The 57671-nt window shown below is 52.8% G+C and carries 55 protein-coding genes and 1 pseudogene (2 of these 56 cut by a window edge); 4 read left to right on the forward strand and 52 right to left on the reverse strand.

Features of this window, described 5'->3' with window-relative positions; all coding sequences use genetic code 11:
• From ACO0LM_RS08095 to surE, 19 genes are all read right to left on the reverse strand, one after another.
• Positions 1-156, reverse strand: partial view of an ATP phosphoribosyltransferase regulatory subunit gene (locus ACO0LM_RS08095; RefSeq protein ID WP_422981113.1) — the 5' portion only. It extends 996 nt beyond the left edge of the window; the window shows 156 of its 1152 coding nt (coding positions 1-156); its start codon is at positions 154-156; its stop codon lies off the left edge, out of view.
• A gap of 100 nt (positions 157-256) precedes the next feature.
• Positions 257-1159 carry a protease modulator HflC gene (gene hflC / locus ACO0LM_RS08100; RefSeq protein ID WP_423035953.1) on the reverse strand — a complete coding sequence of 301 codons (903 nt, stop codon included), beginning with the start codon at positions 1157-1159 and terminating at the stop codon, positions 257-259.
• Positions 1160-2440 (reverse strand): FtsH protease activity modulator HflK, encoded by a 1281-nt coding sequence (gene hflK, locus ACO0LM_RS08105; protein WP_423035955.1) that lies wholly within the window; start codon positions 2438-2440, stop codon positions 1160-1162.
• A 31-nt stretch (positions 2441-2471) separates the two neighbouring features.
• Positions 2472-3599: a GTPase HflX gene (gene hflX / locus ACO0LM_RS08110; RefSeq protein WP_422981107.1), complete on the reverse strand. Its 1128-nt coding sequence runs from the start codon at positions 3597-3599 to the stop codon at positions 2472-2474.
• Positions 3600-3634: 35 nt separating this feature from the next.
• Entirely contained in the window at positions 3635-3871 is a 237-nt protein-coding gene (gene hfq / locus ACO0LM_RS08115) for an RNA chaperone Hfq (protein WP_186946602.1), read from the reverse strand.
• A gap of 151 nt (positions 3872-4022) precedes the next feature.
• Entirely contained in the window at positions 4023-5363 is a 1341-nt protein-coding gene (der, locus tag ACO0LM_RS08120) for a ribosome biogenesis GTPase Der (RefSeq protein WP_423035957.1), read from the reverse strand.
• A gap of 6 nt (positions 5364-5369) precedes the next feature.
• Positions 5370-6527 carry an outer membrane protein assembly factor BamB gene (gene bamB, locus ACO0LM_RS08125; protein ID WP_423035959.1) on the reverse strand — a complete coding sequence of 386 codons (1158 nt, stop codon included), beginning with the start codon at positions 6525-6527 and terminating at the stop codon, positions 5370-5372.
• 12 nt (positions 6528-6539) lie between these two features.
• The gene (locus ACO0LM_RS08130) at positions 6540-7196 is read right to left on the reverse strand and encodes a YfgM family protein (RefSeq protein ID WP_423035963.1); all 657 of its coding nucleotides are present in this window, start codon (positions 7194-7196) and stop codon (positions 6540-6542) included.
• A 61-nt stretch (positions 7197-7257) separates the two neighbouring features.
• Positions 7258-8619, reverse strand: coding sequence for a histidine--tRNA ligase (gene hisS, locus ACO0LM_RS08135; protein WP_423035965.1), 1362 nt, complete (start codon positions 8617-8619; stop codon positions 7258-7260).
• Positions 8620-8633: 14 nt separating this feature from the next.
• Entirely contained in the window at positions 8634-9911 is a 1278-nt protein-coding gene (ispG, locus tag ACO0LM_RS08140) for a flavodoxin-dependent (E)-4-hydroxy-3-methylbut-2-enyl-diphosphate synthase (RefSeq protein ID WP_423035967.1), read from the reverse strand.
• Between the two features lie 2 nt (positions 9912-9913).
• Positions 9914-10981 (reverse strand): helix-turn-helix domain-containing protein, encoded by a 1068-nt coding sequence (locus tag ACO0LM_RS08145; RefSeq protein ID WP_423035969.1) that lies wholly within the window; start codon positions 10979-10981, stop codon positions 9914-9916.
• A gap of 7 nt (positions 10982-10988) precedes the next feature.
• On the reverse strand, positions 10989-11798 hold the full coding sequence (gene pilW, locus ACO0LM_RS08150) for a type IV pilus biogenesis/stability protein PilW (protein ID WP_423035971.1): 810 nt from the start codon (positions 11796-11798) through the stop codon (positions 10989-10991).
• Complete coding sequence (gene rlmN, locus ACO0LM_RS08155) at positions 11795-12955, reverse strand: 23S rRNA (adenine(2503)-C(2))-methyltransferase RlmN (protein WP_422982488.1); 1161 nt, start codon at positions 12953-12955, stop codon at positions 11795-11797. Before rlmN ends, pilW begins: the two co-directional genes overlap by 4 nt.
• Positions 12956-13031: 76 nt before the next feature.
• On the reverse strand, positions 13032-13457 hold the full coding sequence (ndk, locus tag ACO0LM_RS08160) for a nucleoside-diphosphate kinase (protein ID WP_090444571.1): 426 nt from the start codon (positions 13455-13457) through the stop codon (positions 13032-13034).
• A 228-nt stretch (positions 13458-13685) separates the two neighbouring features.
• The gene (rlmD, locus tag ACO0LM_RS08165) at positions 13686-15020 is read right to left on the reverse strand and encodes a 23S rRNA (uracil(1939)-C(5))-methyltransferase RlmD (protein WP_423035973.1); all 1335 of its coding nucleotides are present in this window, start codon (positions 15018-15020) and stop codon (positions 13686-13688) included.
• 117 nt (positions 15021-15137) lie between these two features.
• Entirely contained in the window at positions 15138-16211 is a 1074-nt protein-coding gene (gene rpoS, locus ACO0LM_RS08170) for an RNA polymerase sigma factor RpoS (protein ID WP_423035975.1), read from the reverse strand.
• A gap of 138 nt (positions 16212-16349) precedes the next feature.
• A complete protein-coding gene (locus ACO0LM_RS08175; protein WP_423035977.1) occupies positions 16350-17297 on the reverse strand; it encodes a peptidoglycan DD-metalloendopeptidase family protein in 948 nt (315 codons plus the stop codon).
• Positions 17298-17342: 45 nt separating this feature from the next.
• A complete protein-coding gene (locus ACO0LM_RS08180) occupies positions 17343-18212 on the reverse strand; it encodes a protein-L-isoaspartate(D-aspartate) O-methyltransferase (protein WP_423035979.1) in 870 nt (289 codons plus the stop codon).
• Entirely contained in the window at positions 18209-18946 is a 738-nt protein-coding gene (gene surE, locus ACO0LM_RS08185) for a 5'/3'-nucleotidase SurE (protein WP_423035981.1), read from the reverse strand. Before surE ends, ACO0LM_RS08180 begins: the two co-directional genes overlap by 4 nt.
• A 105-nt stretch (positions 18947-19051) precedes the next feature.
• Between surE and ACO0LM_RS08190 the strand changes: the two genes are divergently transcribed.
• Complete coding sequence (locus tag ACO0LM_RS08190; protein ID WP_423035983.1) at positions 19052-20032, forward strand: NADPH:quinone oxidoreductase family protein; 981 nt, start codon at positions 19052-19054, stop codon at positions 20030-20032.
• Positions 20033-20127: 95 nt separating this feature from the next.
• Here the strand turns inward: ACO0LM_RS08190 and ACO0LM_RS08195 are convergent, their stop codons facing one another.
• The 16 genes from ACO0LM_RS08195 to ACO0LM_RS08270 all read right to left on the reverse strand — a co-directional run bounded on the left by ACO0LM_RS08195 (position 20128) and on the right by ACO0LM_RS08270 (position 36120).
• On the reverse strand, positions 20128-21387 hold the full coding sequence (locus ACO0LM_RS08195) for an HD-GYP domain-containing protein (RefSeq protein ID WP_423036360.1): 1260 nt from the start codon (positions 21385-21387) through the stop codon (positions 20128-20130).
• Between the two features lie 150 nt (positions 21388-21537).
• Complete coding sequence (locus tag ACO0LM_RS08200) at positions 21538-22341, reverse strand: uracil-DNA glycosylase (protein WP_423035985.1); 804 nt, start codon at positions 22339-22341, stop codon at positions 21538-21540.
• The gene (locus tag ACO0LM_RS08205; protein WP_423035987.1) at positions 22338-22979 is read right to left on the reverse strand and encodes a type II secretion system protein N; all 642 of its coding nucleotides are present in this window, start codon (positions 22977-22979) and stop codon (positions 22338-22340) included. The genes ACO0LM_RS08200 and ACO0LM_RS08205 overlap by 4 nt, the downstream gene beginning before the upstream one ends.
• An 11-nt stretch (positions 22980-22990) precedes the next feature.
• Positions 22991-24211, reverse strand: a complete 1221-nt coding sequence (gene gspF, locus ACO0LM_RS08210; RefSeq protein ID WP_423035989.1) for a type II secretion system inner membrane protein GspF — start codon at positions 24209-24211, stop codon at positions 22991-22993.
• Positions 24212-24223: 12 nt separating this feature from the next.
• Positions 24224-25654 (reverse strand): type II secretion system ATPase GspE, encoded by a 1431-nt coding sequence (gspE, locus tag ACO0LM_RS08215; RefSeq protein ID WP_423035991.1) that lies wholly within the window; start codon positions 25652-25654, stop codon positions 24224-24226.
• A 7-nt stretch (positions 25655-25661) separates the two neighbouring features.
• Entirely contained in the window at positions 25662-27824 is a 2163-nt protein-coding gene (gspD, locus tag ACO0LM_RS08220; protein WP_423035993.1) for a type II secretion system secretin GspD, read from the reverse strand.
• Complete coding sequence (gene gspN, locus ACO0LM_RS08225; protein ID WP_423035995.1) at positions 27821-28606, reverse strand: type II secretion system protein N; 786 nt, start codon at positions 28604-28606, stop codon at positions 27821-27823. The genes gspD and gspN overlap by 4 nt, the downstream gene beginning before the upstream one ends.
• 15 nt (positions 28607-28621) lie before the next feature.
• Entirely contained in the window at positions 28622-29122 is a 501-nt protein-coding gene (gene gspM, locus ACO0LM_RS08230; RefSeq protein ID WP_423035997.1) for a type II secretion system protein GspM, read from the reverse strand.
• Entirely contained in the window at positions 29122-30381 is a 1260-nt protein-coding gene (gene gspL, locus ACO0LM_RS08235; RefSeq protein ID WP_423035999.1) for a type II secretion system protein GspL, read from the reverse strand. Before gspL ends, gspM begins: the two co-directional genes overlap by 1 nt.
• 8 nt (positions 30382-30389) lie before the next feature.
• The gene (gspK, locus tag ACO0LM_RS08240; protein WP_423036001.1) at positions 30390-31403 is read right to left on the reverse strand and encodes a type II secretion system minor pseudopilin GspK; all 1014 of its coding nucleotides are present in this window, start codon (positions 31401-31403) and stop codon (positions 30390-30392) included.
• A complete protein-coding gene (locus ACO0LM_RS08245; protein ID WP_423036003.1) occupies positions 31400-32071 on the reverse strand; it encodes a PulJ/GspJ family protein in 672 nt (223 codons plus the stop codon). Before ACO0LM_RS08245 ends, gspK begins: the two co-directional genes overlap by 4 nt.
• Complete coding sequence (gene gspI / locus ACO0LM_RS08250) at positions 32061-32438, reverse strand: type II secretion system minor pseudopilin GspI (protein ID WP_186946624.1); 378 nt, start codon at positions 32436-32438, stop codon at positions 32061-32063. Before gspI ends, ACO0LM_RS08245 begins: the two co-directional genes overlap by 11 nt.
• Before the next feature lies 1 nt (position 32439).
• The gene (gene gspH / locus ACO0LM_RS08255) at positions 32440-32904 is read right to left on the reverse strand and encodes a type II secretion system minor pseudopilin GspH (RefSeq protein ID WP_423036005.1); all 465 of its coding nucleotides are present in this window, start codon (positions 32902-32904) and stop codon (positions 32440-32442) included.
• A gap of 9 nt (positions 32905-32913) precedes the next feature.
• Entirely contained in the window at positions 32914-33375 is a 462-nt protein-coding gene (gspG, locus tag ACO0LM_RS08260; RefSeq protein WP_186946626.1) for a type II secretion system major pseudopilin GspG, read from the reverse strand.
• 243 nt (positions 33376-33618) lie between these two features.
• Positions 33619-35877, reverse strand: coding sequence for a molybdopterin cofactor-binding domain-containing protein (locus ACO0LM_RS08265; protein ID WP_423036007.1), 2259 nt, complete (start codon positions 35875-35877; stop codon positions 33619-33621).
• A 42-nt stretch (positions 35878-35919) separates the two neighbouring features.
• Complete coding sequence (locus ACO0LM_RS08270) at positions 35920-36120, reverse strand: DUF1289 domain-containing protein (protein ID WP_422981053.1); 201 nt, start codon at positions 36118-36120, stop codon at positions 35920-35922.
• A 249-nt stretch (positions 36121-36369) separates the two neighbouring features.
• Between ACO0LM_RS08270 and elbB the strand changes: the two genes are divergently transcribed.
• Together elbB and ACO0LM_RS08280 are read left to right on the forward strand one after the other, a co-directional pair.
• Entirely contained in the window at positions 36370-37020 is a 651-nt protein-coding gene (elbB, locus tag ACO0LM_RS08275) for an isoprenoid biosynthesis glyoxalase ElbB (protein ID WP_423036009.1), read from the forward strand.
• A gap of 91 nt (positions 37021-37111) precedes the next feature.
• A complete protein-coding gene (locus ACO0LM_RS08280; RefSeq protein WP_423036011.1) occupies positions 37112-37711 on the forward strand; it encodes a MarC family protein in 600 nt (199 codons plus the stop codon).
• A gap of 148 nt (positions 37712-37859) precedes the next feature.
• Here the strand turns inward: ACO0LM_RS08280 and ACO0LM_RS08285 are convergent, their stop codons facing one another.
• From ACO0LM_RS08285 to ACO0LM_RS08310, 6 genes are all read right to left on the reverse strand, one after another.
• Complete coding sequence (locus ACO0LM_RS08285) at positions 37860-39110, reverse strand: CaiB/BaiF CoA transferase family protein (protein ID WP_423036013.1); 1251 nt, start codon at positions 39108-39110, stop codon at positions 37860-37862.
• 27 nt (positions 39111-39137) lie between these two features.
• A complete protein-coding gene (locus ACO0LM_RS08290) occupies positions 39138-39803 on the reverse strand; it encodes a hypothetical protein (RefSeq protein ID WP_423036015.1) in 666 nt (221 codons plus the stop codon).
• Positions 39804-39814: 11 nt separating this feature from the next.
• On the reverse strand, positions 39815-40411 hold the full coding sequence (recR, locus tag ACO0LM_RS08295) for a recombination mediator RecR (protein ID WP_422981045.1): 597 nt from the start codon (positions 40409-40411) through the stop codon (positions 39815-39817).
• 2 nt (positions 40412-40413) lie between these two features.
• Entirely contained in the window at positions 40414-40740 is a 327-nt protein-coding gene (locus ACO0LM_RS08300) for a YbaB/EbfC family nucleoid-associated protein (protein ID WP_422981043.1), read from the reverse strand.
• A gap of 64 nt (positions 40741-40804) precedes the next feature.
• Positions 40805-43165, reverse strand: a complete 2361-nt coding sequence (locus ACO0LM_RS08305) for a DNA polymerase III subunit gamma/tau (protein ID WP_423036017.1) — start codon at positions 43163-43165, stop codon at positions 40805-40807.
• A gap of 18 nt (positions 43166-43183) precedes the next feature.
• Entirely contained in the window at positions 43184-43813 is a 630-nt protein-coding gene (locus ACO0LM_RS08310) for a TetR/AcrR family transcriptional regulator (RefSeq protein ID WP_423036019.1), read from the reverse strand.
• A 100-nt stretch (positions 43814-43913) separates the two neighbouring features.
• Here ACO0LM_RS08310 and ACO0LM_RS08315 point away from each other — a divergent pair, with 100 nt between their 5' ends.
• Entirely contained in the window at positions 43914-45560 is a 1647-nt protein-coding gene (locus ACO0LM_RS08315) for an isovaleryl-CoA dehydrogenase (RefSeq protein WP_423036021.1), read from the forward strand.
• On the opposite strand, the gene ACO0LM_RS08320 is transcribed toward ACO0LM_RS08315, so the two are convergent.
• From ACO0LM_RS08320 to ACO0LM_RS08370, 11 genes and pseudogenes are all read right to left on the reverse strand, one after another.
• Positions 45550-46341 carry a potassium channel family protein gene (locus ACO0LM_RS08320; RefSeq protein ID WP_423036023.1) on the reverse strand — a complete coding sequence of 264 codons (792 nt, stop codon included), beginning with the start codon at positions 46339-46341 and terminating at the stop codon, positions 45550-45552. The two genes, ACO0LM_RS08315 and ACO0LM_RS08320, sit on opposite strands and share 11 nt — an antisense overlap.
• A gap of 471 nt (positions 46342-46812) precedes the next feature.
• Entirely contained in the window at positions 46813-47988 is a 1176-nt protein-coding gene (locus tag ACO0LM_RS08325; RefSeq protein WP_305262009.1) for an acyl-CoA dehydrogenase, read from the reverse strand.
• A 135-nt stretch (positions 47989-48123) separates the two neighbouring features.
• Positions 48124-49647, reverse strand: a complete 1524-nt coding sequence (locus ACO0LM_RS08330) for a 3-hydroxyacyl-CoA dehydrogenase (protein ID WP_423036025.1) — start codon at positions 49645-49647, stop codon at positions 48124-48126.
• Complete coding sequence (locus ACO0LM_RS08335) at positions 49644-50042, reverse strand: RidA family protein (protein WP_423036027.1); 399 nt, start codon at positions 50040-50042, stop codon at positions 49644-49646. Before ACO0LM_RS08335 ends, ACO0LM_RS08330 begins: the two co-directional genes overlap by 4 nt.
• 81 nt (positions 50043-50123) lie before the next feature.
• On the reverse strand, positions 50124-50564 hold the full coding sequence (locus tag ACO0LM_RS08340) for an acyl-CoA thioesterase (protein ID WP_423036029.1): 441 nt from the start codon (positions 50562-50564) through the stop codon (positions 50124-50126).
• Between the two features lie 6 nt (positions 50565-50570).
• Entirely contained in the window at positions 50571-51752 is a 1182-nt protein-coding gene (locus tag ACO0LM_RS08345) for an acyl-CoA dehydrogenase family protein (protein ID WP_423036362.1), read from the reverse strand.
• A 14-nt stretch (positions 51753-51766) separates the two neighbouring features.
• A complete protein-coding gene (locus tag ACO0LM_RS08350) occupies positions 51767-52621 on the reverse strand; it encodes an enoyl-CoA hydratase family protein (RefSeq protein ID WP_423036031.1) in 855 nt (284 codons plus the stop codon).
• A 98-nt stretch (positions 52622-52719) separates the two neighbouring features.
• Positions 52720-53229: pseudogene (locus ACO0LM_RS08355) on the reverse strand (MarR family winged helix-turn-helix transcriptional regulator); the annotation flags it as partial.
• A complete protein-coding gene (locus tag ACO0LM_RS08360; RefSeq protein ID WP_423036033.1) occupies positions 53229-54011 on the reverse strand; it encodes an SDR family NAD(P)-dependent oxidoreductase in 783 nt (260 codons plus the stop codon). The gene ACO0LM_RS08360 and the pseudogene ACO0LM_RS08355, both read right to left, overlap by 1 nt.
• A 2-nt stretch (positions 54012-54013) precedes the next feature.
• A complete protein-coding gene (locus ACO0LM_RS08365) occupies positions 54014-56407 on the reverse strand; it encodes a bifunctional salicylyl-CoA 5-hydroxylase/oxidoreductase (RefSeq protein ID WP_423036035.1) in 2394 nt (797 codons plus the stop codon).
• 85 nt (positions 56408-56492) lie between these two features.
• Positions 56493-57671 carry the 3' portion of an ABC transporter substrate-binding protein gene (locus tag ACO0LM_RS08370; protein ID WP_423036037.1) on the reverse strand. The gene runs 21 nt beyond the window's last position, so 1179 of the gene's 1200 nt are visible here — the last part of the coding sequence; the start codon falls outside the window, past its right edge; the stop codon is at positions 56493-56495.

The following is a 57671-nucleotide window of genomic DNA, read 5'->3' on the forward strand; positions in this document are numbered from 1 at the left end:
CAGCAAGGATTCTATGTATTCCAGCAAAGGCGGCATCACCATTTCGTAACCGAACAAACGGAAGTGATCCAGCAAGGCGCGGCGCAGCTCTTCTATCTTGCGCGCTTCAGAGGGCAAGATATCCGCAATATTTTCAGGTAAAAGCCAATTTGGCATGGGGAATTATGTAAAAAAACAAAAAGTTTTTGGCTTGGCCAATCCGACAAACAGCGACCTGCACCTTGAGGTGCAGATCGCTGTCGAGAAAACGAATAAATTACTTGCCTTTTACTGCAGGCGCACTACCGCCAGAAGCACCAGAGCCTTTAAAGTATTTGAAAAAGTCTGAGTTAGGATCAACTACTAACACATCACTCTTATTCTTGAAGCTGTTGCGATAGGCTTCCAGGCTACGATAAAACTTGTAGAACTCAGGATTTTGCCCAAACGCCTGCGCATAGATCTGCGACGCTTCAGCATCACCGGCACCACGCATTTTTTCTGCTTCGCGGAAGGCTTCTGCCAGTATCACTGTTCTTTGTTTGTCAGCATCCGCACGAATCTGCTCGGAATCGGCAGCACCAGTTGAGCGCAATTCATTGGCAACACGGGTACGCTCTGCCTTCATGCGGTCATACACGGAATTATTGATCTGTTCAACATAATCAACCCGCTTCAAACGCACATCCAGAATTTCCACGCCTATCTGCTTCGATTCTTCTGCGACTTTTTTCTTGATTGCATCCATGACATTGCCACGTTCACCAGAAATCACTTCACGCACGGTACGCTTGGTGATTTCATCATTCAGGGCCGCCTTGACGATCTGCGACATGCGGTCCGTGGCGCGGCGTTCTTCACCATTAAAGCTGACGTAATACAATTTCGGTTCCTTGATGCGCCATTTGACATAGGAATCGACCAGGATATTTTTCTTTTCAGCGGTAATGAAACGATCAGCTTCAGGAGAATCAATAGTCAATACCCGTTTGTCCAGGAACAGCACGTTCTGGAATGGTGGCGGCAATTTGAAATGCAAGCCGGGTTCGCTGATGACAGAACGTACTTCACCCAAAGCAAAAACAATCGCGTGTGAGCGCTGGTCAACCACGAAGATGGTGGAATACGCTACCAGAATAGCTGCAAGCAGGGCAACAATGACAGAAATGAGCTTATTCATTTATCGTACCTCCCTGTCACGAGAGTCGCGGGTATCTCTTGATCTTCCATCTTTGCTGTAACGCATCTCCACAGTAGGAATCTGTTCGGCAGAAGGTGCCGTTGGCTGCACGGTCGCTGTTGCTGCTGCTTTGCCAGCGGACGAATCAGAGGGTGCCATCATTTTGTCTATCGGCAAATACAGCATGTTATTGCCGGATTTGGTATCCACCATCACCTTGCTGGTGCTGGCAAAAATCTGTTGCATGGTTTCCAGATACATGCGGTCACGGGTGACACCCGGCGCTTTCTGGTATTCGGTCAACACCTGCTTGAAGCGCGAGGCATTACCTTCAGCATTGGCCACGATACGCGACTTGTAGGCTTCTGCATCCAGCAGCAAACGGGATGCTTCGCCGCGCGCCTTGGGAATCACGTCATTGGCATACGCCTGGCCTTCATTCTTTTGACGTTCCTTGTCCTGCCCTGCCTTGACGGCATCATCAAATGCCGTCTGGACTTGCTCTGGCGGCTGCACGCCCTGCATGGTCACATTGGTGATCTGCACACCAGCGGTATACACATCCAGGATTTTCTGCATGCTGCTGCTGACATCCAGCGCGACTTTTTCACGGCCTTCATACAAGACGAAATCCATCTTGTTTTTACCGACGATTTCGCGCACGGCAGTCTCGGCGACCTGACGTATCATGTCTTCCTGATCACGGTTGTTGTACAGCCAGTCAGCCGCGTTATTTAATTTATATTGAACTGCAAATTGAATATCAACGATATTTTCGTCATCAGTCAGCATCAGGGATTCACGGGCCTGCTTGTTCTTCACATTTGAACGATAGCCGACTTCAATGGTGCGTACCTGGGACACATTGACGATTTCATGGCCCTGGATAGGGTAAGGCCAGCGCCAGTTGAAACCGGCGGAGGTTTGATGGCTTAATTTGCCGAAGGTCGTGATGACAGCCGTCTGGCCTTCCTGCACGATGAAAAAGCCACTAGCCAGCCAGATCATGACAAAAATACCAACAATCAGTGAAGCGCCTATTTTGGCACCGGAAGAGTCAGGCGAAAACCCGCCGTTATTATCACCGCCATTGCCTTTTTGGCCCAGCAGACGACTCAGCTTCTGGCTAAAGTCTTTCCATAGCTGATCGAGATCAGGCGGCCCTTCAGGCGGCTTTTTATTGTTATTATTATTCTGATTATTGTTTTGTGAACCACGTCCCCATTGAGGGTCGTTCAACGACATGGTCAAACCAATTCTTTTGAGAAGTGAAACAAGCATTCTGTCGCTATCCAATGAATAGTGGGTTGGACTACTGAAGATTAAAGCGTGCGTCATTATCTTCCGGCAATACGGCCTGCCCCGAAGCTGACGCTTTTTCCAGCGCGAATTGAGCTATCGATTCACGCAACAAACTGATCCCTGCCCCAGTCCGGGCACTCAAAAAAACCCGTTGGATTTTATCACACTCATCAAGGTCAACCGATGGTTCTATACCCGCAAGGTCTATCTTGTTCCAGACCAGCATCTGCGGAATATGATCGGCACCGATTTCTTTCAATACTTCATTCACTTGCTGTATCTGGTCGAATCTTACCGGACTACCGGCATCCACGACATGCAAAAGCAGGTCGGCATGTATGGTTTCTTCCAGTGTGGCACGAAATGCGGCAACCAGTTGGTGGGGCAGCTCACGAATAAAGCCTACCGTATCCGAAATTACCACACTACCGGCATCTCCCAGATAAAGGCGACGGGATGTCGTATCCAAAGTCGCAAATAACTGGTCGGCTGCATAGGCACCAGCCTTGGTCAGGGTATTAAATAAAGTTGATTTCCCGGCATTGGTATAACCAACCAGGGAAACCGACAAGGTATTGCTGCGACCTCTTGAGCGACGCTGGGTTTCACGCTGCTTGTGCAGTTTTTCCAGCTTCTGCTTCAGCATTTTCACCCGCTCACCCAACAGGCGGCGATCTGTTTCCAACTGCGTCTCACCCGGACCACGCAAGCCGATACCACCCTTTTGTCGTTCCAGATGGGTCCAGCCGCGTATGAGGCGCGTTGCCAGATGTTGCAACTGAGCCAACTCCACCTGCACCTTGCCTTCGTGACTGTGGGCACGCTGGGCGAAAATATCGAGAATCAGGCTGGTACGGTCTACCACCCTGACTTTCATATGACGTTCAAGATTTCTTTGCTGGGCTGGTGACAATGCGTGATTAAAAATCACAATCTCCAGCGCGGCATCAGCGACAGCATGTGCTATCTCATCCGCCTTGCCGGAGCCGACAAAAAACGCAGCATCAGGGCTTGCCCGCTTGCAAGTGATGGTTGTAACCGGCTCCGCCCCCGCAGATTGCGAGAGCAAAGACAATTCTTCTAAACTAGCGGCAAAGTCGTCTTTGCCAAAATCCACACCGACTAGAGCGGCGCGCATAGACGACTTCTTTCCAATGATTCAGCGTTCAAATATTACTCTGCTTCAGACTCGGTGTTGATGCTGACTGCACGTGCTGGTACAACAGTCGAAATAGCATGTTTGTAGACCATTTGTGTCACTGTATTACGCAGCAGCACGACATACTGGTCAAATGATTCAATATGGCCTTGCAGCTTGATGCCATTGACCAGATAAATTGATACAGGGATGTGTTCTTTACGCAATGCGTTCAGAAACGGGTCTTGTAGTAGTTGCCCTTTATTACTCATAACAGCTCCATTGTGTTGTTGTGATCAGGAGTTGGGGACTACTTGGCAAAATACAAGTAATCCAAGAAGTTGATTACAAAGTAATGTAATCTATTTTTATCTTTATTGCCTATCCAGCACCAAATTTTTATCGGAACTGGCGTTATTTCCATTATTTTGATTTGTCGAACGGATTTTTGCCCGATCGCATTTCTATCCTTAATGGAGTCCCCGTGAGAGAAAAAGTTTCACGGAAATGTTTTTCAAGGTAACGCTTGTACACATCACCCACTGCTTCCAGTGCGTTGCCATGAATAACAATAATAGGTGGATTTTGTCCGCCCTGATGCGCATAACGCAATTTTGGCCGGATCGAACCCTTGCGCTTCGGTTGCTGGTGCTCTACTGCTTCGATCAGGGCACGGGTCAGTTTTGGTGTCGACAAATTACACATCGCCGCTTCATAGGCAGCATCTATCGATTTCATCAAAGGGCCGATACCGGTCGATTTCAGTGCAGAGATAAAGTGGAACTTGGCGAACGTCAGGAAATTCAGCTTGCGCTCAATATCCAACTTGATTTCATCCCGTCTGTCACTCTGCAGTCCATCCCATTTGTTCACGCCAACCACCAGCGCACGACCGGATTCCAGAATAAAGCCGGCGATATGGGCATCTTGCTCTGAAATATCCTGCTGCGCATCCAGCAGCAGCAAGACAACATTGGCTTCTGACACCGATTGCAGGGTTTTCACCACCGAAAATTTCTCTATCGCTTCAAACACCTTGCCACGTCGGCGAATGCCGGCGGTATCAATCAGGGAATAATGCTTGCCCTCACGCTCGAAAGGAATTTCGATGGAATCACGGGTAGTACCCGGCATATCGAAGGCGATTACGCGCTCTTCACCCAGCAAGGTGTTCACCAGCGTCGATTTACCGACATTGGGGCGGCCAACGATGGCAATCCTGATACCCCTGACATTCGGTTCAGGCTCTTCCACTTCTGGCGGACGTTGCGCAAACGCGATGTCCATCATCTCTTCGACCAGATCAGTCACACCATCGCCGTGGGCAGAGGAAATCACATATGGATCACCCAGGCCCAGCTCGTAAAAGTCGGCAGTCACCGAGGTGTATTTCATGCCCTCGGCCTTGTTGACCACCAACATGACAGAACGACCAGACTTCCTCAGGAAATCGGTGATGGTCTTGTCATGCGGCGTCAGGCCCTGACGGCCATCGACAATAAACACGACAACATCGGCCTCAGCCACGGCCTGCTTGGTCTGTTTGGCCATTTCATGCATGATGCCTTCCTTGGCAACAGGCTCGAAACCGCCTGTATCAATCACCAGGAAAGGACGTTCACCAACACGGCCTTCACCGTAATGGCGGTCTCTCGTCAAACCTGGCAAGTCTGCTACCAAAGCATCACGAGAACGGGTAAGCCGATTGAACAGCGTGGATTTGCCGACATTAGGTCGGCCTATAAGTGCGATAACCGGCTTCATTATTTATTACTCGGGTGCAAGCGCAACCACTGATCCTGATTTTGTTTGGACGATCAGTTTAGCATCCACCACCAGCGGTGCTGCTAAAATCTGACTACCATCGGTAGTTACCCGTCCTATGAACGAACCATCTTCCCTTGACAGGAAGTGGACATAACCTGCCATGTCACCCACCGCTACTGCGCGGTCGTATGAAATGGGGGCAGATAAACGACGGTTACTCAATTTATCATTACGCCACGCACTGGTACCACCAGTGCGGGCATAGGCATTGACTGCGCCATTGACATCAGCCGCGAAGACGAAACGCTCGTCAACACTGACACCAACCTCGCTGGACAAGTTCTTGTTCCAGCGCAAAGCGCCTGTAGACACGTCAAAACAGGCTACACGGCCCTGGAAGGAGCTGGCACATACGTCACGACCCATGATCACCGGAATCCCGGATACGTCGGCTACGCGCTCCAGTTCGGTCGCGCCTTTCGGTTCACCAACCACGGCTTCCCAGCGCAGGCCACCGTTATTCAATGCCAGTGAAGACATGCGTCCACCTGGCAATGCCACAAGTACCTGTTGTTCTGTGATCACGATCCCAGGTGCCAGACGCAAGGTCAAAGGCGGCAAAGGTCTTTCTACTGACCATTTGCGTTCGCCGGTATTGACATCATACGCAGATATCTTGTTGTCAATACTGCGTACCACGACCAGGCCCTGGCCGACTGCAGGTGCAGACAATATTTCATTCGTGCCTGGTGCCTTCCAGCGCAGCTTGCCATCCTGATCAAATGCCAGCACCTGACCTTTTTCACCCACCACTGCAATCGTGTTTGCATCAGCCCCGACACCAGCAGTCAGGTGCATGCCTGCATTGATTTTCCAGACTATGCGGCCACTCGCCACCTCAAGCCGGACCAGCGTGCCATCGGCGGCGGCGGCATACACGTTCTGCGCTACCGAAGCTGGCGTAAACAGGTAATTGCCAGCAGCACCGACAGGCACCGTCCAGCTGGCCTTGATGGACATCGTGGTTTTAATTTCCGTCAGAACCGCAGGGGTGTTTTTTTCTGATTTGGAAGAAAAAGGATTCAGGGATGACAGTGTAGAACAGCCACTCAAGGCAAAAAGTGCAGATGCCGTAACCAGCAGCTTGGCAGAAAATTGCATGTATGGCTCCTGTTATTTACTAACAACTTTTGTTTCAGCGGCACCGCCAACGGCATCCAGCTTGGTTTGCAAAGACTGACGCCCCGGATTTTTTTCCGACATCTTGTCCAGTGCAGCTTTGTAGGCAGTACGTGCTTCTGCGATATTGTTCTGGGCAACATAAATATCACCCTTGGCATCGAGTACATCCGCTTCCAGTTCTGCCGGGAAACTGCCAGACAATTGCTTCAGACCTTCGTCATAGGCTTTTTCATCCAGTGCGATGCCAGCCAGACGAATTTTGGCAAGCGCCTTGTATTCATCCACCTTTGCTGTATCCGCCACCCATTGCAACTGGGTTTTGGCGACTTTCAGGTCACCGGCATCAAATGCGCTCTTGGCAGCGACCAGTGCCGCCATAGGGGCGTATGCTGCGCGTGGAAACTTCTCTTTCAAATCCTCAGCAGCCCGCTGCACTTTGGCATTGTCCTTGGCAGTCACTGATTTTTGCATTTCTTCATAAAGTTGCGAAGCCTGCAGCGACTGGTTACCCTGATAGGTGTTCCAATATGTCCAGGCAGCATAGCCACCCAGACAAACGATCACCAGCCATGTCACCATATTGCCGTATTTTTTCCAGCTATCTTTCAGACTGTCTAACTGCTCTTGTTCTTCTAAATCGTATGCCATAGTGTCTATTGTTATCTATATGATTAACGTTATTAATATGATGAATGCGTAGTAACGAGTATTAATGGTGAATATGGATGTGGCTGGGGTCGTCGCAGCAATGATCATCATCTTCCACACCGGCAATCTGGTCGACCAGATAATCCACCGCTGTATCAAATGGCACGTTGACCTGATTGTTTTCAGCATCGTCGGCACGCATGGCCTTGATACTGACGGTATTATTACTGGCCTCATCCTCACCAATAATAACGGCATAGGCAGCGCCGCTGCCATCTGCCTTTTTCATTTGCGACTTGAAACTGCCTGTACCTGCCGCCGTTGCGCAATGTAACACAACATCCAGCCCGGCATCACGCAATCGTTCACCAAGTACCATGGATTGCATCTGTCCAGCATCCCCCTGGTGTACCAGATACACATCGCACATTGCCGGCTGATGCAGATCGCCATTGATCTTCATCAATTCCAGCAAGCGCTCTATTCCCATTGCAAATCCGCAAGATGGTGTAGGTTTGCCACCAAAAATACCGAAGAGCGTATCGTAACGACCGCCGGCACAGACCGTACCCTGGGCACCCAGCTCATCCGTCACCCATTCAAACACGGTGCGGTTGTAGTAATCCAGGCCACGTACCAGACGGCTATTGATGGTAAATGGAATACTGTTATCGCGCAGGATTTTTTGTACCCCTTCAAAGTGGGCGCGCGATTCTTCACCAAGATAGTCCAGCAACTTGGGTGCAGCATTGACCATTTCCTGCATCGCAGGATTTTTGGTATCAAGTATGCGCAAAGGATTCGTATGCAGGCGACGTTGCGCTTCTGCATCCAGGATATCCATGTGCTGTTCAAAATAGGCAACCAGGGCCGCACGGTGCTGCGTTCTTTCGGCAGCGTCGCCAATCGAGTTCAGTTCCAGGCGCACATTCTGCAAGCCCAGATCGTCCCACAAACGCTGGCACATCATGATCAGTTCAGCATCGATATCCGGACCGCTGAAACCCAAAGCTTCGGCACCTACCTGATGGAACTGGCGATAACGCCCACGTTGCGGCCTTTCATGACGGAACATGGGGCCGGTATACCACAGGCGTCTTGGGCCGTCGTACACCAGGTTATGCTCAACGGCAGACCTGACCACACCGGCAGTTCCCTCTGGGCGCAAGGTCAGCTTGTCACCGTTCATGGAATCTTCGAAAGAGTACATTTCTTTTTCAACGACATCCGTTACCGCGCCCAGTCCACGCGCGAACAACGAGGTCGATTCGACGATAGGGGTACGAATTTGCTGAAAGCCGTAGCTCTTCAACACCGATTGCACGGTATTTTCAAACAACTCCCACAAGGGGGCGTCGTCCGGCAACAGGTCATTCATACCCTTGATGCCTGCAATTTTTTCTGCTTTTTTATTTTCCGACATGCTTGCTACCTGATTCAATGATTTGACACGCCATTCGCCGGCGCATAGTGACTTTTTACATAATCCAGGACGATAACCTGGAACTCTTCAGCGATCTTGTCGCCCCGCAAGGTAAGCGCCTTGGCCCCATCGATAAACACCGGTGCCGCCGGGGATTCCCCCGTACCAGGCAGGCTGATGCCTATATTGGCATGCTTGGATTCGCCTGGACCATTCACGATACAGCCCATGACCGCCACATTCATGTTTTCCACACCGGGATATTCCAGCTTCCAGCTCGGCATCTGATTGCGCAGGAAAGTCTGTATATCATCCGCCAGCTCCTGAAAGACGGTGGATGTGGTCCTGCCACAACCCGGGCAGGCGATCACCATGGGGGTAAACTTGCGCAAGCCCATGGTTTGCAAAATTTCCTGACCAACGATGACTTCGCGACAGCGATCGCCACCTGGTTCCGGCGTCAGCGAAATACGGATGGTGTCGCCTATGCCTTCCTGCATCAGCACAGCCAATGCCGCGGTCGAAGCGACAATGCCCTTGCTACCCATACCGGCTTCGGTCAGACCCAGATGCAAGGGGTAATCGCAACGGCGCGCCAGTTCACGATAAACGGCGATCAAATCCTGTACGCCAGACACTTTGCAAGACAGGATGATCTTGTCACCGCCCAGCCCCAACTCTTCCGCTTTCTGGGCACTTTCTATGGCAGACGTGATCAACGCCTCATACATGACTGCCTGCACACTCCAGGGTTCAGGACGTAGCGCATTGGTATCCATGATGCGGGCCAGCAAGGCCTGGTCGAGACTGCCCCAGTTCACGCCTATGCGCACCGGTTTATCGTAGCGACAGGCCATTTCTATCATTTGCGCAAACTGCGTATCGCGCTTGGCACCCTTGCCTACATTGCCAGGATTAATCCGGTATTTGGACAAGGCTTTGGCGCAATCGGGAAAATCATGCAGCAGCGTGTGACCGTTGTAGTGAAAATCGCCCACCAGAGGGACGTCAATGCCCATCCGGTCGAGTTGCTCACGAATCGCCGGCACTGCGGCGGCGGCTTCAGGATTATTCACGGTAATGCGGACCAGTTCGGAACCGGCACGCGCCAGTTCCTTGATCTGGATGGCGGTACCTATCGCATCTGCCGTGTCGGTATTGGTCATGGACTGCACCACCACTGGCGCACCACCACCGACGATCACTTCACGGCTGCCATAACTGACACTGGCTGAACGGGATTTGCGCCTGAACATGGGGCCAGAAGCAATTTCCGATAAAAAATCCGTCATCTTTACTTCACATTCAAATTAACTACGTTGCTGTCCTTGCCCGGCACTATGCCCATTGCATTGCCACGCACCCAGCCTTCCACGCCAACGGCATTACCTATCCTGACTTGCAAGGCTTCTTTCAGGTCAAAGAATTCTTCCGTACCAGCCTTGGCCAGATGCGAAGTAATGATCGTGCCATTCTCGCGCTTTACCTGTATCCAGGAATCCTGCTTGAACTTCAGCTTGAACTGGTTATTCCCAGTCTGTGCAGTGGCTGGACTGGCGACTACCAGCGGGGTACTCAGAGAAGGCACACTGACCGGTGCCGCCGCAACTGCGGCTACTGAAGCAACTGGAGCAGCCACTGAGGTAGTGATTGGCGCTGGTGACACATTCTGAGGCAATTTGGCGGTGGATGCAGCCTGCTCCTGATTTTCCAGCCGGGTACTACTACCCGTCAGGCTGACGTTTGATGCCGGAGCATCCATTTTATTTTCAGTCGTCGACTCATTGGCAACACTGGCGACACTGGCAACGCTGGCAGGTGCAGCTTCCACACTGGCGCTAGGCTCTTCCGGCGTTTTGGCAACGGATGCTGGTGTCAGCAAGCCCTTGAAGTAACCAGACTGCTCCAGTTTTTGGCCACCCACAAACAGCAAGGCAAATACGGCCAGCAAGGCTGCGCCTATCAGGTACTTGCGATTGTTATTTTCCTGGCGTCCCAAAAACGGTGTGCGCGACTCCATGAAAGGGGTAGCCAGTGTGGGACGCAAATCTGCATCCAGACCGGGAGCCACCGCTTCAGTCGGCAGGCAGGCGACCACCGGAGCCGGGTCGAGTCGCAGCAATTTTGCATACGAACGTACAAAACCACGCACGATCACCATCTTCGGCAACAGCTCAAACTGATTATTCTCAAGCGCCAGGATTTGACGCTGCGACAGCTTCAACTGATCAGCCACCTGTTGCAGGCTCATGCCCTGCTGGATACGCGCAGCCGACAATTGTGCGCCGGCAGTCTGCACGACCGACAGCGCCACCTTATTCTCTGACTGTTCAGGCGCCACCGGTTCGACAGGCGAATTCATTCCCGCTTCACTCATTGAACACCCCGCGCTGATACAAGGAATACTCTTTGGAATTAGCATGACGGCGACGCAATTGCGTTGCCAGACCACTGACCGCAGCCTCATCCCCCATTTTCTTTTCTATCTTGATGGCGAGCCACAGTACGTCCGCCGTCAGCACATCAAATTTCAATACGCGATTGATATAAAAACGTGCCTGCGAATATTCGCCACGGTCAAACAATATCTTGGCCAGGTTGGCATTGATTGCCGGACTGGCCGGATCTTCGCGCAAGCCTTGCAGGAAATAACGTTCGGCACCCAGCGGATCTTTCAAACGCAGACTGCACAGGCCAGCATTGTTCAAGGCCTTGCCCGGCGCCCCGTAGGCCGGGTCCTTGATGACCTTATCCAGATAAGCCAGGCCCTGCTTTTCACGGCCATTCAGGCACAGAAACCAGCCATAGTTATTTTCGATATCCGAATTCCCCGGAGCCAGCTTCAGGGCATACAGGAAATTTTCTTCAGCCAATTGCTTCTCACCGAGATCCATGAAAATCAGGGCACGCACGCTGTAACCATCAACCAGGTCAGGCGAAATCAGCAATGCCTGGCGTATTTCTTCCAATGCGACTTTTTGCTGGCCCTGCTTGTAATAGTCAATTGCCAGTTGCATCCTGATGGAAGCACGCTTGCGCATTTCCATTTTCTCACTTGAGACGTTCTCTTCAGGCTGCTCGCCTTCAAGACGCGGTTTCGATCCACACGCTGACAGGCTCAATGCCAATACCATCAGCATGCCGGTCAACAGGTGGTGACGCATTTGAAAAATTTTCACTGATTGATCTCCACGATCTTGCCAAAATTTTCGCCAAACTTCTTCTGATACTCCGCCATCTTTTGCATGCGTTCCTGCACGCGTGTTCTGTCCTGCACTTCGCCGGCCAACTGTCCACAAGCCGCATCGATATCATCGCCACGGGTTTTGCGCGTGGTGGTAACGATACCTGCATCAAGCAATATCTGTGCAAACGCTTTGATACGCGGATTGGCAGAACGCTTCAAGCCCGACTCGGGGAAGGGATTAAACGGGATCAGGTTGAACTTGCAAGGCACGTCACGCACCAGCTGCACCAGTTCCCGCGCATGTTCATCGGTGTCATTGACGCCGTCCAGCATGCAATATTCAAAGGTAATAAAATCGCGCGGCGCAAATTCAAGGTAACGCTTGCAGGCAGCCTTCAATTCTTCCAGCGGATGTTTTTTATTCAGGGGGATGAGGCTGTCACGCAAGCTATTGTTCGATGCATGCAGCGACACCGCCAGGGCTACCGGGCATTCCTGCGCCAGCTTGTCTATCATCGGCACCACGCCACTGGTGGACACCGTCACGCGACGGCGCGACAGACCATAGGCATTATCATCCAGCATCAGGCGCAATGCAGTCACCGTAGGCTCAAAATTCAGCAGGGGCTCACCCATACCCATCATGACCACATTGGTGATTTGACGCTCACCTTTAGGGCCAGGAGCGATACCTTTGGTCTTGCGCAATTCAAATTCAGCCATCCACAACTGGCCAATAATTTCGGCCACACTCAAATTCCGGTTAAAGCCCTGTTTGCCGGTAGAACAAAAACGGCAGTTCACTGCACAGCCCGCCTGGGTGGAAATACACAGGGTGCCGCGATTTTCTTCAGGAATAAAAACAGTCTCTACCGCATTGCCCTGCCCGACATCAACCAGCCATTTGCGCGTACCATCGGTAGATGTATGGTCGCTGATAACGGCGGGAGCGGTAATAGTGGCACGCGTTGTGAGCTTCTCGCGCAAGGATTTCGCGAGGTCAGTCATTTCTTCAAACGAACTGGCACCAAACTGGTGTATCCAGCGTTGCAATTGCTTGGCACGAAACGGCTTCTCACCCAACGCGCCGCAATAAGCGACGAGTTGCGCTGGATCCAGATCCAATAAATTTGTGAGCACCGTCATGATCTTTCTTTCACACCCCATACAGCACAGCGCTGCATGGGGTGAAGTCTTAAAACGTTAAATTCAGATAAAGTCCGAATTAACGTGAATACACGTTCAACGCTGGGAAGTAGTAAGCGATTTCCACAGCAGCTGTTTCAGCAGCGTCAGAACCGTGAACAGCGTTTGCATCGATAGAATCAGCGAAATCTGCACGGATTGTGCCTTTTTCTGCCTTCTTAGGATCTGTCGCGCCCATCAGGTCACGGTTTTTCAAAATTGCGCCTTCGCCTTCCAGAACCTGGATCATGACGGGGCCGGAGATCATGAAATCAACCAGATCCTTGAAGAAAGGACGCTCACGGTGAACAGCATAGAAACCTTCTGCTTCAGCGCGGGACAATTGTGTCATGCGAGCAGCGATTACTTTCAGGCCAGCGCCTTCAAAGCGACTGTAAATTTGACCGATCACGTTTTTTGCAACGGCATCAGGTTTAATAATAGACAATGTACGTTCAATAGCCATCTAAAAACTCCAATAAAAAGAAAGGGTTAAGAAAAAATTCGGGAATTCATCTAACCTTAGATTTTAACATGAAACCATAGTATCAGATATGTCTTTCAAGAAATACAATTGACGAAATGACTTCCGGGTGTTGCTTCAAAAAGTCATTCGCGGTGTTGACAAACTTGCCAAAAGCCGCAAGCCTGCACCGACATTGCATCCAGATATACTTAGCTGACCTGGTTAATGCTAAATAAGGTCAAATACCGCCATGGATTCCACATGGGAAGTATGTGGAAACATATTGATAACACCAGCGCTGCTGAGGCGATAACCAGCCTGATTGACCAGCATGCCAGCGTCCCTGGCGAGGGTTGCAGGACTACAGGATACATACACCAGGCGCTTGGGCAGCAGTTGCGGCGCACTCTGGCGCAGGTCTATCAATGCCTGGCAAACAGCCATGGCACCATCACGTGGCGGATCAATCAGGAAACGGTCAAACTTACCCAGCTTTACAAAATCATCCGCAGTGACTTCAAACAAATTCCTGGTGCTGAAGGAAGTTTTTTCTGCCAGTCCGTTATGGCGTGCATTTTCCAGTGCGCGCTCAGTCAGGGTATCGCTCCCCTCTATACCGACCACTTCTTTTGCCAATGTAGCAATAGGCAAAGTGAAATTACCCAAACCACAGAACAGGTCAGCGATGCGCTCGTCTTTCTGCACATCCAGCAAACGCAGGGCACGCGTCACCAATACGCGATTGATATGATGATTCACCTGGGTAAAGTCGGTTGGCTTGAATGGCATTTTGACACCAAATTCTGGCAACAAATAATGCAAGTCACTGTTAGCCGGGTAATACGGCGTTGCCGTTTCCGGCCCCTTGGTCTGCAACCACCATTGCACCTGATATTGATCGGCAAAGGCCTTGAGCTTGACTTCATCCTCTTTGGACAGCGGTGCCATGATGCGCAACACCATGGCAGTCACGCCTTCGCCTATCGCCAGTTCGATTTGCGGCAATTCTTCGACTATGGAAAGCGACGCCACCAGGCCACGCAAAGGCATCAACATGGCCGAAACATGGGCGGGCAAGATTTCACAGGTTTCCATATTCGCAACATAGCGCGATTTTTTCTCATGGAAACCAACCAGCACCGTGCCTTTTTTAATCACATGACGCACTGACAAACGGGCACGATAGCGATAACCCCAGGTCGGGCCAATGATGGGACGCATCATGATATCTGCCTTGACCTTGCCGATATGCCATAGATTGTCTTCCAGCGCGCGCTGCTTCATCGCTACCTGGGCATTGGCATCCAGATGCTGCATGGAGCAGCCGCCACAAGTACCAAAAAATTCACATTTCGGCTCCACCCTTTGCGAAGATTCGCGCACCAGAGTGATCAGGGTTGCAGCTTCCCAACTGGCCTTCTTTTTATAGGTGCTGAATTCAACCAGTTCGCCCGGCAGCGCGCCATCCACGAAGACCACCTTGCCGGTCGAGCCATCTTCATTTTGCAAATTACCGACGCCGCGTGCGTCCATATCTAAAGAGCGAATTTCTATTGTATTCATGGAAATTGACAGTGCGACATACCCGCACCGCTAAGAAGTGGAATTTTAAAAGACGGAATTATAAGAGATGCACAGACATGCACCCAAAAATAGTTGAAATGAACTATTTAAGCCTATCTACAGCACGGAATCACGTCCGACACCACGCGAGGCAAATGAACGCTTCAGCTTGATCAGGGCCTCTTGCTGGATCTGGCGCACGCGCTCACGGGTGATACCCATTTCATCGGCCAGGGTTTCCAGGGTTGCCGGATCATCATTATCCAGGCCAAAGCGCCGCACGATGACGATACGTTGTTTGTCAGGCAATTTGGACAGCCAGTCGCGCACCAGGATAGTCATTTCATGCTGCTCTGCACGTATATCCGGCGCATCATCACTGTCGCCCGGCAGCATGTCCATGAGACTGGATTGCGGATCATTGTCCAGCGGTGTATCCAGCGAAGTAGCATGTTCGGACAGGGTGAGGATGTCTTGCACCTCATCCACCGGCCTGTCGACCAGCAGGGCAATATCTTCCAGCGCCGCATCGCGGCCATCCCGCCTTTGCGATTCCAGGTGGTATTTGGCACGCAGTATCTGGTTCAATTCCCTGACCATGTGTACCGGCAGGCGTATGGTCCTGGCTTGGTTCATGATGGCGCGCTCTATGCTCTGACGTATCCACCAGGTTGCATAGGTGGAAAAACGAAAGCCGCGCTCAGGTTCAAATTTATCTATCGCATGCATGAGCCCAAGATTGCCCTCTTCTATCATGTCGAGCAAGGCAACACCGCGATTGATGTAATGCTTGGCAATCGATACCACCAGACGCAGATTGTGTTCTATCATCTTTTGCCGGGCTTCAAAATTCCCCTGCTTCGCCAGCGTTGCATAATGCAATTCTTCGGAAGAAGCAAACAGCGGACGGGTACCAATCTGGTTCAGGTAATACTGTGTGGTGTCGGTAGACAGTTCTGCCGCCAGCACCGTTTTCAATTCATCAATAGGCGCAACAATCAGGGCCGCCGGATCATCGCCCTGCTCTTCCTGGCCTTCGCGGGCAACTTCGCCTGTGTCATCCGCCATATCGTCGGTCGCATCACCCTGCAAACGCGCGTCCGCCTCTGCCTCTGCGGCTTCACCGGCAACATCCGGGTCGTCACTCGCGGCAGGATTTCCCAGCTTGTAGGTACTTAAGTTGTTGTGCATGATGACCTGTATTAATTCACGTATCCGGTAAATTCATTCCGTCTGGGCATTTATTTTTGGGGAATCTTCCTCCCCCTCAAAGACAGGGACTCCCGGAGACATCTTACAGCGCTTAGCAACTTTCTTACATATATCAGCTTAACGTCCTGGCAAGTATTTCATCGGGTCCAGCGGTTTGCCCTGCAAACGGATTTCAAAGTGCAGTTTCACCGCTTCGCTGTCAGAATTACCCATCTCGGCTATTTTTTGCCCCTTGGTGATGGCTTGCCCTTCTTTTACCAGAATTGCCTTGTTATGCGCATACGCAGACAAAAGACTGCTGTTGTGTTTAATAATGACGAGATTACCATATCCGCGTATACCACTACCGGCATACATGACTTTACCTGCTCCCGCTGCAAGAATATCCTGCCCCATCTTGCCGGCAATATCCAGGCCTTTATTTTTTGCATCATCATAGCTTGCCACCACCTTGCCTTCGGCTGGCCACATCCATTCCACGGTATCGGATTCTGGCGCTACGGGCTCTGCCGCCTTGACTGGTACCGGCACATCCGGCTTGATGCCGGGAGCAGGCGTCACAGTGGCAACGACTGTTGTATCTGTTTTCTGTAACTCAACCAGATTGCTTTCGGAATACGGACGTTTATCGCCGCGCGGGTTATTCTTGTTGGTCGCAGGATTCGTCAGCGGCTTCACCTCGACTGAAGAATTGGCAACACCGGAAGTTTGTACAGTTGGCGAACCATCTGGCGGTGCCACGCGCAACACTTGCCCTACCTTGATGTCATTTGGATTTTTAAGATCATTCCATGCAACCAGGTCGGCATAACTTTGCCCATGATCCAGCGCGATACGGTACAAGCCATCGCCACGTTTGACGACATAAGTGCCACGTGTATTATCTGGAGCCTTGACCGGCGGTTTGACAGCTGCTTCGACCACAGGAGTTTCACTTGGCTTCTGCTCGACACCACGCTCTACCACCGGTGCGCGATTGGGTAAATTGGTTGTTGTACAGGCACTTAATGCCGCCAGTACGGTAAGCACGACACCTGCTTGTAATATCTGCTGTATTGTCTTCATTTCTCTTTTTAATCAGTTAAATTCGCTGCCACCTGACAACACGCCCTAAATGACGCCAGAATGCAAAGGTACAAAATGGCATTCTTCCATGACTGCACGAGTCCATTCATAATTGGAAACCCGTTCTATCAGTTGCAGCACCTGGTTTCTGCCACCTACCGGTGCCACCAGTCTTCCGCCAACGCGCAATTGCTGCAACAGGGCCTGCGGCACTTCCATGCCGGCAGCAGCCAGTATAATACCGTCAAACGGCGCCTCTTGAGGCAAACCCAGCATGCCATCACCATAATGCAGGCGTATATTGGCAATCCGCATGGGGCGCAAATTGGTTTTTGCCAGTTCATGCAGCGCCTTGATGCGCTCTATCGAATACACTTCCTTCGCTACCACCGACAGCACCGCCGCCTGGTAGCCACAGCCGGTGCCAATTTCCAGTACACGTCCCAGATTTGTGCCATTGCGCATGATCTCCAGCATGCGCGCCACGATATAGGGCTGGGAAATAGTCTGGTGATGACCAATCGGCAAGGATGCATCCACATACGCCTGGCTTGCCATTCCAGATTCCAGAAACAAATGGCGCGGCACCGCCTGCAAGGCGGCCAGTACTGTGGTATCCCTCACGCCCTGTTGTGCAACTCTGGTCACCATGGCCCGCCGCACACCTTCTGACACCAGTGGGCCAGATAACAAGGAAGGCGACAAACCTGCCGCATCTTGATTACCCCCATGTAAAAACTTGGGATCGGCCCTGGGCGCTACCTTGTGTGCCGCCTTGCCGCTCAAGTGATGGGCAGCATTGCGCATGGCCGTCTGCGGCATTGCCGTGCGGTTCAGTGAGCGGTCGCCGGGCTTGTCTTTCTGGTTGACGACCGATGACAAGGGCAAGGGAAATCGCTTGTCTTTCGTTGTCATGCGAAATCCAGATTCAGATGTGCCAACTGCCGGGTATTTGTCAGATCAATCTGCAAGGGAGTGACTGAAACAAAATTTCTTGTCGTCGTATCAAAATCAGTTCCGGCACTGGCATCGCTGGCAGCACCCGGTGGGCCTATCCAGTAAATATCCCTGCCATGCGGGTCTATCATGTGAATCACCGGTTCTGAGGTATGGCGCTTGCCCAAGCGTGATTTGCGTATTCCCTGGATATCCTGGTAAGGCAGATTGGGAATATTTACATTCAGCAAAAAGGCTGCAGACAGTTCTGGGAAACCACGTTGGACGATCTCTTGCGCTACCCTTGCAGCGGCATCCAGATGTTGCCAGCCTTTCTCGGTTTGCGAAAAGGCAATGGATGGAATACCAAATAAAAACCCTTCAGTCGCGGCAGCCACTGTGCCTGAATACAGCGTGTCATCACCCATATTCTGTCCCTGGTTAATACCAGATACGACCAGATCAGGTTTGTCTTTCATAATGGCAGTCAAGGCGATATGCACGCAATCAGACGGTGTACCATTAACAAAATAAAATCCATTTGCAGCCCGCTGCACGCTCAAGGGCCGGTCCAGGGTCAGCGCATTCGATGCACCGGAGCGATTGCTGTCGGGTGCCACTACCGTCACCTCGGCAAATGCAGACATTGCAGCCGCCAGTGCAACGATACCAGGGGCCAAATAACCATCATCATTACTGATCAGAATTTTCATGTTTTGTATTCTACCTGATGCTGAAATATAAATTTCTACAGAGAATAGATTTTTGCGGCATAATCACAAAATCAAACGGTCGTACTATTTTATGGGGACATCAAAATGAAAGCTGTTGTTTGCAAAGACTGGGGTTTACCCGACACGCTGGTGATCGAAGATCTGGCGGATGTAGTACCCGGACAGGGTCAGGTTGCGATTGACGTCAAGGCGGCAGGGGTAAATTTTCCCGACGTGTTGATCATACAAAACAAGTACCAGTTCAAGCCCGAACTTCCTTTCACGCCTGGCAGTGAATTATCTGGAGTCGTCCGTGCGGTCGGCGAAGGTGTCAGCAATGTCAAAGTGGGTGACAAGGTCATTGCTTTTATCGGCAACGGTGCATTTGCACAACAGGTGGTGGCTCCAGCCCATGCCATCGTGCCCATGCCACCTGGGATGGACTTTGACACGGCAGCAGCAATCACGCTGACTTATGGCACTTCCCACCACGCCGTTGTTGACCGCGCACAACTGAAGGCTGGCGAAACCATGCTGGTATTGGGTGCAGCCGGTGGCGTTGGCCTGGCAGCGATAGAAATCGGCAAGGCCCTGGGCGCCCGCGTGATTGCCGCCGCATCAACTGATGAAAAGCTCGCCATTTGCAAACAGCATGGTGCAGATCTCACCATCAATTACAGCAAAGAAGATTTACGGGAAGCCATCAAGGCGGCAACCGAAGGTAAAGGCCCTGATGTCATTTATGATCCGGTTGGTGGTATTTATGCCGAACCGGCATTCCGTTCCATAGGCTGGCGCGGGCGTTATCTGGTGGTTGGATTTGCCAATGGCGAAATCCCGAAATTGCCTTTGAATCTGAGCTTGCTAAAAGGCGCATCACTGGTGGGTGTATTCTGGGGTGAATTTGCCCGACGCGAACCCAAAGCCAACCTGGCAGCCATGCGCGAATTGATGACCTGGCTGCATGAAGGAAAAATAAAACCGCACATTTCTGGTCGCTATGCACTGAAAGATACCGCCATGGCACTGAATGACCTGGCAGCACGCAAAGTCACCGGCAAAGTCGTGATACAGCCCGAAAAATAATTAAACCAAACATAAGGGCTTCGGATAACGAAGCACTTATGTTTGCCCTTTAGTTTGGCGTTGCTGGGGCTGTGCAAGCATCCCACAAGCATCACTTAGCGAGTGACCGCGGCATCACCCAGCCAGTAACGATCAATATCCTTGAGCCCCCATTTGGCCGCATCTTCACGACTGACAATCTTGTCATTCGTGCCTGGCCTGGATAAATCAATCAACTCGGTCGCGATATAGCCCATGGAGCGCAAGGAAAAAAATATCCTCACCTTGGGCAACAGCAAGGATTTGCCTACCTGCTGTTCAACCACCACACCTAACCTGCCTGACTCCAAACGAACCAGGGTGCCGACCGGAAAAATACCGATGCTCTTCACAAAAGCCTGGAAGACTTTTTCGTCGAAATGGCCACTACTCCATTCAGCCATCTTGCGCAGCGATTCAGCCGGGCACCAGCCTTGCTTGTAAGGGCGGTTCGAGGTAATCGCATCATACACATCACATACTGCCCCCATGCGGGCATACAGGCTGATTTCTTCACCCTTGAGGCGATTCGGATAACCAGAACCATCCATCTTTTCGTGATGATGCAAACACACATCCAGCGCAACTGCACTGACTGCTTCAGATTCTTTCAACATCTTGTAGCCGGCGGCAGGATGTTCTTTGACCGAGACAAATTCAGCATCGGTGAGCTTGCCCGGCTTGTTCAGGATATCTGCCGATACCATCATCTTGCCGATATCATGTAACAGGCCCGCCAAACCTGCCTCGCGGGTTTCTTCCTCATTCAAACCAAGTTGTTTGGATAAGGCCACCATCAATGCGCACACTGCGACCGAGTGCATATAGGTATAGTCATCCTTGGTCTTTAATCTTGCCAGTCCGATCAGTGCCCCTGGATTGCGCATGACAGAGTCAGCTATTTCTTCCACCATGTTTTGCGCATTGCCAACGTCAACAGCCTTGCCCATGCGCGCTTCATGGAACATGGTGTACACCGCCTGCTTGGTCTTGTTCACGATCTGAGAAGCACGTCCCAGTTCTTCATCCATGGACACAACTGCCACCTGACGTGGCGCGGTTGGCGCAACCGGTGCAGTTGGTATGGAAGGTGACAAGGGTACGGCGACAGGAGCGGATCCTGCTTCAGGCTTGCTGCCCGCTTCCAGCAATACGTCCAGCCCCTTGCTGGTATCTATCCAGGCCTGACGAATGCGCGTAGCCTGAATTTTTTTTAATTCTTCAGGATCAATCAGCATGAAGGATTTTTGCCAAAACGGTGTATCTATCCAGGAGCTACACAGCTCCTGTACGTACATGCCGACCCTCAGCCGATCAATTTCAATTTTTTTCAACATGGTCGGGAAATAAGAAAATTTACGAGACAAGGCTTGGGCGTGTTGACCTGTCTTTTAGGCAACGTTCATATCATCCGTCAATTATTCTACAAAGACGGCTTGCAAGCCAGCGCTTCTAGCAGAATCTCACAAAAATTTCTTTTGAGCAACTCATTTAACAAGCAAATTCATGGGCCGGAAGAAATCCTGCATGGTTTGATTGGCAATAAAACTCAAATTATACGGATGCTCTGCACTGATTTGCGGATAACTGTTGACGACAGGCATCTGTCGCAGTTGCTCTGCGATCTTGCCCCACAAGACCAGTGATGGCATGGACGTATTTTCATGCTGACGCTGTTGCAACAGCGTGGATAGCAGTTGTTCCAGGAAGGGTTGCCAGGCCCTGGCATCTTTTACCGGCGCAGTATCGGCACGGAATACCAGACTGGCATTGAGCAACAGAAAACCCTGGGCAATCATGTTGCTTTGCAAAGCTGCCAAGGTCTGTATGAAATCGGAACCAGGATGGCGGGCCTTTTCTGCAATGGCTGCCATGGCATTGCCGGTCGTCGCATCGACCTGCAACTCCCCGGATGCGACCAGCAGCATTTTCATGAAATTGCGCAACGAGGTGGCGCGGTTCACTTTTTTCGACAGGCCGCCACCCTCTTCATCCGACCATAAATTCTTGACAACGCCATCCATGAAGCAGTAACCAGTGGCACTGTCGGCGCGCGGATAAGGGCCCTCACCCACCAGAATATAACGAACGCTGTCCATTGGCATGGAAAAAGCAGCAAACAGCCTGCCCTGTTCCGGCAAATAGGCGCTGAACTTCAGACCTGGTAAATAATCCGGGTTGGTCTCATGCACGGCAGCCAGGCCGGCATCTATGGCTTCAGCCCAGGATGGATGCACCTGCGCCAGCGACAGACGTACGTCGTCTGGACCTACCTCTGACCAGTGACTCATTGCGGATTGCCAGGCATCGCAGTGGGTAAAGAAGCCGTTGGCAAACCGGGGGTCACCATGGGTGCGGCCGGCGCTATTGGTCCGCCTGGTGCTGGCATGCTTCTGTGCGCGGCAAACGAATTAGGTGGTGCTACCTGGGGAGGGACAGTGTTTCCCTGATTCATGTTAGCTTGAATGGGTTGATTGGGCTGACTGACTTGATTAATGACCGCAGGTGCTGTCTGTATCCGGCTGACTTCCTGAACCTGGGGTAAATCAATGCGACGCTCGACACCGGCATCGACAATCACGACATACAGATCATGTACTTCCTTCAGGGTCACGCCAGGCATGACTTCCTTGTTCATGGCCACTGACAGGCCAGGCTTGCCATTGGCACTGATGATGGCAAGGCTTTCTTCCGTGCGTTTGGCCAGGACCACACCCTTCAGTTGAAAATTGCTGGCATTCGCCTGCATGACCTGGCTGATGCCGAAGATGCCGCCCCATTGACCGGCACCCGGCTCATAACTGCCCTGCTGAAATGCGGCAGAGACGCTTCTGGCCTGCGGCTTGAACAGACGCAAACCCCAAAAGCTCAAGGACATGCACAAGGCCACAAAGGCCAGAAAAGTAACTACTATAGGCAGGCGTTTCATTTTTATCCTTATCAGCGTACCAACTGATTTATTTCTATGATAGGCATGAGTACGGCCAGCACAATCAACAAGACCACTACCCCCATCGTCAAGATCAATATCGGTTCCAGCAAGCCAGCCATGGTCATGGCACGACGTTCCAGATCCTGCTCCTGCGTATTCGAGGCACGTTCCAGCATGGCAGGCAATTCACCCGTCACCTCACCAGCCCGTATCATGTGAATCAACATGGGAGGGAAATGCTTGTGGGCAGACAAGGCACGCGCCAGGCCCACACCTTCGCGTACGCTGGCAGTCGCATCTTCGACCTGAGCACGCATGGCCACATTCGACAGGGTTTCGCGGCTGGTCTGCAAGGCGCGCAAGATAGGCACGCCAGAACCTGTGGTAATGGCCAGCGTGCTGGCGAACCTGGCTGTGTTCAGGCTGCGTTCAAATTTGCCATACAGGGGTGCGGTCAATAGCCAGCGGTGCCAGCGCATCTTGAATTCCGGATTGCGCAAGGCCATGCGCCACAGGAAAAAAGCAGCTACCAATAATAGCGCCACCAGCCAGCCATAGGCCCGTACAAAATCCGAAATGGCCAACATCATGAGTGTCAGAAAAGGCAGTTTCTGCTTGGTGTTGGCAAACACCGAGACAATTTGCGGCACCACATAGGTCAGCAGGAAAATCACAATGGCAAACGCCACCACGGTGACGATGGCCGGATAGGTAAATGCCAGCCGAACTTTTTGCAGCAAGGCGTTACGGCGCTCGATATAGTCAGCCAGCCGTGACAAGACCCGGGACAAATGACCTATCTGCTCGCCAGAAGCGACCAGCGCACAATAAATATCAGCAAAATCATCGGGATGCTGTTTCAGCGCATCTGACAGGGCTGAACCGGCCATGACTTCAGAACGGATAGACCCGATGAGGTCACGCGCATAGGAACGTTCAGACTGTTCCAGCAAGGCAGACAAGGATTGCTCCAGCGGCAAGCCAGCCTCCAGCAAACTGGCCAACTGGCGAGTGAACAAGGCATTTTCCACGGTCGACAGGCGGTCACCAAACAGGGCACGCTTGCGCTTGCCCGATGCATCCCGTTGATGGTCTATGGATTCGACGATGACCGGCACCAGCCCCTGCGCACGCAAGTCACTGCGGGCGGACCGGGCGCTGTCGGCATTCACCACACCTTTGCTGGTCAGGCCGGTCTTGTCTACCGCTTCATATCGGAATGCAGGCATACGACTTCTTCCTTATTCCTTGGTTACGCGCAGCAATTCTTCCGGCGTAGTCACACCCGCCTTCAGCCAGCGTTCGCCATCTTCACGCATGGTTTTCATGCCATCAGCCTGGGCTGCCATGCGAATTTCTGCCTCTGCTGCCTGGTGATGAATCTGTGCCCGTATGGCATCGGTGGTCTGCAATAATTCATACACGCCAACCCGGCCCTGATAGCCGGTATGGCCGCAATGCTCACAACCCACTGCACGCCAACTACCGTGATCTTCAACCCGGCAATGAATACACAGCTTGCGCACCAGCCTTTGTGCCACGACACCCAGCAAGGATGAGGACAGCAGGAAGGGCTCGATACCCATATCCAGCAGACGCGTGACCGCCGCCGCAGAATCATTGGTATGCAGGGTTGCCAGTACCAGATGGCCAGTCAGCGATGCCTGCACGGCAATCTGGGCTGTTTCCAGGTCACGGATTTCACCGATCATGATGACATCCGGATCCTGGCGCAAAATCGCACGCAGGGCCTTGGCAAATGTCATGTCTATTTTAGGATTGACCTGGGTCTGGCCAACACCACCCAGTTCATATTCGATAGGGTCTTCTACCGTCAGGATATTGGTGGTACCGGCATTGACACGCGACAAAGCCGCATACAGGGTGGTCGTCTTGCCGGACCCTGTCGGGCCAGTCACCAGTACGATGCCATGCGGTTGCGCAATCAGTTTATCAAATTGGGTCAGCACTTCAGCACTCATGCCCAGATGACTCAAGTCCAGCCGTCCGGCTTCCTTGTCCAGCAAGCGCAGTACCGCTCTTTCGCCATGCCCGGTGGGCAGGGTCGATACCCGCACATCTACCGGCTTGCCACCGATGCGCAGGGTAATGCGGCCATCTTGCGGCAAACGCTTTTCAGCGATATCCAGTTGCGCCATGATCTTGATACGCGAAATCAAGGAAGCGTGTATCGCCTTTTTGGGACGCACTACGTCCCGCAGCGAACCGTCAACGCGGAAGCGGACTACAGATATCTGTTCAAACGGTTCGACGTGGATATCCGATGCGCCATCGCGCAAGGCCTGGGTCAGCAAGGCATTGATCATGCGGATAACCGGTGCATCGTCGGCCGATTCCAGCAAATCCTCAATGGCGGGCATATCCATCATCAGCTTGGCGAGGTCCAGATCGGATTCAACTTCCCCCACCACGTCGGCAGCATCGCCACCAGACCCGGCATAGGCTTTCGCAATTGCCTCGGACAATTCGGGATGCGGCAACACCACCAGTTTTACCTTGCCAAACCTGCGCCCCACTTCGGCAATCGCCGCAGAGGGTGTCAGCTTGGACACCAGTATTTCAACCGCGCCATTCACGACCGCATTGTCCCTGACTGCCAGGACAGAAAAATCGCGGGCAAAACCGTAAGGCAATAAACGATTCTCAAGCATGGTTCAATTATTTCCCTTGCTTGTTGTTGCCGGCTTCTGCCGGTATGGTCAAAGGCGTGGACAGCAATTTGCCTTTTTCTATATTCGGCAACAAGGTGTCAGCCAAACCTTCTTTACCCGGTGCCAATTGGGTGCGCATGTAGTCATAGCGGTCAACAGAGACATTATTGCTTTGCTCTGCGCTGCGTATCACGGTCGGACGCAAGAACACCATTAGATTGGTCTTGCCACGTTTGGTGGACTGGTATTTGAACAGGTTGCCCAGAATCGGTATATCACCCAGACCAGTCACTTTTTCCACGCCATCGGTGGTGCTGTCTTCTATCAAACCGCCCAGCGCGATAATCTGGCCGTCGTCCACCAGCACATTGGTAGAAATGGAACGTTCTTTGGTGATGATGCCAGACACATTGGTGGTATCATCAATGCTGGAAACTTCTTGATAAATCGCCAGCTTGACGGTACCGCCTTCGGAAATCTGTGGCTTGACCCGCAACTTCAGGCCTACGTTTTTGCGCTCTATGGTCTGGAAAGGATTGGCACCAGCAGTACCGGAGGTAGCTGTGGTGAATTGCCCGGTGATCAGCGGCACATTCTTGCCGACGATGATGTTGGCTTCTTCATTATCCAGCGTCACGATGTTAGGAATCGACAAGACATTGGCATTGCCATCGGTCTGCAATATATGCGCCAGCGCACCCAGACCCAGTTGGCCATTGATCTGCTTGAAGATACCCAGCGACAAGCCTTTTCCTGGCAAGACCGAACCGGCGCTGGTCGAATTACCAGCGGCCAGTGTCAGCAGATTATTCCCGGCCGATGAAAAGGAAGTACCACCGCCTACACGATAATTGCTGGTGCTGTCCCCTGACAAGCCCATCCACTGCACCCCTAGCTCATTGGCTTTGTCTGCAGTAATCTCAACGATAAGTGCCTCTACATAAACCTGGGCGCGGCGCGCATCAAGCTGGTCTATGACGGTGCGCAAATTGCGATACACGGGCTCGCTGGCAGTGATGATCAGTGTATTGGTGGCCGTATCTGCCTGGATATAACCGGCAGCACCGCCGCCGGTAGACGAGGTGGAAGTGCTGGACGTTGGCAAAGACGGTGTGGGGGATGCGCCACCAATAGCACCAGCACCGGATGAGGCCAGCGGGCTATTCGTGCCATTTGCCGAGCTACCAAAATTCGATACGCTGGAACTTGAGCGTCCACTGGATGTATCGCCAGTGACGATGGAACGCAGGGTCTGCGCCAGTTTCTCGGCCTCGGCATTTTTCAGATATACCACATGGACATTGCCGGGCATGGTGGTTGGCTGATCCAGTTTGTCAACCAGGGATTTAATCTGGTTAGCCCTGGCAACAGACGGCGCACGCACTAACAGGGAATTGGAACGGGGATCAGACATCAGTATGGCACGGGCAGGATCAGCACCGGTACCAGAATCCATGATCTTGTTGATCAGCGCCGCCACATCAGAAGCGATGGCATGCTTGATAGGAATGACATCCATATCCACCGAAGCCGGCACATCCAGCGCCGCGATGATCTTGTTCAGACGCTTGAGATTATCAGCATAATCGGTAATCACTACCGTGTTATTGCCGGGATTGCCGTTGATGGTGTTATTCGGTGAAATCAGCGGACGCAGGATGGTCACCACATTCGCCGCAGATTCATAATTGAGCTTGTAAATCTGGGTAGCCACCTGGTCACCCTTGGCAGCTTCATTCTTTTCTGCGTGCATGGTCTGCGTAGGACCTGGCTGCAATTTCGCGTCCGACTCCGGCACCACTTTGGAATAGCCATCGGCTGTCACCACAGCATACCCCTGCAGGCGCAAGGTGGATGTCAGCAGTTTGAAAGCCTGATCCTTGGTCAAGGGTGTCTCTGACACCAGATTGATCTGGCCCTTGACGCGTGGATCAATGATGAAGGTGGTACCGGTATAGTGACCGATCGCCTTGATGACGGATTCAATATCGGCACCGACAAAATTCAGGTCCGCCGTATTTTTTGCCGGTGCTTGCGCCATCGCCGCTGGCGTCAGAAGGAAGCCAGCCGTCAATACCGCAACACCTGTGATGGCAGACAATTGCTGTATAGGTTTGCGTATCGAATTTCTTGTCATGGCGACCCTGTGCTTTAATGGAAATGTTTTCATTTGAACTCTAACGCAATTACATCTTTATCGCCGTCACTGCGGCGCTGTCCCAGCAAATTCAATAAATTTGCCAATTTAGCCTCTTGTCCTGCCTGTGCCCAGGCTTTCCCTGAAAACTGGAAACGTCCTGACAACATCTTACCTGCCCCCTCCAGCATCATCGGCCCTTTCATGGTCGATAACTGCATGTCGGCTTCTGTCCCGCGCAAATCAAACGCCATCTGATAACTGCCCAAAGGCTTGACGGGTGACAGGCGCGAGGCCATTTCTGCCATTTCCAGCTGTACATGACCAGTCACACTGAGCGGCCCACTGGTGCGCGAAAACAGCAAATCATTCCATGATAAATGCAATATCCCGGTTGGCCCTATGGTATTTAAGGGCGCACCCAATCCCTCCAGGCGTTCTGGTGGCAATAACAACACTGCCGGGCTCAGTTGCCACTGGCTGAAATTGCCTGCCAGTTTGACCGGTACGCTCAGGGAAGCAGGGTTTTCCAGCTCCAGCCTGATCTGCCCCAGCAACAGCATAGGTGAAATATGCCATTGAAAGCGACCCGGAAACAAGGGTGTGACCGGGCCACGGCCATCTGCGGCAACACCGATAAAAGCCGACCCCTGCCAGAATGTCCCCTGGATATCACCCAGACTAAGGCGACCCCGGCTTTGCTTTTCCACTACAAGACCCAGCCAGCTGGCCGGCAAAAACAGCATCACCGTAACCAGCACACTGATGATCGCGGCAACAATCCAGCTTAAACGTTTAACAATGACAATGGGCATCTGTTCAACCTGCCATCACTGGCCGCTTCTTTGCTGCTTTAATGTCAGTGTGGCACTAACCTGGCCACTTTCCATCAGGGCAACCAGTTTTGCTTCTTCCACCGTCAATCTCGACGCTTTCTGCACTTCCACCATCCATTCCATCAAATTGGCATAACCGGCAGCAGGGATTTGCACCCTGACGATGTCATCATTCACGCCTATGGTCTGGGGTTTGATGCCACGCCGCGTCAGCGACTGTTCCAGTTGTTCCTTGCTGACCGGTGAAATCGTTTCGGACAGGCTGGCCGTCAGTTGTGACTGCTGCTTGCTCAATTCGGCCATTTCCGCCAGTTGCTGATTCAACACCGGGATACTGGTTTGTAACTGTTTCAGCCCGCCCAAAGCCGGTGCCAGAAAAATTCCATAGACCAGCGCCAGGGTAATCACCAGTACGCATATCAACAGCATGCGGCGTTCACGCTCGGCGCGGGCCAGCCAAAAGAAATTGAATTGTTCCTTCAGTGCATAGATCATCAGTGCTTACCTCCTGCTGTCACGCGCAAGGTACCGTCGGTGGCGGAACTGATTTCCAGTGATTGCTCTGCCAATCCTGTGCGCAGTTTATCCAGCGGCACCTGGATGCCGGGTTTGGTCCTGATGAACAAGGCACGCTCCTTATACTCTATGCCGGCAATCCCGCCCGGTGGACCGAATCTGTCCCAGATCTGGGCAAACTGGGCGGCCATGACGGCAAAATCATTGGCAGCAAATTGTCCGGCTGCGCGTTTGGATACATTCACTTTTTGCTGCATCTGCAGCAGCGGATCAAGTATCGCGGTCTCTTTCGGGAAGCTGTTCCTGTAAGTCTGCGTCAGGGATTTGCTGATATCCTGGGCTTCTTTGCGTTTGCTCAACCATTCAAAATTCAATGCTGCCAGATTCACTATCAACAGCGCCAGCGCCAGACGCAAGGGCCAGCGCCACTTGCTCCAGTCAAAACTGGCCATGTGTTCGGCTGCGATAGCCGTCATCAAATCCGGTGTAGTCTGGCTGATGCCGGCGACCCGCGTCACCCAGCTGATAGCGGACAGATTGATGCCTTCTTCCAGACCAAGCTGGCCAACCAGTTGCTGATAGGCATCCAGTTCAGCGGCAGGCACATGGACATCTACCTTGGGCAGTTCGCTCAGGTGTCCCAGCATGGCCAGCGCATCCGCCTGCCCGGTCAGGTCCAGGCTCAGGCCTATGCCTTGTTTTTCACCATTGCGCAGACAGAGTTCAAGTGCATTATCTTTTTCTTCTATCAGGGCGCAGGCTGCTGCACTATGCCCATCCACAGCGGGATGAAAAGCCAATGCCAGTTGCGCTGGATACGCAGACAATTTGCGTGCTGGCCAGTCCTTGACGCGCTTGGCGACGTCTTCCAGCCACAGACGGTCGGCCACGGCCACACTGATTTCGCCATCGACGACGGATGAAGCAACCAGTAACAAGTCCGCCGGATCGCTGACAAGTTGCTCTTCCAGCAAATTCGGCAAGGCGGTTTTGAGTTTGGCCGCCGACATCGGTGGTACTTTGACTGTCAGCAAACTGGCATCGGTCGCCGCCAGCAAAAATGCGACTTGCTTTGCCCCTGCGGCCAGTGGCTTCAGATCGGCCAGCGGCATCTGCCCCTGTTGCTGCAGCCGCCCTTCTGCCGTTATCAGCGCAAAGGACAAGCCTTGTCCGGCCCATTCAGGCCTGTTCTGTGCTGCCGCCCTGGAGGGCAAAGAAATATACAGTGTGCTTGCCATATTTTTATTCAGTTTTCCCGTACCCAAAGCACCGATGTTGTCACGGGCGTCGTCGTTGTTGCACTTTCTGCCCGCTCTATCAAAGCACTGACATCCAGTGCCGAGCGATTCATTTTCACTTTACCATTCACAATAAAAAAATTGGTATAGACCTCCACATCCTTGTCGGTCATGGTTTTAGTCTTATCCTCAAACCGCCGCTTGAAATCAGCCACCGTCAGGAAATAGGCCCTGTCACGGCTGGCGATCATCATCGCGGCATCACTTACGCTAAGGCCCTCTATCCTGGCAGCCAGGACTTCTGCCGTCGTGGTATTGATGTTAATCGTGGTCTTGCGTGGCAATACCGTGACGGCGGTTTTCAGGCGATTCAGCATTTCCGGATTGAATCCGCTGACTGCCAGCAAATCATCAATCTGGGTGAAGCGCAAGAATTGTACTTCAGGAAACGACTCTTCTGACGAGGTTTTTCCAGTTCCTGACTCGGCCGCGCTTGAACCAGGAGCCGCCGCGACCCTGGCCTGGGTTTTTGCCACCATGGCTGCAACCGGCTCGGCCAATTGCGGATCCAGACGTAAATTGGTCAACAGACGGGCAAACACGGCCAGTTCGCGCGGATCGACAATACCGTCGGTTGCCAGGTTATTCAGGTTAAACATGGCCTGGGCATCACTGACCTGGCCTGACAGGGTGGCATCACTATCCTCCCCTTCGGCGCGGGCATTTTCCACATATTGATCAAGCCGCGTATCGGCCAGTGCCACTGCCCAGGGTTCGCCCAGGTGATCCACATTCGCCGATTGCTTGCCGTCTTCCCGCAAGATCAGCCTGGCCCAGTCTATGGCGCCGCGCAAAATCCATTTTTTCTGCAACTGCATGCGCTGATTTTCTATGGACCTGACCTGCACCTGTTGCTGCCAGAATAAACTGGCAACGATGGTAATGGCCAATGTCGTCAGCAGCAATGCCGTGATGACAGCTACCCCTGTTTGCTTGCCAGAATAGACTGGTAGAGACTTCATACTGCCCCCAGCAAGAAGACTTTGGTGACAGGCAGTTCACGCCCTGTCAGTTGCACGGACAACTCCAGTCCGGTCAGTTTATTGCCTTTGGCGACGGGCGCAGACCCTGTTCCTGATTGCGCTGTCGCCGCACCATCCGCTTCAGTGCCACCCATGCGCCAGCCATTTTCACCATTTCGCCAGGTCCGCATATCCAGGCTCAGTATCTGGCTTTGCAAGGCAATGGCAGGACCGCCATCAACATCAGACATGGCATTTTGCCAATCCTGCTCCAGTGTCGCCAGCTCACGCGTAGGCGACATCTCACTGCGGCTCAGCACACCTTCCTTGAGGCGATAGGCAACCACCTGCAGGCGGCTGGGCTGATTTTCTTCAAATACCGTGCGTACCAGTACCAGCCTTGAACCAAGTGCGCTCAGGATTTCTCTTCCGGGTAAATTATTCGGGTCAACCAGATGCGCGCAGTCATTTTCTATCTGGGCAAATGCCAGTTGTATGCCACGCGTCTGTTCCATTTCAGCGGTCAGGCCAGCCCTGGCCCGCACTATGCTGTCCAGCCCGCGCCAGCCCAGCACGGCAATAATCGCCAGTATGGTGATTGCCACCAGCAGTTCTATCAGCGTGAACCCGGTTTGATGGCGCAGTTTGCTGCTACTTCTACAGCGCATTCGGCACCACCTGCGTCAGCTTGATGATGCGGCGCTCAGGCTTGTCAGCTTCAAAGACAAACACTTCGACCCGCCGGAATGAGGGATTGGGTGTGGCAATCACATGTTCTTCACACATCAGGTGCAAGTCACCCTGAGGGCAGGCAAAAGTGCGCTCACCAAATTCTGGCCATTCATGCGCCAGGCGGATTTGTGCCAGCCGGTTTTCGGCTGACCAGGTCGCCATCATCGAACCGCGCAAATTATTGCTGTTTTGCGTCAGGCTGCCTACAGCACGCAGGCTGGCACCGAGTGCTGTACCAACGATGACCAGCGCCACCAGCACTTCAAGCAGGGTAAAGCCGGATTGATTGGATGAGTGCCGCATCTTATTCCACAGAAAAATGGCCGACACCATCGGCCCGCACACTGACTTGCTTGTCGGCAGATTTGATGGTCAGGATAAAGGGTTTGTCCACCGGCTCACGCCCGAAAATGATGCGTATGGTGGCGGCATCGGACGACTGCGGCTGCAGCGACAATTGCACCGGGGCCAATTGAAAAAAACGCTCGCGCAACATCTCATCCTTGATCGGCGACCAGATCCGGTCTTCGCGAACATAGAAACGGTAGCCGTTTTGATCGACCTCAAAAGCCACCGGCAGGTTGCGCACGATGGCTTCATCACGTGCCAGTTGCAATAGCAGGGAAATGCGCTTGGCATCGTTTTCCAGCCGCTGCTGCGCGCCCGGCATGGCGTTAATACTCACGGCCCCCAGAATGAGGCCGAAAATAACCAGCACCACCAGCAACTCCAGCAGCGTGAAGCCACGCTGCCTGCCCTTGTTTATCATGTAAGCGTCTTACAAATCCCAGGAACCGATATCGGCATCGTCACCGGCACCGCCGGGCTGGCCATCAGCTCCCAGAGAAAACACATCCACTTCGCCACGTATGCCGGGTGACAGGTATTGATAAGGCTTGCCCCAGGGGTCATTACGCAATTTTTCTATATAGCCTCCTGACTGCCAGGAATTCGCCGCCGGACCAGAAGTCGGCTTCTCTATCAAAGCCTGCAAACCCTGCTCCGTGGTCGGATAGCGCTGGTTATGCAGGCGATACATTTTCAAGGCCCCCATGATGGTGGAAATATCCTGTTTGGCCGCCGTTACCCTGGCTTCATGGGTAAAACCTGTCAGTTTGGGCACCATGAATGCCCCAAGAATGGCAATAATCGTCACCACCACCATGATTTCAATCAGCGTAAAACCGCGTGAAGAGGCAGAGGCAGGGCGAACACGTGGAACTGCAAATGTATTGGACATAGCTAAAATCAATAAATAAAAACGTTCAAAACCACCCGGGCATGACAGGTATCATGCGCATGCAGTATAAATCCTGGAATCTGAATTAAGGCTGCTTTCTGTATCCAATCGTAACAGAAAGATCAGAGAAATAATGCTGCACCTCAAAACCAATCTCAAGCCCCCATTTTTTCATGTTCCACATGGACCTGGCGGCGGGCCACGCCGACGCAAAAAAACGCCAGATACTACCACCAGTATATTTCAACTCAATTTCAAGGGCAAACTGCGCAGACGCTTGCCGGTCAGCTTGAATACGGCATTGGCTACCGCAGGCGCAACCGGCGGCACCCCAGGTTCACCTATGCCTTGCGGTGCTTCCGCACTCTTGATGATCACGGTTTCCACCTCTGGAGCTTCATTGATGCGCAAAACCGGATAATCACCAAAATTGGTCTGCACCACCTTTCCATCTTTGATCAGGATTTCCCCATACAATGCCGCACTCAGGCCAAATACGATGGCGGATTCCATTTGCTGGGCAATGATATTCGGGTTGACGGCAATACCGCAATCCAGCGCACACACGACCCGGTGTACCCGGATCTGGCCATCCTGCACCGACACTTCGGCAATCTGGGCCACGATAGTACCAAAGGATTCATGCAGGGCCAAGCCATGTGCCCTGCCAGCCGGTACTTGCCCAGCCTTGCTGACGGCAGCGTCAAGCACAGCGAGATGACGCGGATGGCGCACCAGCAAGGCACGCCGGAATGCCGCGCCATCCTGGTTGGCAGCATGGGCCAGTTCGTCGATAAAACTTTCCTTGAAAAATGCATTGTGTGAATGACCGACAGAGCGCCAGAAACCTATGGGTACCACACTGGGCACGATGACATGGGCAATACGCTGATTCGGTATTTCATACGGCATATCAAACTCGCCTTCTGCCGTAGTCTTGTCCGGCCCGGCACCGGCAAAGCCGAAAGCGCGTTTCAAAAACTGATGGGCAATTGCCCCTGATGCTGATTTATTGTCATAGGCAAGCAACTTGCCTGCACTATCCAGGCCAGCCCTGAAGCGTGCCAGTGCCGCCGGACGGTACATGTCATGGCTGATATCTTCTTCGCGGCTCCAGATCAGTTGCACTGGCAAACCCTTGGTTTCCATGGCGATGCGCACCGCCTGGGCCACCATGTCGGCCTCCAGCCGGCGACCAAAACCGCCCCCCAGGTAAGCCATATGCAAGTTGACATTTTCCGATTTGACATTCGCCACCTTGGCCGCAAGATCAACGGAAATGCCGGGCACCTGGGTAGATACCCATACGTCGACCTTGCTATCCCCAACCTGCGCCGTACAATTGATCGGCTCCATCGCTGCATGGGCAAGAAAAGGGGCGCGGTATTCCGCTTCCACTGTTTTCACCACGTTTTTCCCGGCCAGTGCTTCGGCTGCATCACCGGCCTGGTAGTAGGCGTGACCACTTTCCTTATCCAACTGACTGGCAAATTCCTTGAATATGCCTTCACTGGACAAGCTGGCATTGTCACCCGGCTCCCAGACTATCGTCAGTGCAGCCATGGCCTGCCTGGCCTGCCAATAAGATTTGGCAACCACGGCTACACCTGCCACCATGTCCGGCATGGAAAAATCCACGACCTGCGTTACACCAGGCATGTTCATGACACTGGCTGCATCAAACTGTTTTACTTTTCCACCGATGGTGGGGCTTTGTTTCAGCGCGGCATACAGCATGCCCTCGGGTCGCGCATCAATCCCGAAACCTGCACTGCCATCCACCTTGGCAAGTGCATCGGTACGTGGCTGGGGGGTGCCTATCAATTTGAAATCGCGCGGATTTTTCAGTTGTACTTCACCCGGCTGGCTATGGACGGCATCCGCCGCCAGTTCAGCATAGCTGGCGCGCTTGCCGGACGCGTGCAGGACAGCACCGTCCTGGGTTTTGCATTCGGCAACGGCCACCTGCCATTTTTTGGCTGCAGCAGCGACCAGCATGGCACGCGCCGTGGCACCGGCCTCCCGCATGGGCAGCCATGCATCCTTGACGCTGGAAGAACCGCCCGTCATCTGCACACCCAGTTCTCGCGCAAACTTCAGCGTGATCCAGTGCGCAACGCGCTTCAGGCTGCCCTGATCATCCGGATGAAAAGGCAGGCCATCTGCAATCGCCGCCAGATTGCCGTAGATCTTGTCGGCCGGCACATACATGGGCTTTACCTGGCTCAGAGGCACATCCAGCTCTTCTGCCACCAGCATTTGCAAAACGGTATGAATACCCTGTCCCATCTCGCTTCTGTGCATGGCGACATTGACGCTGCCATCTGCGGCGATACTGATCCAGCCATTCAGCGCTACTTCGCCATCATGCACCGGCAAATCATGGGCGGCATTCAGGCGCTGGCGTGGCGGCAAGAAGCCCCAGCCAACCAGCAAGGCACCGGTTAGCCCCAGACCACCAAGAATAAAGCGGCGCCGCGATTTCTTTTTGGGTTGCGACATGCAAGTCTCCGTTATTTTTTTGCTGGTACCGGCAACGGCAGATCAGGTATTCCTGCGTGGATAACCTTCTGCCAGGATGCGGGTCCAGACAATTTCTTTTTGTTCAGGCGTCATAAACACCCACTCCGCCACTTCTGCCACCGTGCGGCCACAGCCGCGACACACGTCATCAAACGTTGTTGAACAAACGGCAACACAGGGCGTATCCGGGCGTTCTTTGCCTTCCATCTTTATCACTGTCATTATTCAAACGTTCCTGCATCATTAAAGGATATTGCGGACAGAATATACACTGCATACCAATAATAAGACGGGTGCTCGCCTTTTGCTGCCTAATACCGTGCAATAGTAAATGGTTTTTATATAAGTACATCGAAAACCAATTGGTGCAGACACTCTATTTTTAGCGCGCGTAAGGGTTCTGTTGACATGCGGCAGGCTTCGGCAGGAAAATTACACTCCCAGCCTTTATTCACTTCAGGAAAGCACATCATGAAAGTTGCCGTCATATTGTCAGGTTGTGGAGTTTTCGATGGCGCAGAAATTCACGAGAGCGTCCTGACCATGCTGGCCCTTGTCCGGGCAGGCGTGGAGCCCGAGTTTCTGGCACCGGATATGCCACAACTGCATGTCGTCAATCACCTTACCGGCGAAGTGGCAGTTGGTGAAACCCGCAATGTGCTGGTTGAATCCGCACGCATAGCACGCGGCAAAATCAAGGACATAGCACAAGCCAATGTGGCGGATTATGCTGCGGTTTTCTTTCCGGGTGGTTTTGGCGCAGCCAAAAACCTGTCTGACTTTGCTATCAAAGGAGCAGATTGCCAGATACAGGCTGACGTATTACGTTTTGCCAAAGGCGTTGCAGCAGCAGGCAAACCTGCCTGTTATATATGCATTGCCCCCGCCATGATCCCACAGGTATACGGCAGCGGCACCGCCGTCACCATAGGCACAGATGAAGCGACTGCCGCCGCCATCACGGCCATGGGCGGACAGCACATCAGTTGTCCGGTCAAGGAATTTGTCATCGACAAAGACAAGAAACTGGTCAGCACACCCGCCTACATGCTGGCGGAAAATATTGCAGAAGCTGCCACTGGCATTGAAGCGGCAGTCAAAGCCACGCTGGCACTGATCTAGTGTAATGCTGCACTAGACGCTGGCCACTGGCTGTGCCGTTAGCTGTTCAACCGAATTACTGATTCATTTTTTGCCTCACAACAAGGCCCGCATGACACAAGATTTTTTCCAATCACTGATCTTACTGGTACTGGTGACTGACCCGTTTGGCAATGTCCCGATTTTTGTCAGTGCCTTGTCGCATGTCGCCCCGGAAAGACGCTGGCGCGTCGTGGTACGTGAATGTGCAATTGCTTTCGCCTTGTTGTTGCTGTTCATGTTTTTTGGCAAGCATTTCCTGACGGCGCTGCAATTGACAGAGGTATCATTGCGCATAGGTGGCGGCGTCATTTTATTCCTGATCGCCTTGCGCATGGTGTTCCCGCAGGAAGGTGGGATTTTCGGTGACGTTGAAGATGGCCATGAGCCATTCATCGTCCCGCTGGCCATCCCTGCCCTCGCTGGCCCATCCGCACTGGCAACCGTGTTGCTGTTTTCATCCGACAGCAAGCAAGACATGATGGTTCATTTGGCCGCGCTGACTGCGGTTGCGCTTGTCTGGCTGATCGTATTGCTGAGTGCCGAACGCATGCAAAGAGTATTGGGCGTGCGCGCCATGACGGCATTTGAACGCCTGATGGGTTTGATACTGACGGCAATGTCAGTAGAAATGCTGCTAGCAGGGATCAGGGATTATCTGAAAACCCTGTAGGCTTATCCGTCAGCAGTGTTTTTGAATCAGTGAATCAATGCTCAGCGCTCAGAGCTAAATGCTCAACGATTGAAGGTAAAGTAACCAAGCAAAAACAGGGCGAGCGCTATCAGGAATTGTTTCAGGTTATGGCGGTTCATTGTCTTCCTCATCCTATGATTTTATTTGCGCTCATGCTGGCGATGTCAGCATCACTGTAACCCAAACTGCGCAAGACTTCATGATTATGCTGGCCCAGGCGTGGGCCCAGCCATTGTGTCTGGCCTGGCGTTGCTGACATTTTGGGTGTAATGGCGGGCAATTTGACGGGCGTACCATCTTCGAACGCATGTTGCTCGAACATCTGCCGCGCCAGGAATTGCGGATCACTCATCATGTCACGCACAGAATAGATCTTCCCTACCGGCACATCTGCTGCCTTGAGTATCTGCAAGGCAGCATCTATCTCACGCCCCGAACACCAGTCCTGGATTGCTGTATCGATTTCTGCCGTGCGCGGGACACGGCCATCATTGCGCACCAGCCCAGGGTCTTGTGCCAGATCATCCCTGTCTATGGCTTTCATGAGTCTATGGAAAATAGCATCGCCATTACCTGCAATGACGATATTCTCGCCCTCTGCCGTGGTATAGGTATTCGATGGCACAATGCCGGGCAAGGCACCGCCCGTGCGTTCGCGCACCACACCGGCATGATCAAATTCCGGCACCAGCGATTCCATCAGGTTGAACACGGATTCATACAGGGCAACGTCGACCATCTGTCCCTGCCCCGCCACACAGGCATCACCTTGCTTACCATTCCAGCGACCACCGCTGACATCGCGATGACGCAATGCCATCATGGCACCGATCACGCCATGCAGGGCAGCCACTGAATCGCCAATGGAAATACCCACCCGCACCGGTGGCCGGTCTGCATGGCCGGACACGTAACGCAAGCCACCCATCGATTCACCGATGGCACCAAAGCCTGGCAAATCCTTCATGGGGCCGGTCTGGCCATACCCGGACAGGCGCACCATGATGGTGGCCGGGTTGATGGCCTTCAAATCTTCATAACCCAGTTCCCATTTTTCCAGTACGCCGGGGCGGTAATTTTCGATGATGATGTCAGCTTCCAGCGCCAGCTTTCTGGCAATTTCACGCGCCTGCGGCTGCTTCATGTTCAGGGTAATACTCTTTTTATTGCGTGCCTGCACACTCCACCACAGCGAGGTTCCATCTTTCAGGACACGCCACTGACGCAAGGGGTCGCCGCCATCCGGCGCTTCCACCTTGATCACTTCAGCCCCGAATTCGGCCAGCATGCGTGAGCAAAAAGGCCCGGCAATCAGCGTGCCCAGCTCCAGAACCTTGATACCCGCCAGAGGGCCATGTGTATTTGCTTGTGGCTTCATGCTTGTAAGTTCATCCCTTGGCATCCCTTAAAAAAAGGTCAGTTTCTTGATTTCCCAGAGCAGATTGGCACGCGCCTGTGCGTCGAAACGACTTGCCATGGCAGCAGTGAAGAACAATTGCTCACGCTCGGCAAAACGTTTTAACACCTTGACTCTGCCGATCCGGTACGAAGGTGCTGTCACCCAGCGATATTCATGGCGTATGGCCTGGCTATACTGCTGATAGATATCCGACGCAGCACCAAGTATGGCCAGGTCAATATCGAGAAAAAGTGGTAAATCATGTGCCTGGTTTTTAAACTGCGGCACTTCATGTCTGGCCGTTGCCAGAATGCATTGCTGCACCTTAGGTATCACAAGCACGTCAATTTCAAGACGACTCAAGATCTCGCCAGCCAGTTCAGCACTTTTGAGTTCATTATTGCTGGCATGGGTATCATAGATAATGTCATGAAACCAGATCGCCAGCGCAACAACCGCAAAGTCACGGATGTCAGCCTTCATCTGGTCTGCATGCAGCAGCAAAGCCCAGACATGAGATAAATTATGGTAGCTGCGATGTGGTTCTGAGTAATGTTTGTCCAGCACCGTCCAGGCTTTCGCTGCCTGATGGGGGCTGCCGGCCAATCCCTGGATCAGATCCAGCCATTGTTGCCGCAACTGTTTTTTTTGCTCATTGGAAATCAGGAACATGGCCGTTACCGTCAGGTTGTTCGACGATCCAGCATCGCACGCGCAATGGTGCCTGCATCAACATATTCAAGCTCACCGCCCACTGGCACACCGCGCGCCAGGCGGCTGACCTGCAAGCCACGGGCCTTGAGGTTTTCACTGATGTAGTGGGCTGTTGCCTCGCCTTCATTGGTGAAATTGGTGGCCAGCACGACTTCTTTGACGACGCCGTCAGTCGCCCGTGCGATCAGTTTTTCCAGGTGTATGTCTTTCGGTCCTATGCCATCCAGCGGAGACAAACGGCCCATCAGGACGAAATACAAGCCCTTGTAAGTCAGGGTCTGTTCTATCATCATCTGGTCAGAAGGTGTTTCGACCACGCATAGCATGCTGGCATCGCGTACCGTATCAAGGCAGGTTTCGCAGACTTCGCTTTCCGTGAAGGTATTGCAGGATGCGCAATGCTGTATGCGCTCTACCGCATGGGTCAGCGCCTGCCCAAGCAGGGCCGCACCTTCGCGGTCATGCTGCAGCAAGTGATAAGCCATGCGCTGGGCAGACTTTGGCCCTACGCCAGGCAAACGACGCAGCGCCTCAGACAAGGCATCCAGACTACCGATTTTCTTCACACTCAGAACGGCATTTTAAAGCCAGGAGGCATAGGCATACCGGCGGTCAGCGCAGACATTTTTTCTTGTGATGTTGCTTCTGCCTTGCGTACCGCATCATTGAAAGCAGCGGCGACCAGATCTTCCAACATGTCCTTGTCATCACCCAGCAATGACGGGTCTATCGTGACGCGCTTGACATCGTTTTTGCAGGTCATGACGACCTTCACCAGACCAGCGCCAGCCTGACCTTCCACTTCAACCAGACCCAGTTGATCCTGTGCTTTTTTCATGTTGTCTTGCATGGCCTGGGCTTGTTTCATCAAACCGGCAAGTTGATTTTTCATCATAAAAATTTCTCCGAAATATAAATTAAATAAGTGTCCAGATAAGTTGTTCGCTACATTCCACCGGTTAAATCGGCCGTACGCTACCTGTGACGATAGTGGCACCAAATTCGCGCATTAAACTCTGCACGAAAGAGTCAGCTTGTATGGAAGTTTCGGCCTGCTGCTGACGCACTCCACGTTCAGCCACAGCCTGGGCATTGGCAGTTTGTTCAACTGCACCGATTTCGGTTTCAACCCGGATATTTTTTTCAAAGCGCTCATTCAGGGCGGCAGTAAGCTTGTCCAGGCTACCGGCCGACAACAAGGTGGGCAAAGGAACACGCAAACGTAACACATGGGCATTGCCATCCTGCCTGCAACTGACCAGTTCACTTTGCTGCGCCAATTGCTGTGCCACTCCGCGTACAGGCAGGCTGGCAGCCAGATTGGGCCAGAAACCGTCCCAGTTCAATTCTGGCACGGGGGTGTTGGATATCTGCCGGTCTGCCACGACGGCACCTGGCGCTTCCGGTTTGACCACCACTTCCGGTTTGGACTTGTCTGCCGGCCTGACATCGTCATCCTGGCGGACGGCCTTGCCAACGGCGAGCATGAGTTCATCGTCCTGCCTGGAGTCTGCCCCTGAAGGCACGGCAGAGATGTTGGACGTGTTGGAGATGTTGGGGATATTGGACACGGTAGGCCTGGAAGCCGGGCTGTCTGCCCTGGCCGGGGCCGACTCGAAGAACATTTCTTCATCCCATGGTGGCGGCATGTCATCCATACCGGCAGATTGTGCATCCTGCTCGGCAATCATGGGGGCTGGTGCAGATACCGGTGCTCTGGCTGCAGGCGCAGGTATTGCAGCTACTGGTGCTGGCATTGCTGCTGGCACGGGTCTGTCTTGTGCTGCGGTCGGTACTGGCTGGGCAGCGACCGGCGGCCTAACGGGTGCAGATGCAGGCGCTACTGTCGCAAGCGTTGGCACAACATCTGCAGAAGCTGCTGGTTTTGTAGCTGGTGCTGTTTGCGCAGTCTGTTTACCGCTGGCGGCACGAGCAGCTGCCAGCGCCGCCATCGCCGGGTTTGGGCGCGCGCCAGCAGCAGGTGCTGCCGGGATCACCGCTGCGGGTGGGCTTGCTGGTACTGGAGTTGCAGCACTAGCTGCCCTGCTCACTACCGGCGGTGCTGATGCCAAGGGTGCGGTGCTCATGCTGGCTTGCGATGATCCGCCGGCGAAGGACGCGCCCTGGCCACCGGCATGGGTGGCATTGGTGGTACGCGTCGCTGTACCATTTGATGGCAATGCCTGTGGTGCAGACGGCCTGCCACCGGCTGGTGGAATCGCATCCTGCTCGCCCGTTGCCGGTTTGAATGCCAACATACGCAACAAGGTCATGCTGAAACCGGCATATTCGTCCGGTGCCAGTGCCAGTTCATTGCGGCCATGGACGGCAATCTGGTAAAACAGTTGAATTTCTTCTTTGGCAAAACATTGCGCCAGACGCAAGACTTGCTCACGTTCAGGAATATCATCTGCCACTGCTGCGGGTACCAGTTGTGCAATAGCAATCTGGTGTAACAAACTGCCCAGGTCTTGCAAGGCAGCCTTGTAAGACAGGCTGCGGGCAGCCATTTCATCAGCCACATCCAGCAAGGCCTTGCCATCTTGCGCGGCCAGACCGTCAAGCAAGCGAATCAGATACGATTGATCAAGAGCACCCAACATACCCTGCACTGCATCCAGCGTTACTTTGCCGGCGGCATAGGCGATTGCCTGGTCGGTCAGCGACAAAGCATCACGCATGGAACCATGCGCCCCTTGTGCCAGCAGACGCAAGGCCGGCAATTCAAATTCGATCTGTTCCTGCCCCAGAATATTGTCCAGATGGCCAACGATATGGCCAGGCGGCATTTGCTTGAGATTAAATTGCAGGCAACGCGACAAGACCGTCACCGGGATTTTTTGCGGGTCGGTGGTTGCCAGAATGAATTTGACGTGCTCAGGCGGCTCTTCCAGCGTTTTCAACATGGCATTGAAAGCGTGGTTGGTCAGCATGTGTACCTCGTCGATCATATACACTTTAAAACGTGCATTCGACGGGGCATAGATAGCCTGCTCCAACAACGAGGCCATTTCATCAACACCCCGATTGGACGCGGCATCCATTTCTATATAATCAACAAAACGACCGGCATCAATGGCTGTACAAGCTTCGCAGACACCGCAGGGATGGGAAGTGATACCCGTCTCGCAGTTAAAGGATTTGGCCAGTATGCGCGATAAAGTGGTTTTACCGACACCACGTGTACCAGTGAATAAATAGGCGTGATGCAGCCGCTGCTGCTCAAGCGCATGAGATAAGGCACGAACCACGTGCTCCTGCCCAACCAGCGTTTCAAAGCTCTTTGGGCGATATTTTCGGGCGAGGACTTGATAGGACATCTTGCGATTTTACCTTATTCAGGCTGACTGACCACTGATTTGCAGATATCCGAGCACCAAGTTTTTCATATGTACGCGAAAATCAGCATCCTGCAGGCTTTGCGGGGACAACATCAGGGTTTGATACAACACACCGTAAATGGCAGCATGCACCACTTCCGGGCTAGCCTTCAGGTAGTTGGCGCGGTCACTACTGGCAGCAAAAGCCTGTTCCCAGATAGCCACGATCTGGCCGTACAGGATGCTATAGGCCCGGATGTCGGATATTTGCCGCTCCAGAAAAATCAGGGCAGACCATTCATCGGTTTTCTCTGCATGCAGTTGTATGATTTTTTCTATCATGAACTGCACCAGGTCTGGCAGGCGCTGGCCGCGTTGCAAGTCTATCCACAGACGCATTTGCGTACCTATATTTTTGAAGCGTTCATGGATGCAATGTGCAGCAATGGATTTTTTTCCGGGGAAATATTCATATAAGGTACCCAGCCCTACCCCTGCCACCAAAGCAATATCGCGCATGGTCAGGTCGGCATAGTTTTTTTCAACCAAAAGCCGAACAAAGGCATCCTGAATGGCCACTTGCGTCATTCTGGACCGTTGCTGAACCGGCTTGCGCCTTAATTTCAATGGGCTGGCAATCTCTGTCATCTGTTTTTATTTACCGTTTGACGACGTGGTTGGAAAGGCGAACATCTGAACGCAAACATCACGCTACACTAATAGAGCTCAATAAAATAACGAGGCGCATATGCAATGGCAAACTCACGAAATCAGCAATCAGGTTCCAGACCTGCAAGACTACAATATTTTCTCTAGTGATACTGTTCTAATGACAAGCAGCAGTCATTACCAGGCAGGCTGGCATCAATCGGCCCTGCGGGAAGCCGGGCAAGAGCTGGGTAGCCGTGAAGTGCTGGAACTGGGTGCACTGGCAAATACCCATCTGCCTGAATTGCATACCCATGACCGTCATGGCAAACGCATAGACCGCGTCGATTTCCACCCCAGTTGGCACCATTTGCTGGGCTTGTTGCGCAAACAGGGCCTGCATGCCAGCCCCTGGCGTACACCTCGCCCGGGTGCCCATGTTGCAAGAGCCGCTGGCTATTTCATGCAAGCACAGGTGGAGTCAGGTTCCCTATGCCCGACCACCATGACCTTTGCTTCGATACCTGTGCTGCAAAATGAAGCACGCCTGTTCGCCAGCTTAAAGGACAAACTGTACTCGAATGAACATGATGCCCGTGACCTACCCATCGCCGACAAGACATCGATGCTGATAGGCATGGGCATGACGGAAAAACAAGGTGGCTCGGACGTCCGCACCAATACCACCACAGCAATCGCCATCGGTGCTGGCGGGCGTGGCGCTGACTATGTCATCACTGGCCACAAATGGTTTTTTTCTGCCCCCATGTGCGACGCCCATCTGGTGCTGGCGGCCACCGAGGCAGGTTTATCCTGTTTCTTTGTGCCGCGTTGGCGACCAGATGGCAGCAAGAATGCTGTCATGGTACAAAGACTGAAGGATAAGCTGGGTAACAAATCCAATTCCAGCAGCGAAGTGGAATTTCAGGATGCCTACGGCATCCTGGTCGGCAACGAGGGCCGGGGCATCCCCACCATCATAGAAATGGCCAACCTGACGCGTCTTGATTGCGTGATTGGCAGCGCTGCGCTGATGCGCCAGGCGCTGGTGCAAGCGATACATCATGCACGCCATCGCCATGCCTTTGGCAAGAAACTGGTCGAGCAGGCACTGATGCGCAATGTCCTGGCCGATATGGCAATGGAAAGCGAAGCTGCCACCCGCCTGATGCTGCATCTGGCAGCAACGCTGGACAACGCCGATGACCCATTGCAACGCGCCTGGAGACGCATAGTGACACCTGCCGCCAAATTCTGGATCTGCAAGCGTACCCTGGAATTCACTGGTGAATGCATGGAAGTCTGGGGTGGCAACGGCTATGTGGAAAGCGGCCCCATGGCCCGCCTGTATCGCGAAGCGCCGGTCAATTCCATCTGGGAAGGCTCGGGCAATGTGATGTGCCTTGACGTATTGCGGGCCATGGAACGCGATCCTGTGGGTATGCAATTGCTGCTGCAACAATGGGCGGGGTCACCGGCACCAGAAGTACAACCGATGACGCGAGAATTGCAAGCCGATTTATTGATGCCGGCAGAACTGAAAGAAATGAGCGCCCGTCGCATTGCGCAAAAGCTGGTGCTGACCGCCCAGGCTTTTCTCATGTGTGAACATGCCCAGCCTGATAGTGCCTGCGCATTTGTGCGTAGCCGGCTGGATGGAAGTAATGGCAGGATATATGGCGGCCTGGATAGCGGCATACCGGCTGCATTACAGGAAAGCATCATCGCCAATGCGTTCACAAACTGATCTGCTGGTCGTGCCCTTCTTTCTTTGCTCTTTCATATTGCATGAATAAATGATCGCGGCCCCTTAACTCTTCCCTCAGTGCAGCAACTTCCCGGCTGAGGGCGCGTATATCCGCATGCAATTGCCGCTCCAGATTCGCCTCCTCTTCTTCGACAAAAAGTGCAGCGATATTCGCAGTCACAATCGAAAACATGGCATAACCCAGTAAAACGATAAAGACCGCAAATATCTTGGACGCGGGTGTCGAGGGGACGATATCACCATAGCCCACAGTAGCAATCGTCGTGAATGCCAGCCAGACACCGTTGGCATAACTATGGACATTTGGTTCCAGCCAATAAAAGCCCGCGCCTGCCGTACTCAACATCAGTATTGCCAGGCCTATCATCTGTACCAGGTGACTTGGCTTCATATTCTGCAGCACCAAGGTAGCCAGGCGAAGCAAGATCGCGGCGCACAAAGCCAGGCGCAATAGCCATTCCAGCGTCCCCCAGTTTTCATCCTCAGGAACGGCGCTGAGCAGGCTGCCCACAATAATCAATACATCCAGCAACAGCTTGCCTCTGCGCCGCTTCATATGCTTATGCTTTTGCCATTGCATGGCAGTATCAACTGCCATGATCAATGCGGCAACGCCGTATAAAACCTGTCCGGCGGTATGCGCAGCGGGGACCATTCCACCCAGCAAAAGGTAAAAAGCCGGTATGGTCAATAATAGACCTACCAGCAACAGGGGACGAGTAAACCAGGTCCAGAAACGCTGAGTAACGGGAAATTTCATCGGCCAATCGCCAAAAACATCCGTTTCGATTTCATATTCTGCTCCGGAGATCATTGAATGTTGCGGTAGCAAGCCATGCCTTCCCTGGCTATTCAGCACAGACCTTGCCCACTCTATTGTTGATTGGCTTTATCTTCAACGAAGCAGGCATGCACCATCTTGTGATTGCGCAAATTCTATGCAAATGAAGGAAAGGCGATGGCCGCACGCAGCCCTGCCCCAGTTGACACCGCCGCCCGGTCAGATGACCAGGGTGGCGGTTATTTGAATTGACAGATGATTGAAGTCAGTTTTGAATGCGCAGTTTAGAACCTGTTTACGATCTGTAGCGAGCGAGCGTCAGCGGGAGTAAGGGTAACAAAAACGCAGCGCAAAAAGCGGAATGTACTTAAGACCATGAGCATTTTGAGCAGCACATGAGCCCCGCGTGGACTACAATCGCGCTCGCGCAGTAAGATCGTAAGCAGGTTCTTAGAAAGCAGCAATACCCGTCTGCGCACGTCCCAAAATCAGGGCATGGATATCATGTGTACCTTCATAGGTATTCACGACTTCCAGATTCACCAGGTGACGGGCAATGCCAAATTCATCGGAAATACCGTTGCCACCCAGCATATCGCGCGCTGTACGGGCGATGTCCAGTGATTTGCCGCAGGAATTACGTTTCATGATGGAAGTGATTTCCACCGCAGCCGTACCTTCATCCTTCATGCGTCCCAGACGCAGGCAGCCTTGCAGGGCCAGCGTGATTTCGGTCTGCATATCAGCCAGTTTTTTCTGTACCAGTTGATTGGCGGCCAGCGGGCGGCCGAATTGCAGGCGGTCCATGGTGTACTGGCGTGCAGTATGCCAGCAGAATTCTGCTGCACCCAAAGCACCCCAGGCAATACCGTAACGGGCTGAATTCAGGCAGGTGAACGGGCCTTTCAAACCTTCCACATGTGGCATCAGGTTTTCTTCGGGTACGAATACTTCATCCATGACGATTTCGCCAGTGATGGAAGCACGCAAGCCAACCTTGCCATGAATGGCCGGTGCTGTCAGGCCTTTCCAGCCTTTTTCCAGGATAAAGCCACGAATACGGCCATCATCGGTTTTTGCCCAGACCACGAAAACATCAGCGATAGGGCTATTGGTGATCCACATCTTGGCACCACTGAGGGAATAGCCGCCCGGTACGGTCTTGGCACGGGTGACCATACTGCCAGGGTCAGAACCATGATTCGGTTCGGTCAGGCCAAAGCAGCCTATCCATTCGCCCGTAGCCAGCTTGGGCAGGTATTTTTGTTTTTGTGCTTCGCTGCCGAATTCATTGATGGGTACCATGACCAGAGAGCTTTGCACACTCATCATGGAACGGTAGCCAGAATCCACACGTTCCACTTCACGTGCCACCAGGCCATAGCATACATAGTTCAAACCGGCACCACCATATTGCGTGGGGATCATGGAACCCAAGAGGCCAAGCTCACCCATTTCGCGGAAAATGGCGGGATCCGTTTTTTCATGACGGAAAGCTTCCAGTACGCGTGGCGTCAGCTTTTCTTCACAATAGACGCGCGCGGCATCCTGCACCATGCGCTCTTCGTCGCTCAACTGTGAAGACAATAACAAGGGATCTTCCCAACTAAATACAGCCTTGGCCATCTGTTTCTCCTGATTGTATGAATTAGTTTTTGTATGTATTACTTTTATACATTACTTTTATAAATTACTTTTATGTATAACTTTTATTTACCCGCGATCGCACCATTCAGTTATATGGTGCCATGCAGGTTTATTTTAATTTGCCGTGTGTTTTTCAGTATGCAATAGCGACAAACCCAGTTGCGCCCGGCGTACCAGCCATGGGCTGGGACGATAGCGTGGATCACCTGTGCTGCTCAACAAATTTCGCAAAATGCCTAGTATACGCGAAGCACCCAGTTTATCACCCCACGCCAGTGGCCCCACCGGATAAGCCAGGCCCAAAGTGACGGCTCTATCCAGATCTTGCGGGCTGCAAATACCCTGCTGCACGATATCGCTGGCAATATTGATGATGCATGCCAGCATGCGCTGCACCACGAAGCCACTGCTGTCCTGTATCAGGCTGACACCTTGTCCACTGCCTAATAACAATGACTGGCAGCGCGCAGCAATAAGCGCATCCGTAGCCGGGTTGGTCATCAGGGTCAAATGCCCTTCGCAAACCAGCAAGGCATCAATGCCCAGCGTGCGGCGGGCATCCAGACCTTCACTGGCAACACTGCTGCTGACATCTGTGCCATACGGGCTGACGATGCACAAGGCAGTGTCCGACGGCTGCGCGCCTGTTTCCACGCTTGCGCCACAACGTTCAAACAAGGCAGTCAATGCAGGCACGGCATCCGGGTTGGCCTGGCTGATCCAGACGGTGTCAGTCCATGCCGGATAGTTTTCAACTGGCGCTGGCAGCGTATTCTCAGTACTGTAAGAATAAAATCCACGTCCGGTTTTACGTCCAAGCACACCGGCGTGTACACGCTGTGCAGTGATGACGCTGGGTCGATAGCGTGGCTCTTCATAATACTGGTGATAAATTGCTTCCATCACCGGATGCGATACATCCAGCCCGGTCAGGTCCATCAATTCAAATGGTCCCAGCTTGAAGCCAGCGGCTTCGCGCATGATCTGGTCGATCTGGCGGAAAGTGGCGACATTTTCTTGCAGGATACGCAGGGCCTCGGTACCATAAGCGCGACCGGCATGATTGACGATAAAGCCAGGTGTATCCCTGGCACGTACCGGCAAATGCCCGGTGCGACTGGCAAATGCCATGAGTTGCCCGGCCACATCGGCACTCGTCAACAAGCCATCAATGACTTCCACCACTTTCATCAGTGGCACAGGATTAAAAAAATGCAGGCCAGCCACGCGCTCGGGTATTTTGCTGCCCGCCGCAATGGCAGTGACGGATAAAGACGACGTATTTGTCGCCAGTATGCAGGCATCACTGACAATACCATCCAATTGCTGGAACAAGCCGCGCTTGGCATCCAGCTTTTCGACAATGGCTTCCACGATCAGATCGCAATCAGCCAGTTCCTGCATGTCATCAACGACTTGCAGGTTTTCCAGTGCATCCTGGTATTCTTCTTCGGTGAGTTTTTCCTTGTTCAGCATTTTTTGCCATTGCTCAGCAATCAACTGGTTGGCTTTACGTGCAGCATCAGGCTGTACGTCGAACAAAAGAACAGCAAAGCCGGCCTGGGCTGCAATCTGGCCGATACCACGACCCATTGCGCCTGCACCAACGATACCAACTACACCTATGCTTGCTTTCATATTCGCTCCGGCACGATGGCGGTGACTTCTATTTCAACCTTCGCCCTGTCTTCGATCAGGGCAGCTACCTGCACTGCAGTCATGGCCGGGAAATGACGGCCTATGATAGCGCGGTATGCTTCACCCACTTCCTTGTAGGCGCCGACGTATTCTTTTTTATCCACTACATACCAGGTCATGCGTACTATATGTTCAGGACCGGCATCAGCCTCGGCCAGAACCTCAACAATATTCTGCAAAGCCTGTCTGACCTGGGTGGCAAAATCATCAGAATGAAATACGCATTGCGCATCCCAGCCTATCATGCCGCTGACACACACAGTACGGCCACTGGCCACAACACCATTGGAATAGCCGCGAGGCTTGGCCCAACCCTGGGGTTGCAAAATATCCATCGTCAATCCTTTCAACAATGACTTTTCATGCTTTTCAACACAAAAAGTCTGTTATTTATATCTCAAACCGGGCTTATCTGCTTAAGCTGAAGCAAGCTTTTCATCTTTAGCAGCACAATAATGCAACATGGCAGCACGCAATTCATCCGGGATGGCTATGGCCTGGCGCAATGTCAGGTCCATCATGACCAGAACCAGACGGGCTTTCAGACGCGCATCCTGCTGCTGACCGCTAAAACACAGCTGTATCTCTACCGATGTATTACCCAGCTTCAACACAGTCAATTCTGCCTGTAAGATTTCACCCAGTTGTGCAGGTTTGAGGAAATCTGTTTCCAGGTGTACCGTCGGCAAACCTATGCCACGCAACATATGCATTTCATGGAAACTACAGCCCAATCCCTGTGCGCACCAGTCTTCCACCACGCCATTCATCATTTCAAAATAGCGCGGATAAAACACGATACCCGCCGGGTCACAATGGGCAAAGCGTATGGGCAATTCAGTCGTAAAAATCATCATGAAAGCTCATGTTGCGGCGAATTCCTTCAATAATTCGCGGCCAATAATCAATTGCTGCACTTCTGTTGCTCCCTCATAAATACGCAGGGAACGGATTTCACGATACAGGCGTTCTACAGGGACTTCTGAAACCACACCCAGACCGCCAAACATTTGCAGAGCCGCATCGATCACTTGCTGCGCGCCTTCGGTCGCAGTCAGTTTTGCCATGGCAGCTTCTTTGGTGACTTTCTTGCCCTGGTCTCTTTGCCATGCAGCGCGGTATATCAGCAGGGCTGAACTGTCTATGGTGGTAGCCATCTGCGCCAGTTTGGCCTGGGTCAATTGAAAGTCGGCCAGGGTCTGCCCAAACATTTTGCGTGTCGTCACTCTATGCATGGCTTCATCCATGGCGCGCCGGGCAAAACCCAGCGCCGCTCCCGCGACAGAAGTGCGGAAGATATCCAAAGTCGCCATCGCCACCTTGAAGCCCTGCCCTGCTTCACCCAGTCGCTGCGCAGCCGGTACACGACAATTGCTGAACTTCAAGCGAGCCAATGGGTGCGGGGCAATCACATCGATACGTTCGGCAATCTCAAAGCCCGGCAAACCGGCATCGACGATAAAGGCAGTGATGCCGCGTGCACCCGGCGCTTCGCCAGTGCGGGCAAACAGCACATAAAAATCGGCAATGCCGCCATTGGAAATCCAGGTTTTTTCACCGTTCAGGACATAATGGCCGCCATCTGCATCAGCAACAAACTCTGCTGCACATTGCATGGCCGCCACATCAGAACCCGCTTCAGGTTCAGACAGTGCGAAAGCGGCAATCGCCTCGCCTTTGGCTACCTTGGTAAGATAATTTTGTTTTTGCACTTGCGTGCCATGCAGGCTGATGGCACCTGAACCCAGGCCCTGCATGGCAAAGGCAAAATCCGCCAGGCCAGAATGGCGCGCCAGGGTTTCGCGTATCAGGCAAATAGCCCGGGTATCGATGACATCGGCACTACCACCGTAGGCGCTGCCGCCGATGGCGTTTTTGAGCCAGCCAGCCGCACCGAGCAGTTTTACCAGATCGCAGCAAGCCTGATCAACATCAGCGCCATGATGATCAGGCAGGTTTTCTGCAGCCCAGGCATCCAGTGTGCGTTGTAACTCGCGGTGTTTGTCATCAAAGAAGGGCCAATCGAGGTAGCTGGTATCAGACATCATATGCGTCATGCTCAATCCCCTTCAAACACTGGTTTTTGTTTGGCAACGAAGGCATGGTAGGCACGATGAAAATCATTGGTCATCATGCATATCGCCTGTGCCTGTGCTTCAGCCTCTATCGCTTCATCGACACCCATATTCCATTCCTGCTGCAGCATTTTCTTGGTCATGCCATGGGCAAAACTAGGGCCTTCCGCCAGGTTTCTTGCATACGCCTGCGCTTCTGCCTGCACATCTTCTGGTGCCGCCAGGCGATTGAAAAAGCCCCAGCGTTCTGCCTCATCACCCGACATGGAACGCCCGCTGTACAGTAAATCGGCAGCCCGTCCCTGCCCTATGATGCGCGGCAGGATGGAGCAGGCCCCCATGTCGCAACCCGCCAGACCAACGCGGGTGAACAGGAAGGCAGTTTTGCTGCGCGTCGTACCTATACGTATATCCGAAGCCAGCGCCAGGATGGCACCTGCCCCGGCACATACGCCATCAATTGCTGCAATGATCGGTTGCGGACAGGCACGCATGGCCTTGACGAGATCACCCGTCATACGGGTAAAACTTAGCAGCCCTGGCATATCCAGTTTTGTCAGGGGACCTATGATTTCATGCACGTCACCACCTGAGCAAAAATTTTCACCTGCACCGGTAATGACGATGGCCTTGACATCATCTGCATAAGACAAAGTGCGGAACAGGTCGCGCAGCTCTGCATAAGAATCAAAGGTTAGCGGGTTTTTGCGTTCGGGCCGGTTCAGGATGATGGTGGCAACGCCAGTCTCTACGGCATAGGTAAAATGCTGCGCTATATAGTCTGTCAGTTGCTGGCGATTACCAGGCAAATCCTGGGGCTGACCGGGTAGGTATTTCATGTTGATTGCTCCTGCGAAAGCTTGTCGTCTGTGATGGTGTCTATGTTGTTGTCTGCGCGGTTGCCTGCGCTTTTTTCCGTATTACTGTCAACGCCAGGCGCATGCAAGTGGGTTTTCACTTGCGACAATAATTCAAATAGCTTACTTTTCTGTTCCGTCTGCAAGCCGGAAAACATATCGGCGATCCATGCCTCATGCACGGCTGCCATGCGCTTGAAGGCGCGGCGACCGGCGGGTGTCAGCTTGACGCTGTAAGCACGGCGATCTTTCAGGTCGGCGACGCGAGTCACCAGTTTTTCTTGCTCAAGCTGATCGGTGATGCCGGTGATATTGCCGCCGGTGACCATCATGCGTTTGGATAATTCGCCCATGCGCAAACCTTCGGGATGTCGTTCCAGTTGCGCCATCAGGTCAAAGCGCGGCAAGGTAATACCAAACTCGCTGCGCAAGCGGCCACGGATTTCACCTTCTATCATCACGGTGCAAGACAACATGCGCAGCCACAGGCGCAAGGACTGATGGTCATCTTGCGTCAGACGACTTTCCATGTCGTACACGGGGTTACTGTCTTCTTTCATACCTGCTTTTACCTGTTCATCAGATTTCATCACATCACTTCGCCACCAGCGACAGCAATGGATTGCCCATTCATTGCCGATGCACTATCCATGCATAGCCACAGCACCGCATCTGCCACCTCTTGTGGTTGTACCAGACGCTTTTGCGGATTGCCGGCGGCCAGTTCAGCTTTCGCCTGTTCTGCAGTGCGGCCAGTTTTGGCAACGATATTGGCGATTGCATCCTTGACGATATCGGTCTCGGTGTAACCAGGGCAAACCGCATTCACGGTCACGCCTTTGGCCGCGACTTCCAGCGCTACTGCCCGTGTCAGGCCAATCACTGCATGCTTGGCAGCGCAGTAGGCAGAGACATAGGCATAAGCCTTCAGCCCTGCGGTACTCGCCACATTCACGATACGCCCCCAGCCTGCTTCCAGCATGGCGGGCAAAGCTTGTTGCATGCAAATGAAACTGCCGTTCAGGTTCACATCCATCATGTTTTTCCATAGCCTGGCATCAGTTTTCAGGAAAGAGGCAGAACTGGCTTGCCCGGCATTGTTGATGAGGATATCGATACGTCCATCCCTGCCCTGCGATAGCTGGAAAGCTGTTTGCACTGATTCCACATCGCTGACATCCATGACCACGTACTGCACTTTGGAACTAGCCAAGGAAGCCACAGCCTCCTGCAAGGTCGCTTCGCTGCGACCTGCCAGCGTCACTGTTGCCCCTTCACTCAATAAGGCTTGTGCTATCGCCAGGCCTATACCTTTGCCACCGCCAGTAACCAGCGCATGCCTGCCTTGCAATCGTCCTTGATACGTTGTCATGCTCATCCTTCCAGCAACTTGGCAGCAACTTGCTGCGGCGTCAAACCAGCGCTGGCTGCTGCGACCTGTCTTTCACGTTCCAGATTACGTTCCAGTTGCATTTTTCCAGCGACATATTGTTTGGGCCAGGGCATGTCAGCAAAGCCCAGCCTGGCTGCTTCATGCAAGGTCCAGGCAGGGTCTGCCAGATGCGGCCTGGCAATGGCGCACAGATCAGCGCGGCCAGCGGCGATGATGCTATTCGCATGATCAGCTTCAAAAATCGCACCGACGGCAATCGTGGGGATTTGTGCTTCGTTGCGTATGCGATCAGCAAATGGGGTCTGGAACATGCGGCCATACACAGGCTTTTCCTGCTTGCTGACCTGTCCAGAAGAACAATCTATCATGTCGGCACCGGCAGCCTTGAACAGCCTGGCAATGGCGACTGCATCATCAGGTGTAATACCGCCCTCTACCCAGTCATGTGCAGAAATGCGTACAGAGATGGGTTTCTGCGCTGGCCAGGCGGCGCGTAGGGCAGCAAACACCTGCAAGGGGAAACGGCAACGGTTTTCCAGTGAACCGCCATATTCATCTTCACGCTGATTGGTCAGTGGCGAAATGAAACTTGATAACAGATAACCATGGGCGCAATGCAGTTCCAGCCAGTCAAAGCCTGCCTCTTCCGCTGCTATGCTCGCCTGCACAAAATCATTCTGGATACGCTGCATGTCTGCCGTTGTGGCTGCACGCGCACGTTGCGAAATGCCAGGCAGGTATTCTTGTTCAGACGCAGACACCAGCGGCCAGTTACCTTCTTTGAGGGGCTGGTCTGTTCCTTCCCAGGCTACGCAGGTAGAACCTTTGGCTCCGGCATGGCCAAGCTGGATAGCGATCCTGGCATCCGTATTGGCATGGACAAAATCGACGATGCGTTTCCAGGCCTGCGTATGTTCAGGCGCATACAGGCCGGGGCAAGCGGGTGTGATGCGCGCATCGGCAGATACGCAGGTCATCTCGGCAAACACCAGGCCGGCACCGCCCATGGCACGGCTGCCCAGATGCACAAGATGATAATCTCCCGCTACACCATCAGTCGCAGAATATTGCGCCATCGGTGACACAACGATGCGGTTTTTCAACACGACGTCACGCAACTTGTACGGCGTCAGCATTGGGGGAATTTCTGTCTTGGTCCTGGGCACAGGCAAGCCTGCTTTGGCATAGGCTTGTTCGGCTATCCAGTGTTCAAAACTGCGTACATAAGCCGCATCCCTGACGCGCAGGTTTTCATGCGACAAACGCTGGCTGCGTGTCAGCATGGAATAGGCAAACTGCGGCGCTTCCATGGCGGTATAACGTTGGACGTTTTCAAACCATTCCATGGAATTGCGGGCGGCGCTTTGTATCTTCAAGACTTCAATAGAACGCAAGTCCTGATAAGCTTCCAGCAAGGCGTCCATCCCTTTCGTGCCATGTTTTTCAAAACTGCGCGCCAGTTCTATCGCATCTTCGAGTGCCAGCTTGGTACCGGAACCTATGGAGAAATGCGCCGTGTGGGCAGCGTCGCCCATCAGAACTACCGGTACACGCTTGCCATTCAACTGGTTCCAGTGCACCCAGTTCTTGCAGATAATGCGCGGAAACTTGATCCAGTTGGCCGAGCCCCGCAAATGCGTGGCATTCGACATCAGGGCATTACCATCCAGGTATTTGGCGAACAGCTTTTCACAAAAGGCAATGGCCTCTTCCTGGTTCATTTTATCTATGCCAGCTTTTTCCCAGGTTTCTTCCGGGGTTTCGACAATAAAGGTCGCGGTATCGCCATCATATTGATAGGCATGCGCCTGGAACCAGCCATGTTCGGTTTCTTCAAAAGCGAAGGTGAAAGCCGAAAACAGTTTTTTGGTACCCAGCCAGACAAAGCGACATTTGCGTGTATCCATATCGGGTTGATAGCTTTGCTCATAGCGTGTGCGTACACGGCTGTTCAAGCCATCGCATGCGATAACCAGGTCAGCATCATATTCCAGTGCCAGTGCCTGGTCGTCGGTCACATCGGTTTCAAACACCAGCTTCACATCCAGTTCTTCACAACGTTCTTGCAAAATATTCAGCAACCGTTTGCGACCTATGCCACAAAAACCATGACCGCCCGAGGTGACAACCTGGCCCTTGAAATGGGTATCAATATCATCCCAGTGATTGAATGATTGCAAGATGGACCGTGCAGTCTGTTCATCGGCATTCACCAGATTCCCCAGAGTCTGGTCAGAAAACACCACGCCCCAGCCAAAGGTATCGTAAGCGCGATTGCGTTCGACGATGGTAATTTGATGAGCCGGGTTTTGCTTTTTCATCAGCAGGCTGAAGTACAGGCCAGCCGGACCACCACCGATGCAGAGGATATTCATGGAAATGCCTTGAAAATTTTAATATTTGAGATAAAGCTGATTGCTGACTGTAATCAGCAACCAGCTTTTTACGCCTGCTTGTCTATTACATTTTGCAGGACGCCACATAGGCATCCGGGTGATTGGTAAATACAGCACTCAGCGTTTTGTTGGTAACCCTGCCCTGCGCATCCTTGCTGATGATGCGTGCATAATAATTTTGTATCGGGTAATGATTGCTGTTGAACTTGAAGTCCCCCCGTACTGATTTGAAATTGGCAGCCTTGATGGCCTTGCCCAATGCATCCTTGTCTTCTATCTTGCCTTTGACGCCGCGCACGGCACTGTCCATCAGCATAGCTGCGTCATAGCCTTGCGATGCATACAGGGATGGCAGGCGGCCATATTCTTTCTGGAAGTCGGCAACGAAACGTTTGTTTTGCGGAGTATCCATGTCGTGCCCCCACTGCGATGCATTGAACATGCCCAGCATGGGTGCGCCGACTGCCTTGATGATGTCTTCATCGGCAGAAAAACCCGGCCCGAAGAGTTGTGTACTCCGGGACAAACCGGCATCCACAAACTGTTTGATGAAATTGATGCCCATGCCACCCGGCAGGAAGATGTACACGGCATCCGGTTTCAGGCCACGTATCTGCGCCAGTTCAGTTGCATAATCGAGTTGACCAAGCTTGGTATAAATCTCATCAGCAACCTTGCCCTTGTAATAGCGCTTGAAACCCGTCAGCGCATCTTTGCCTGCCGGATAATTAGGTGCCACCAAGGCGACATTTTTAAAACCCTTGTCATTGACTTGCTTGCCGACTGCCTCATGCAGGCTGTCATTTTGCCAGGCCACATTAAAGAAATAGGGATTGCATTGCTCGCCTGCGTATTGAGAAGGCCCGGCATTGGCGCTGATGTAATGGATCTTGGCGTTGAAAATTGTCGGCCCGACAGCCAGCATCAAATTGGAAAACACGATACCGGTCATTAAATCGACCTTGTCTTTCTTGATAAGCTTGTCCACCAGTTGTTTGGCCGCATCGGGATTTTGCTGATCATCACCTGTAATGACTTCGACTGGCAAATTGCCGAATTTATTGTCCAGATGTTTCATGGCCAGGGAAAAGCCATCGCGTATATCCACACCGAGACCAGCACCCGCCCCAGACAAGGTGGTGACCATGCCCACTTTGACTTTGTCTGCGGCAAAAGCGTTGGTAGCATTGGTCGCAGCAATACTGGACAACAATAAACACAGCAAGGTCTTTTTCACGGGCGT

It is taken from the genome of Undibacterium sp. Di26W, assembly GCF_049340265.1.
Taxonomy (GTDB): domain Bacteria; phylum Pseudomonadota; class Gammaproteobacteria; order Burkholderiales; family Burkholderiaceae_D; genus Undibacterium.

Bases quoted from the DNA above. Each gene is read 5' to 3' on its own strand.
- gspI (WP_186946624.1), bottom strand. From the start codon at position 32,438: ATGCGGCACTCATCCAATCAATCCGGCTTTACCCTGCTTGAAGTGCTG.
- gspL (WP_423035999.1), bottom strand. From the start codon at position 30,381: ATGGCAAGCACACTGTATATTTCTTTGCCCTCCAGGGCGGCAGCACAG.
- ACO0LM_RS08340 (WP_423036029.1), bottom strand. From the start codon at position 50,564: ATGATGATTTTTACGACTGAATTGCCCATACGCTTTGCCCATTGTGAC.
- gspH (WP_423036005.1), bottom strand. From the start codon at position 32,904: ATGATAAACAAGGGCAGGCAGCGTGGCTTCACGCTGCTGGAGTTGCTG.
- ACO0LM_RS08325 (WP_305262009.1), bottom strand. From the start codon at position 47,988: ATGGCCAAGGCTGTATTTAGTTGGGAAGATCCCTTGTTATTGTCTTCA.
- ACO0LM_RS08360 (WP_423036033.1), bottom strand. From the start codon at position 54,011: ATGACAACGTATCAAGGACGATTGCAAGGCAGGCATGCGCTGGTTACT.
- ACO0LM_RS08265 (WP_423036007.1), bottom strand. From the start codon at position 35,877: ATGTCGCAACCCAAAAAGAAATCGCGGCGCCGCTTTATTCTTGGTGGT.
- ACO0LM_RS08190 (WP_423035983.1), top strand. From the start codon at position 19,052: ATGAAAGCTGTTGTTTGCAAAGACTGGGGTTTACCCGACACGCTGGTG.
- ACO0LM_RS08200 (WP_423035985.1), bottom strand. From the start codon at position 22,341: ATGAGTCACTGGTCAGAGGTAGGTCCAGACGACGTACGTCTGTCGCTG.
- ACO0LM_RS08315 (WP_423036021.1), top strand. From the start codon at position 43,914: ATGCAATGGCAAACTCACGAAATCAGCAATCAGGTTCCAGACCTGCAA.
- gspM (WP_423035997.1), bottom strand. From the start codon at position 29,122: ATGATCTATGCACTGAAGGAACAATTCAATTTCTTTTGGCTGGCCCGC.
- hfq (WP_186946602.1), bottom strand. From the start codon at position 3,871: ATGAGTAATAAAGGGCAACTACTACAAGACCCGTTTCTGAACGCATTG.
- bamB (WP_423035959.1), bottom strand. From the start codon at position 6,527: ATGCAATTTTCTGCCAAGCTGCTGGTTACGGCATCTGCACTTTTTGCC.
- ACO0LM_RS08145 (WP_423035969.1), bottom strand. From the start codon at position 10,981: ATGAATTCGCCTGTCGAACCGGTGGCGCCTGAACAGTCAGAGAATAAG.
- ACO0LM_RS08285 (WP_423036013.1), bottom strand. From the start codon at position 39,110: ATGAAGCCACAAGCAAATACACATGGCCCTCTGGCGGGTATCAAGGTT.
- ACO0LM_RS08320 (WP_423036023.1), bottom strand. From the start codon at position 46,341: ATGAAATTTCCCGTTACTCAGCGTTTCTGGACCTGGTTTACTCGTCCC.
- hflC (WP_423035953.1), bottom strand. From the start codon at position 1,159: ATGAATAAGCTCATTTCTGTCATTGTTGCCCTGCTTGCAGCTATTCTG.
- rlmD (WP_423035973.1), bottom strand. From the start codon at position 15,020: ATGAATACAATAGAAATTCGCTCTTTAGATATGGACGCACGCGGCGTC.
- gspK (WP_423036001.1), bottom strand. From the start codon at position 31,403: ATGAAGTCTCTACCAGTCTATTCTGGCAAGCAAACAGGGGTAGCTGTC.
- ndk (WP_090444571.1), bottom strand. From the start codon at position 13,457: ATGGCTATTGAACGTACATTGTCTATTATTAAACCTGATGCCGTTGCA.
- ACO0LM_RS08330 (WP_423036025.1), bottom strand. From the start codon at position 49,647: ATGAAAGCAAGCATAGGTGTAGTTGGTATCGTTGGTGCAGGCGCAATG.
- elbB (WP_423036009.1), top strand. From the start codon at position 36,370: ATGAAAGTTGCCGTCATATTGTCAGGTTGTGGAGTTTTCGATGGCGCA.
- ACO0LM_RS08270 (WP_422981053.1), bottom strand. From the start codon at position 36,120: ATGACAGTGATAAAGATGGAAGGCAAAGAACGCCCGGATACGCCCTGT.
- rpoS (WP_423035975.1), bottom strand. From the start codon at position 16,211: ATGCACAACAACTTAAGTACCTACAAGCTGGGAAATCCTGCCGCGAGT.
- ACO0LM_RS08175 (WP_423035977.1), bottom strand. From the start codon at position 17,297: ATGAAGACAATACAGCAGATATTACAAGCAGGTGTCGTGCTTACCGTA.
- gspF (WP_423035989.1), bottom strand. From the start codon at position 24,211: ATGCCTGCATTCCGATATGAAGCGGTAGACAAGACCGGCCTGACCAGC.
- ACO0LM_RS08130 (WP_423035963.1), bottom strand. From the start codon at position 7,196: ATGGCATACGATTTAGAAGAACAAGAGCAGTTAGACAGTCTGAAAGAT.
- ACO0LM_RS08350 (WP_423036031.1), bottom strand. From the start codon at position 52,621: ATGAAATACCTACCCGGTCAGCCCCAGGATTTGCCTGGTAATCGCCAG.
- hflK (WP_423035955.1), bottom strand. From the start codon at position 2,440: ATGCTTGTTTCACTTCTCAAAAGAATTGGTTTGACCATGTCGTTGAAC.
- ACO0LM_RS08280 (WP_423036011.1), top strand. From the start codon at position 37,112: ATGACACAAGATTTTTTCCAATCACTGATCTTACTGGTACTGGTGACT.
- hflX (WP_422981107.1), bottom strand. From the start codon at position 3,599: ATGCGCGCCGCTCTAGTCGGTGTGGATTTTGGCAAAGACGACTTTGCC.
- ispG (WP_423035967.1), bottom strand. From the start codon at position 9,911: ATGACGGATTTTTTATCGGAAATTGCTTCTGGCCCCATGTTCAGGCGC.
- ACO0LM_RS08245 (WP_423036003.1), bottom strand. From the start codon at position 32,071: ATGCGCTGTAGAAGTAGCAGCAAACTGCGCCATCAAACCGGGTTCACG.
- gspG (WP_186946626.1), bottom strand. From the start codon at position 33,375: ATGTCCAATACATTTGCAGTTCCACGTGTTCGCCCTGCCTCTGCCTCT.
- gspN (WP_423035995.1), bottom strand. From the start codon at position 28,606: ATGCCCATTGTCATTGTTAAACGTTTAAGCTGGATTGTTGCCGCGATC.
- ACO0LM_RS08310 (WP_423036019.1), bottom strand. From the start codon at position 43,813: ATGACAGAGATTGCCAGCCCATTGAAATTAAGGCGCAAGCCGGTTCAG.
- ACO0LM_RS08335 (WP_423036027.1), bottom strand. From the start codon at position 50,042: ATGGATATTTTGCAACCCCAGGGTTGGGCCAAGCCTCGCGGCTATTCC.
- ACO0LM_RS08195 (WP_423036360.1), bottom strand. From the start codon at position 21,387: ATGTTGAAAAAAATTGAAATTGATCGGCTGAGGGTCGGCATGTACGTA.
- ACO0LM_RS08300 (WP_422981043.1), bottom strand. From the start codon at position 40,740: ATGATGAAAAATCAACTTGCCGGTTTGATGAAACAAGCCCAGGCCATG.
- gspE (WP_423035991.1), bottom strand. From the start codon at position 25,654: ATGCTTGAGAATCGTTTATTGCCTTACGGTTTTGCCCGCGATTTTTCT.
- ACO0LM_RS08305 (WP_423036017.1), bottom strand. From the start codon at position 43,165: ATGTCCTATCAAGTCCTCGCCCGAAAATATCGCCCAAAGAGCTTTGAA.
- gspD (WP_423035993.1), bottom strand. From the start codon at position 27,824: ATGAAAACATTTCCATTAAAGCACAGGGTCGCCATGACAAGAAATTCG.
- hisS (WP_423035965.1), bottom strand. From the start codon at position 8,619: ATGTCGGAAAATAAAAAAGCAGAAAAAATTGCAGGCATCAAGGGTATG.
- ACO0LM_RS08345 (WP_423036362.1), bottom strand. From the start codon at position 51,752: ATGTCTGATACCAGCTACCTCGATTGGCCCTTCTTTGATGACAAACAC.
- surE (WP_423035981.1), bottom strand. From the start codon at position 18,946: ATGAAAATTCTGATCAGTAATGATGATGGTTATTTGGCCCCTGGTATC.
- ACO0LM_RS08290 (WP_423036015.1), bottom strand. From the start codon at position 39,803: ATGTTCCTGATTTCCAATGAGCAAAAAAAACAGTTGCGGCAACAATGG.
- ACO0LM_RS08365 (WP_423036035.1), bottom strand. From the start codon at position 56,407: ATGAATATCCTCTGCATCGGTGGTGGTCCGGCTGGCCTGTACTTCAGC.
- ACO0LM_RS08205 (WP_423035987.1), bottom strand. From the start codon at position 22,979: ATGAAACGCCTGCCTATAGTAGTTACTTTTCTGGCCTTTGTGGCCTTG.
- der (WP_423035957.1), bottom strand. From the start codon at position 5,363: ATGAAGCCGGTTATCGCACTTATAGGCCGACCTAATGTCGGCAAATCC.
- ACO0LM_RS08180 (WP_423035979.1), bottom strand. From the start codon at position 18,212: ATGACAACGAAAGACAAGCGATTTCCCTTGCCCTTGTCATCGGTCGTC.